At 64.2% G+C, this 54,481-nt stretch carries 62 protein-coding genes and 2 pseudogenes (2 of these 64 only partly in view); 33 read left to right on the top strand and 31 right to left on the bottom strand.

The features are described 5' to 3' along the window. Together E3T41_RS13890 and E3T41_RS13885 are read left to right on the top strand one after the other, a co-directional pair. Nucleotides 1–159: the 3' end of a glutamine synthetase gene (locus E3T41_RS13890; protein ID WP_092453044.1), read on the top strand. Its footprint begins 1,215 nt before the window's first position; 159 of the gene's 1,374 nt are visible here — the last part of the coding sequence; its start codon lies beyond the left edge, outside the window; its stop codon occupies nt 157–159. A 121-nt stretch (nt 160–280) separates the two neighbouring features. Continuing rightward, a complete protein-coding gene (locus E3T41_RS13885; RefSeq protein ID WP_092453047.1) occupies nt 281–613 on the top strand; it encodes a cupin domain-containing protein in 333 nt (110 codons plus the stop codon). 62 nt (nt 614–675) lie between these two features. Here E3T41_RS13885 and fdxA read toward each other — a convergent pair whose 3' ends face one another. The 5 genes from fdxA to E3T41_RS13865 all read right to left on the bottom strand — a co-directional run bounded on the left by fdxA (nt 676) and on the right by E3T41_RS13865 (nt 3,380). Beyond that, nucleotides 676–999 carry a ferredoxin gene (fdxA, locus tag E3T41_RS13880; RefSeq protein WP_092453050.1) on the bottom strand — a complete coding sequence of 108 codons (324 nt, stop codon included), beginning with the start codon at nt 997–999 and terminating at the stop codon, nt 676–678. A gap of 511 nt (nt 1,000–1,510) precedes the next feature. Continuing rightward, nucleotides 1,511–1,837, bottom strand: a complete 327-nt coding sequence (locus E3T41_RS18245) for a hypothetical protein (RefSeq protein ID WP_198416428.1) — start codon at nt 1,835–1,837, stop codon at nt 1,511–1,513. Next, nucleotides 1,801–2,223, bottom strand: a complete 423-nt coding sequence (locus tag E3T41_RS18240; protein ID WP_198416427.1) for a hypothetical protein — start codon at nt 2,221–2,223, stop codon at nt 1,801–1,803. Before E3T41_RS18240 ends, E3T41_RS18245 begins: the two co-directional genes overlap by 37 nt. Continuing rightward, nucleotides 2,208–2,642, bottom strand: a complete 435-nt coding sequence (locus E3T41_RS18235; protein ID WP_198416426.1) for a hypothetical protein — start codon at nt 2,640–2,642, stop codon at nt 2,208–2,210. The genes E3T41_RS18240 and E3T41_RS18235 overlap by 16 nt, the downstream gene beginning before the upstream one ends. A gap of 102 nt (nt 2,643–2,744) precedes the next feature. Next, nucleotides 2,745–3,380 carry a GNAT family N-acetyltransferase gene (locus tag E3T41_RS13865; protein ID WP_134479108.1) on the bottom strand — a complete coding sequence of 212 codons (636 nt, stop codon included), beginning with the start codon at nt 3,378–3,380 and terminating at the stop codon, nt 2,745–2,747. Between the two features lie 272 nt (nt 3,381–3,652). Here E3T41_RS13865 and E3T41_RS13860 point away from each other — a divergent pair. The 5 genes and pseudogenes from E3T41_RS13860 to E3T41_RS13840 all read left to right on the top strand — a co-directional run bounded on the left by E3T41_RS13860 (nt 3,653) and on the right by E3T41_RS13840 (nt 7,232). Then, nucleotides 3,653–4,870, top strand: a pseudogene (locus E3T41_RS13860) (IS3 family transposase). Nucleotides 4,871–5,069: 199 nt separating this feature from the next. Then, on the top strand, nt 5,070–5,261 hold the full coding sequence (locus tag E3T41_RS18595; protein ID WP_241991184.1) for a hypothetical protein: 192 nt from the start codon (nt 5,070–5,072) through the stop codon (nt 5,259–5,261). Nucleotides 5,262–5,479: 218 nt separating this feature from the next. Then, nucleotides 5,480–5,860, top strand: a complete 381-nt coding sequence (locus E3T41_RS19085; protein WP_092453059.1) for a GNAT family N-acetyltransferase — start codon at nt 5,480–5,482, stop codon at nt 5,858–5,860. A gap of 438 nt (nt 5,861–6,298) precedes the next feature. Next, entirely contained in the window at nt 6,299–6,790 is a 492-nt protein-coding gene (locus E3T41_RS13845; protein ID WP_166791566.1) for a GNAT family N-acetyltransferase, read from the top strand. A 4-nt stretch (nt 6,791–6,794) separates the two neighbouring features. Further along, entirely contained in the window at nt 6,795–7,232 is a 438-nt protein-coding gene (locus tag E3T41_RS13840) for a VOC family protein (RefSeq protein ID WP_134479104.1), read from the top strand. A 64-nt stretch (nt 7,233–7,296) separates the two neighbouring features. Here the strand turns inward: E3T41_RS13840 and E3T41_RS13835 are convergent, their stop codons facing one another. From E3T41_RS13835 to E3T41_RS13820, 4 genes are all read right to left on the bottom strand, one after another. Beyond that, on the bottom strand, nt 7,297–7,719 hold the full coding sequence (locus tag E3T41_RS13835) for a YkvA family protein (RefSeq protein WP_092453071.1): 423 nt from the start codon (nt 7,717–7,719) through the stop codon (nt 7,297–7,299). Nucleotides 7,720–8,340: 621 nt separating this feature from the next. Further along, nucleotides 8,341–8,715: a rhodanese-like domain-containing protein gene (locus E3T41_RS13830; RefSeq protein ID WP_092453074.1), complete on the bottom strand. Its 375-nt coding sequence runs from the start codon at nt 8,713–8,715 to the stop codon at nt 8,341–8,343. Continuing rightward, nucleotides 8,712–9,245, bottom strand: a complete 534-nt coding sequence (locus tag E3T41_RS13825) for a hypothetical protein (protein ID WP_134479102.1) — start codon at nt 9,243–9,245, stop codon at nt 8,712–8,714. The genes E3T41_RS13830 and E3T41_RS13825 overlap by 4 nt, the downstream gene beginning before the upstream one ends. Then, nucleotides 9,235–9,795, bottom strand: a complete 561-nt coding sequence (locus E3T41_RS13820) for a hypothetical protein (protein WP_241991183.1) — start codon at nt 9,793–9,795, stop codon at nt 9,235–9,237. The genes E3T41_RS13825 and E3T41_RS13820 overlap by 11 nt, the downstream gene beginning before the upstream one ends. A gap of 131 nt (nt 9,796–9,926) precedes the next feature. Here E3T41_RS13820 and E3T41_RS13815 point away from each other — a divergent pair, with 131 nt between their 5' ends. Further along, the gene (locus E3T41_RS13815; protein ID WP_092453080.1) at nt 9,927–10,217 is read left to right on the top strand and encodes a metal-sensitive transcriptional regulator; all 291 of its coding nucleotides are present in this window, start codon (nt 9,927–9,929) and stop codon (nt 10,215–10,217) included. A gap of 15 nt (nt 10,218–10,232) precedes the next feature. On the opposite strand, the gene E3T41_RS13810 is transcribed toward E3T41_RS13815, so the two are convergent. The 3 genes from E3T41_RS13810 to E3T41_RS13800 form a co-directional block, all read right to left on the bottom strand. After that, a complete protein-coding gene (locus tag E3T41_RS13810) occupies nt 10,233–10,997 on the bottom strand; it encodes a sulfite exporter TauE/SafE family protein (RefSeq protein WP_134479100.1) in 765 nt (254 codons plus the stop codon). Continuing rightward, nucleotides 10,994–11,554 carry a rhodanese-like domain-containing protein gene (locus tag E3T41_RS13805; protein WP_255455289.1) on the bottom strand — a complete coding sequence of 187 codons (561 nt, stop codon included), beginning with the start codon at nt 11,552–11,554 and terminating at the stop codon, nt 10,994–10,996. Before E3T41_RS13805 ends, E3T41_RS13810 begins: the two co-directional genes overlap by 4 nt. Nucleotides 11,555–11,733: 179 nt before the next feature. Next, nucleotides 11,734–13,110 (bottom strand): MBL fold metallo-hydrolase, encoded by a 1,377-nt coding sequence (locus E3T41_RS13800; RefSeq protein ID WP_134479098.1) that lies wholly within the window; start codon nt 13,108–13,110, stop codon nt 11,734–11,736. 125 nt (nt 13,111–13,235) lie between these two features. Between E3T41_RS13800 and trxA the strand changes: the two genes are divergently transcribed. The 4 genes from trxA to E3T41_RS13780 all read left to right on the top strand — a co-directional run bounded on the left by trxA (nt 13,236) and on the right by E3T41_RS13780 (nt 16,167). Then, nucleotides 13,236–13,592: a thioredoxin gene (gene trxA, locus E3T41_RS13795; protein ID WP_134479096.1), complete on the top strand. Its 357-nt coding sequence runs from the start codon at nt 13,236–13,238 to the stop codon at nt 13,590–13,592. Between the two features lie 533 nt (nt 13,593–14,125). Continuing rightward, nucleotides 14,126–15,058: a hypothetical protein gene (locus E3T41_RS13790; protein WP_134479094.1), complete on the top strand. Its 933-nt coding sequence runs from the start codon at nt 14,126–14,128 to the stop codon at nt 15,056–15,058. A 36-nt stretch (nt 15,059–15,094) separates the two neighbouring features. Further along, the gene (locus E3T41_RS13785) at nt 15,095–15,370 is read left to right on the top strand and encodes a transcriptional regulator (RefSeq protein WP_241991182.1); all 276 of its coding nucleotides are present in this window, start codon (nt 15,095–15,097) and stop codon (nt 15,368–15,370) included. Between the two features lie 164 nt (nt 15,371–15,534). Further along, nucleotides 15,535–16,167 carry an ArsR family transcriptional regulator gene (locus E3T41_RS13780; RefSeq protein ID WP_166791565.1) on the top strand — a complete coding sequence of 211 codons (633 nt, stop codon included), beginning with the start codon at nt 15,535–15,537 and terminating at the stop codon, nt 16,165–16,167. A gap of 298 nt (nt 16,168–16,465) precedes the next feature. On the opposite strand, the gene E3T41_RS13775 is transcribed toward E3T41_RS13780, so the two are convergent. Genes E3T41_RS13775 through E3T41_RS13760 form a run of 4 tightly spaced genes read right to left on the bottom strand, consistent with a single transcriptional unit; the run spans nt 16,466 to nt 20,777 of the window. Beyond that, entirely contained in the window at nt 16,466–16,858 is a 393-nt protein-coding gene (locus E3T41_RS13775) for a RidA family protein (protein ID WP_092450417.1), read from the bottom strand. A 12-nt stretch (nt 16,859–16,870) separates the two neighbouring features. Further along, nucleotides 16,871–17,422 (bottom strand): dihydrofolate reductase family protein, encoded by a 552-nt coding sequence (locus tag E3T41_RS13770; protein ID WP_092450415.1) that lies wholly within the window; start codon nt 17,420–17,422, stop codon nt 16,871–16,873. Between the two features lie 32 nt (nt 17,423–17,454). Continuing rightward, complete coding sequence (locus tag E3T41_RS13765; RefSeq protein ID WP_134479091.1) at nt 17,455–18,381, bottom strand: Ppx/GppA phosphatase family protein; 927 nt, start codon at nt 18,379–18,381, stop codon at nt 17,455–17,457. 26 nt (nt 18,382–18,407) lie between these two features. After that, complete coding sequence (locus tag E3T41_RS13760; protein ID WP_134479089.1) at nt 18,408–20,777, bottom strand: hypothetical protein; 2,370 nt, start codon at nt 20,775–20,777, stop codon at nt 18,408–18,410. Nucleotides 20,778–20,952: 175 nt separating this feature from the next. Here E3T41_RS13760 and E3T41_RS13755 point away from each other — a divergent pair, with 175 nt between their 5' ends. Beyond that, on the top strand, nt 20,953–22,413 hold the full coding sequence (locus E3T41_RS13755) for a glycoside hydrolase family 1 protein (RefSeq protein ID WP_092450409.1): 1,461 nt from the start codon (nt 20,953–20,955) through the stop codon (nt 22,411–22,413). 9 nt (nt 22,414–22,422) lie between these two features. Here E3T41_RS13755 and E3T41_RS13750 read toward each other — a convergent pair whose 3' ends face one another. Continuing rightward, the gene (locus E3T41_RS13750; RefSeq protein WP_092450407.1) at nt 22,423–23,157 is read right to left on the bottom strand and encodes an ABC transporter permease; all 735 of its coding nucleotides are present in this window, start codon (nt 23,155–23,157) and stop codon (nt 22,423–22,425) included. Continuing rightward, nucleotides 23,154–23,903 carry an ABC transporter ATP-binding protein gene (locus tag E3T41_RS13745; RefSeq protein WP_134479087.1) on the bottom strand — a complete coding sequence of 250 codons (750 nt, stop codon included), beginning with the start codon at nt 23,901–23,903 and terminating at the stop codon, nt 23,154–23,156. The genes E3T41_RS13750 and E3T41_RS13745 overlap by 4 nt, the downstream gene beginning before the upstream one ends. Before the next feature lie 107 nt (nt 23,904–24,010). Between E3T41_RS13745 and E3T41_RS13740 the strand changes: the two genes are divergently transcribed. From E3T41_RS13740 to E3T41_RS13730, 3 genes are all read left to right on the top strand, one after another. Further along, the gene (locus E3T41_RS13740) at nt 24,011–24,595 is read left to right on the top strand and encodes a heme-binding protein (RefSeq protein WP_134479085.1); all 585 of its coding nucleotides are present in this window, start codon (nt 24,011–24,013) and stop codon (nt 24,593–24,595) included. Between the two features lie 181 nt (nt 24,596–24,776). Next, entirely contained in the window at nt 24,777–25,343 is a 567-nt protein-coding gene (locus tag E3T41_RS13735) for a LemA family protein (protein ID WP_092450401.1), read from the top strand. Nucleotides 25,344–25,356: 13 nt separating this feature from the next. Continuing rightward, nucleotides 25,357–26,241: a M48 family metalloprotease gene (locus tag E3T41_RS13730; RefSeq protein ID WP_134472778.1), complete on the top strand. Its 885-nt coding sequence runs from the start codon at nt 25,357–25,359 to the stop codon at nt 26,239–26,241. 42 nt (nt 26,242–26,283) lie between these two features. On the opposite strand, the gene E3T41_RS13725 is transcribed toward E3T41_RS13730, so the two are convergent. Continuing rightward, on the bottom strand, nt 26,284–27,474 hold the full coding sequence (locus E3T41_RS13725) for a winged helix-turn-helix domain-containing protein (protein WP_134479083.1): 1,191 nt from the start codon (nt 27,472–27,474) through the stop codon (nt 26,284–26,286). Nucleotides 27,475–27,666: 192 nt separating this feature from the next. On the opposite strand from E3T41_RS13725, the gene E3T41_RS13720 reads away from it, so the two are divergent. From E3T41_RS13720 to ilvA, 6 genes are read left to right on the top strand one after another with little or no spacing between them, the layout of a single operon-like run. Then, nucleotides 27,667–28,776: an ABC transporter substrate-binding protein gene (locus E3T41_RS13720; protein ID WP_134479130.1), complete on the top strand. Its 1,110-nt coding sequence runs from the start codon at nt 27,667–27,669 to the stop codon at nt 28,774–28,776. Further along, nucleotides 28,673–29,626, top strand: coding sequence for an ABC transporter permease (locus E3T41_RS13715; RefSeq protein WP_370257716.1), 954 nt, complete (start codon nt 28,673–28,675; stop codon nt 29,624–29,626). The genes E3T41_RS13720 and E3T41_RS13715 overlap by 104 nt, the downstream gene beginning before the upstream one ends. Further along, the gene (locus E3T41_RS13710) at nt 29,623–30,468 is read left to right on the top strand and encodes an ABC transporter permease (RefSeq protein WP_092450392.1); all 846 of its coding nucleotides are present in this window, start codon (nt 29,623–29,625) and stop codon (nt 30,466–30,468) included. The genes E3T41_RS13715 and E3T41_RS13710 overlap by 4 nt, the downstream gene beginning before the upstream one ends. After that, complete coding sequence (locus E3T41_RS13705; RefSeq protein ID WP_166787606.1) at nt 30,465–31,568, top strand: ABC transporter ATP-binding protein; 1,104 nt, start codon at nt 30,465–30,467, stop codon at nt 31,566–31,568. Before E3T41_RS13710 ends, E3T41_RS13705 begins: the two co-directional genes overlap by 4 nt. A 21-nt stretch (nt 31,569–31,589) precedes the next feature. Then, nucleotides 31,590–33,029 (top strand): AI-2E family transporter, encoded by a 1,440-nt coding sequence (locus E3T41_RS13700; RefSeq protein ID WP_241991181.1) that lies wholly within the window; start codon nt 31,590–31,592, stop codon nt 33,027–33,029. Nucleotides 33,030–33,032: 3 nt separating this feature from the next. After that, nucleotides 33,033–34,268 carry a threonine ammonia-lyase gene (gene ilvA / locus E3T41_RS13695; protein ID WP_134479081.1) on the top strand — a complete coding sequence of 412 codons (1,236 nt, stop codon included), beginning with the start codon at nt 33,033–33,035 and terminating at the stop codon, nt 34,266–34,268. Nucleotides 34,269–34,566: 298 nt separating this feature from the next. Here the strand turns inward: ilvA and greA are convergent, their stop codons facing one another. Together greA and E3T41_RS13685 are read right to left on the bottom strand one after the other, a co-directional pair. Continuing rightward, nucleotides 34,567–35,058 carry a transcription elongation factor GreA gene (gene greA / locus E3T41_RS13690; protein WP_092450387.1) on the bottom strand — a complete coding sequence of 164 codons (492 nt, stop codon included), beginning with the start codon at nt 35,056–35,058 and terminating at the stop codon, nt 34,567–34,569. A 98-nt stretch (nt 35,059–35,156) separates the two neighbouring features. After that, on the bottom strand, nt 35,157–35,642 hold the full coding sequence (locus E3T41_RS13685) for a DUF4307 domain-containing protein (protein ID WP_166791564.1): 486 nt from the start codon (nt 35,640–35,642) through the stop codon (nt 35,157–35,159). A gap of 82 nt (nt 35,643–35,724) precedes the next feature. On the opposite strand from E3T41_RS13685, the gene mca reads away from it, so the two are divergent. Next, entirely contained in the window at nt 35,725–36,591 is an 867-nt protein-coding gene (mca, locus tag E3T41_RS13680; RefSeq protein ID WP_233195109.1) for a mycothiol conjugate amidase Mca, read from the top strand. Beyond that, entirely contained in the window at nt 36,588–36,845 is a 258-nt protein-coding gene (locus E3T41_RS13675; RefSeq protein WP_092450383.1) for a hypothetical protein, read from the top strand. The genes mca and E3T41_RS13675 overlap by 4 nt, the downstream gene beginning before the upstream one ends. Nucleotides 36,846–36,849: 4 nt before the next feature. Here E3T41_RS13675 and E3T41_RS13670 read toward each other — a convergent pair whose 3' ends face one another. Next, nucleotides 36,850–37,551, bottom strand: a complete 702-nt coding sequence (locus E3T41_RS13670; RefSeq protein ID WP_092450381.1) for a hemolysin III family protein — start codon at nt 37,549–37,551, stop codon at nt 36,850–36,852. 68 nt (nt 37,552–37,619) lie between these two features. Between E3T41_RS13670 and E3T41_RS13665 the strand changes: the two genes are divergently transcribed. The 4 genes from E3T41_RS13665 to E3T41_RS19080 all read left to right on the top strand — a co-directional run bounded on the left by E3T41_RS13665 (nt 37,620) and on the right by E3T41_RS19080 (nt 41,762). After that, nucleotides 37,620–38,405, top strand: a complete 786-nt coding sequence (locus tag E3T41_RS13665) for an isoprenyl transferase (RefSeq protein WP_134479078.1) — start codon at nt 37,620–37,622, stop codon at nt 38,403–38,405. A gap of 36 nt (nt 38,406–38,441) precedes the next feature. Then, nucleotides 38,442–39,563, top strand: coding sequence for an aminotransferase class V-fold PLP-dependent enzyme (locus E3T41_RS13660; RefSeq protein ID WP_134479076.1), 1,122 nt, complete (start codon nt 38,442–38,444; stop codon nt 39,561–39,563). A 217-nt stretch (nt 39,564–39,780) separates the two neighbouring features. After that, the gene (locus E3T41_RS13655; RefSeq protein ID WP_134479074.1) at nt 39,781–41,130 is read left to right on the top strand and encodes a PhoH family protein; all 1,350 of its coding nucleotides are present in this window, start codon (nt 39,781–39,783) and stop codon (nt 41,128–41,130) included. Nucleotides 41,131–41,315: 185 nt separating this feature from the next. Then, nucleotides 41,316–41,762 carry a GNAT family N-acetyltransferase gene (locus E3T41_RS19080; RefSeq protein ID WP_370257709.1) on the top strand — a complete coding sequence of 149 codons (447 nt, stop codon included), beginning with the start codon at nt 41,316–41,318 and terminating at the stop codon, nt 41,760–41,762. A gap of 188 nt (nt 41,763–41,950) precedes the next feature. Here the strand turns inward: E3T41_RS19080 and E3T41_RS13645 are convergent, their stop codons facing one another. From E3T41_RS13645 to xseA, 5 genes are all read right to left on the bottom strand, one after another. Further along, nucleotides 41,951–43,366, bottom strand: coding sequence for an aspartate ammonia-lyase (locus E3T41_RS13645; protein ID WP_134479072.1), 1,416 nt, complete (start codon nt 43,364–43,366; stop codon nt 41,951–41,953). A 63-nt stretch (nt 43,367–43,429) separates the two neighbouring features. Continuing rightward, entirely contained in the window at nt 43,430–44,080 is a 651-nt protein-coding gene (locus E3T41_RS13640) for a carbonic anhydrase (protein ID WP_092450369.1), read from the bottom strand. Beyond that, the gene (locus E3T41_RS13635) at nt 44,077–44,730 is read right to left on the bottom strand and encodes a DUF4245 domain-containing protein (protein ID WP_158251596.1); all 654 of its coding nucleotides are present in this window, start codon (nt 44,728–44,730) and stop codon (nt 44,077–44,079) included. Before E3T41_RS13635 ends, E3T41_RS13640 begins: the two co-directional genes overlap by 4 nt. Continuing rightward, entirely contained in the window at nt 44,727–44,978 is a 252-nt protein-coding gene (locus E3T41_RS13630) for an exodeoxyribonuclease VII small subunit (RefSeq protein WP_092450460.1), read from the bottom strand. The genes E3T41_RS13635 and E3T41_RS13630 overlap by 4 nt, the downstream gene beginning before the upstream one ends. Before the next feature lie 5 nt (nt 44,979–44,983). After that, nucleotides 44,984–46,201 (bottom strand): exodeoxyribonuclease VII large subunit, encoded by a 1,218-nt coding sequence (gene xseA, locus E3T41_RS13625; RefSeq protein WP_134479070.1) that lies wholly within the window; start codon nt 46,199–46,201, stop codon nt 44,984–44,986. A gap of 132 nt (nt 46,202–46,333) precedes the next feature. Here xseA and E3T41_RS13620 point away from each other — a divergent pair, with 132 nt between their 5' ends. Then, entirely contained in the window at nt 46,334–47,374 is a 1,041-nt protein-coding gene (locus tag E3T41_RS13620) for a 4-hydroxy-3-methylbut-2-enyl diphosphate reductase (RefSeq protein ID WP_134479126.1), read from the top strand. Nucleotides 47,375–47,402: 28 nt separating this feature from the next. Here E3T41_RS13620 and E3T41_RS13615 read toward each other — a convergent pair whose 3' ends face one another. Both E3T41_RS13615 and fbaA read right to left on the bottom strand, forming a co-directional pair. Then, nucleotides 47,403–47,999 (bottom strand): DUF6264 family protein, encoded by a 597-nt coding sequence (locus E3T41_RS13615; protein ID WP_134479068.1) that lies wholly within the window; start codon nt 47,997–47,999, stop codon nt 47,403–47,405. A 21-nt stretch (nt 48,000–48,020) separates the two neighbouring features. Further along, nucleotides 48,021–49,046 (bottom strand): class II fructose-bisphosphate aldolase, encoded by a 1,026-nt coding sequence (gene fbaA, locus E3T41_RS13610; RefSeq protein ID WP_134479066.1) that lies wholly within the window; start codon nt 49,044–49,046, stop codon nt 48,021–48,023. Nucleotides 49,047–49,253: 207 nt separating this feature from the next. Between fbaA and glpX the strand changes: the two genes are divergently transcribed. Beyond that, nucleotides 49,254–50,186: a class II fructose-bisphosphatase gene (gene glpX, locus E3T41_RS13605; RefSeq protein ID WP_092450458.1), complete on the top strand. Its 933-nt coding sequence runs from the start codon at nt 49,254–49,256 to the stop codon at nt 50,184–50,186. Between the two features lie 143 nt (nt 50,187–50,329). Here glpX and rmuC read toward each other — a convergent pair whose 3' ends face one another. Further along, entirely contained in the window at nt 50,330–51,721 is a 1,392-nt protein-coding gene (rmuC, locus tag E3T41_RS13600) for a DNA recombination protein RmuC (protein WP_134479064.1), read from the bottom strand. 64 nt (nt 51,722–51,785) lie between these two features. Next, the gene (locus E3T41_RS13595; protein ID WP_092450355.1) at nt 51,786–52,400 is read right to left on the bottom strand and encodes an exonuclease domain-containing protein; all 615 of its coding nucleotides are present in this window, start codon (nt 52,398–52,400) and stop codon (nt 51,786–51,788) included. 76 nt (nt 52,401–52,476) lie between these two features. Here E3T41_RS13595 and ychF point away from each other — a divergent pair, with 76 nt between their 5' ends. The 3 genes and pseudogenes from ychF to E3T41_RS13580 all read left to right on the top strand — a co-directional run. Next, a complete protein-coding gene (ychF, locus tag E3T41_RS13590) occupies nt 52,477–53,550 on the top strand; it encodes a redox-regulated ATPase YchF (protein ID WP_092450353.1) in 1,074 nt (357 codons plus the stop codon). A gap of 94 nt (nt 53,551–53,644) precedes the next feature. Next, nucleotides 53,645–53,836 (top strand): annotated as a pseudogene (locus E3T41_RS18590) (HigA family addiction module antitoxin); the annotation flags it as partial. Nucleotides 53,837–53,912: 76 nt separating this feature from the next. Then, a protein-coding gene (locus E3T41_RS13580; RefSeq protein WP_092450349.1) for a hypothetical protein crosses the window boundary here: on the top strand, nt 53,913–54,481 show its 5' portion. It continues 313 nt past the right edge of the window; 569 of the gene's 882 nt are visible here — the first part of the coding sequence; it begins with the start codon at nt 53,913–53,915; its stop codon lies beyond the right edge, outside the window.

Raw genomic sequence — 54,481 nt, 5'->3', positions numbered from 1 at the left:
ACACTCGACGCTCTCGCCGCTTCCGAACTCGCTGCCCACATTCTCGGACCTCAGATCATCCAGGCCGTACTTGCAGTTCGACGCTGGGAACTCGATCACTACGGGTCGGCCGACGCCGACCAACTGCCAGAGAAGTTCCGGTTCGCCTGGTCGATCTAATCACAGAAGGGGCGGAGGATTCGGCTTCTGTAGCCGCGCTCGCCACATGGGAATGTCTGGAGGCGACAGTATGCTGGGGATTACATCAGCAAGCGCAGTGCCGCGCGAAGAGAGGTGCCTCATGATGAAGTCGTCGTTGACTGCTCTTGTGCGTCACGAGTTGGATCATGCCCGGCAGGTCAGCAGCGGCCGAAGTGCGAAGACCGTGTACGGAGGCAGCGAACGCACGCTTCGCCAGACTGTGATCGCCTTGCGTGCGGGCGCCAAGCTGGATGAGCATGAGAATCCCGGTGACGCGACCTTTTTCGTGCTGCACGGACGCGTCGTCCTCATCTCGGGTGCGAACTCCTGGAGCGGCTCACCGGGCGATCTGCTGATCGTGCCGGAGGGTCGACACGCACTCGAAGCATTAGAAGACGCGGCGGTATTGTTCACGGTGGCAAAGACTCGGTGATGAGTTCCCCAAATCGATGACCCATAGGAGTTCGGGGGGTGCGCGATCGAGAAAGGGGTGCCTCAGGCGGCAGCCTGCGGCGGTAGTACAGCAATAAAGGGGTGATCCTTGGCAAATGTGCCCACCTTGGCGGCCCCGCCCGGGGAGCCGATGCCGTCGAAGAATTCGACGTTAGCCTTATAGTAATTGGCCCATTGCTCCGGCACGTCATCCTCGTAGTAGATCGCCTCGACTGGACATACCGGTTCACAGGCACCGCAGTCGATGCACTCATCGGGGTGGATGTAGAGCATCCGTTCGCCCTCATAAATACAGTCGACCGGGCATTCTTCGATGCAGGCCCGATCTTTCACATCGACGCAGGGAAGAGCTATAACGTACGTCACAGTGGCAGGGCTCCCTTCACGAAGAGATGACTTTGAGCCTACGACAACCGGGTCATCAAATCCAGATCACGCTGTCGGGCCCGCTGGGGACGGGCCTTCAAACGGCACGGTTCAGTCTCGATCGCGGGCCGGGTTTGCGCTCCTCTCGTTCAGCCAGGCAATGAGTCCGCCCGCGAGCAGCATGTCGATCTGCCGCTGTGAGAAGTTCTGCCGGATGGGGTAGTCCTCCTTGCGAGTCGCATTGTGCACGGTGATCTCGGTGCCGGCAGCCAGCTATGAGGGCCGCAGCTTCAGTGGCATGACCAACGGCTACGACAAGGGGTTGGCGCTCGTCGCGTTCGGCGCAGCCTTTCTCGTTCGGACACCTCGCGGGAGAGGACCGCGGCAAGGTATTCCTCGTGCGACCAACCGGAATCGCGGGCCTGGTCGCCGAGGCGGCGGAACGCGTCGCCGATCCTCGGCGCGCGCAGCGCCCGGGCGTAGTACTCGATCTGTGAAGCCGAGGCGCCGCTCATTCGACCACGTCCATGTCCATGTCGCGCAGCTCAGGGCCGGTATCCACGCCGAACAACCGGTCATAGGACGCCAGGCTGGCCGTCTCCACGAACGCGACCGTCGGTTGCGGTCGGCGATGCCGCAGCGGCTGGAACTGGCGCCGCAGCACATCGGCCTGCCCGACATGCTCCGGGTCGGTCACCGTCAGCGCGCGGGCCCATTCCCGCTCGTGAGACGTCACGTTCACCCCATTGTGGGTGACGTTGACCGTGTCCAGGCTCGCCGTCACATCGACGAAGCGGCCGATCATCGCCGGCGCGACGGAGTAATCGTTGGAGAGCACCGGACGTAGTAATCCCGCGGCAGGCGCACCGTGTTGCGAAAGAGCACATCCGACGCCACCGGCGACAGCGAGCGCATCGCCGCGCGGTCCTGCTCGATTAAATCCATCGGGCGCGCCCGCCGCGACTGGGAATGACGCGCGTTCGCCAGCGGCAGCCAGTCAGCGATCTGCTCGTTGAAGTCCTGCGGCGATGCGAAATGCCGCCCCGGCATGAACGACGATCGGAAGAACCGGTTGCGGCGCTCGACCATGCCCTTCGACTCCGGATCGCGGGCCTTGAGCAGCTTGATCTCGGTGCCGAGGGTCCCGGCGAACGCGGCGGTGCGTTCGGTGAGTTTGCCCTTGCCGATGCCAGTCTCGTTGTCCCAGGTCAGCCGGAGCGGCACGGCGCCGGCGGCTTGCCCTCCTGTCCATGGCCCAGCGGCGACGGCTCATGCGGAAACCAGAGGTCGCACTGCACCTGCTTGCCGGGCTCGTGCACCAGCCGATCGGCCGGGTCCGGCGGGACATACTCCGGTCGGATCGCGGCGACCTTGTCTCGGAACACCGACGCTGACCCCAACCAGCCGACTCGCTCCGCCAACGTCGAGGCGGGCATCCGCGGCGTCACGGCCAACAGCACCCGGACCTGCGCCGCATACGCGTCAAAACTCGACCCCGTCGCGGCCCGCTGATACTTCGGTAGCCGGTCCGACTCCAACGCCCGATCGACCGTTCCCCGCGAGACGCCGACGAGTCGGCCGATCTCGCGCTTCGAGTGCTGGCCCGTTGAAAACAGCTGGCGTATCTTCGCCCAATCATCCATATTGATCACCCTCCATAGTGGCTGGTGGCCCTGTTTCCAGTCGGCGCTTGGGTTCTACTGGTCGTTGCAACACCCAGACGCTTGGGAGTTTGCAGGACATGGTTAAAGCCGGCCAATGAGCCCTCGACCGACGAACAGAAGCCTGGGGCGGCTCAACGATTCTGCCGTTAGAACTAGTTTCTTGTTCAGGGCTACTTCGCCGTCGCGCCTTTTGAGGCGGTCGACGCCGTTGTCCTGGTAGCCAACTTTGCGCGATACCGCGAGCGACGCCGGATTGTCGGTAAAGGCGGCCGAGGTGACCTCGGCGGCCTTGAGATGGTCGAACATGAAGGCCGCAATGGTTTGACGCATCAGGGTGCCGATTCCTTGCCCGTGATGTTTCTCGCCCAGCCAGGACCCCGTTTCACCCGTTCGAGTGATCAGATAGTCTCTGGTGGAAATGCTTTGGCAACCGACAATCTCGTCGTTGAATCGGACCGTGGTCTCAAGCGTCCAGGGCGCCGGCTCCATCGCCGCTCGCTGCGCCCAGTGATACTGCATGAGTCTCAGCCGAACCTCGTCCGTGGACCCCAGGGTCCACGGAAACCCGAACGGCATCTCGGTCCGTGCATGGATCCCGGACTGGGCGAGCGCTACGAGGCTTGGCAGGTCGGAGTCGCGAACAGGGGTCAAGGTCACCGGGCCGCAGGTGACTGTGAGTCCAAAGGGCGGCCATAAGTTTTCCATCGGTTCTGGCATTTCATCAGCCTATTGGTCTTGAACTGCGTGCCTCAGTTCAACCGAACGGCGCTTGTCAACCTTGCGACTAATAACGCTGCGTCGAGACGTCCCGCGCGGGGTTCCTCCGTGGCACAGGCACCCGTGACGTTTATGGAACGATGATGACATGGCAGTTGGGGTGCATCACATCGAGATTTGGGTTGGTGACCTGGACAGCGCGCTGACCTGCCGCGGATATCTCGGACAGTGGGCCCTCTTAAAATGAGGGTTCACTGAAAGTAGAGATCAGCATGACCGCAGCACGCAGGCGTTTCACCCAGGAGTTCAAAGACGAGCTGTGCCGTGAGGTGATCAACACCTCCAAGCCGATCAAGGACGTGGCCACCGCGTATGGCGTCGGCGCTGAGTCTCTTCGGAACTGGCTCAACAAATACCGCGAGGCCAACGGCGGTACCGAAGCGGACCTGACGGTCTCGGAACGGGCCCGACTGAAGGAGCTCGAGCGGGAAGTTCAGGAGCTGCGGGCGGAGACCGCTTTCTTGAAAAAAGCCAGCGCTTACTTCGCGCGGGAGCAGCGGTAGTGAGCAAGTACGAATACATCGACTCCCAAAAATCTGAGCCCACCAACCGGAATTCGGTGGTGAAAATGTGTCTCTGGCTGGCCGTGTCCACGTCCGGTTTCTACCACTGGGCAATCCGGCCGCAGTCCGCGACCGCGGCCCGCAGAGAGGCCCTAATCTCCCGCATTCAACACTTCTTCGAGGAGTCCGACGGCACCTACGGATACCGCCGAATCCACGCCGACCTTGCCGCGGAACAGACCGAGTGCTCGCCCGAGCTGGTGCGACAACTCATGCGCCAAATCGGCCTCGTAGCCTGCCAACCACGGCCCTTCCGCATCACTACCGAAGCCGATGCCGAAGCGGCCGCGAACATGCCCGACCTCGTCAAACGCGACTTCACCGCCGACCGCCCCGGAGCGAAATTCGTCGGCGATATTACGTACATCCACACCTGGCAAGGATTCATCTATCTGGCCACCGTCATCGACTGCTATTCCAAGAAAGTCGTCGGGTGGTCCATCGCCGACCACATGCGCACCGAACTCGTCGCCGACGCCCTCCGGAACGCCGCCGCGACGACCCTGATCGAGCCTGACGCGATCTGGCATTCCGACCGCNATTGAGCCGGACGCGATTTGGCATTCCGACAGGGGCAGCGTTTACACGTCGGCCAATTTTCGGGCTCTGGTGACCGGCCTGGGGATGCGCTCCTCGATGGGCCGGACCGGCGTGTGCTGGGACAACAGCATGGCCGAAAGTTTCTTCTCCATGCTCAAGAACGAACGTGTGTACCGCACCGCCTACGCAACGAAATCACAAGCTCGCAGCGACGTCATCCGCTATATCGAAGGGTTTTACAACAGTCGACGCCGGCACTCCGCGCTCGGTTACCGAAGGCCGAATGAAGTCCACTACGGTTATCAACAGCCAGCATTGGCAGCGTAGAAGAATCCACTAATTCCGCTGTCCGAAATACCCGCGGCAGGCCACGCGAACATCGTGGGGCTGGCTGCTTGTGGTGCTCGGCTGGTCCATCGATCAGAAATGGAACACTGGCATCTCTTGGCGATGCGGCGAGGTCTACATAGTCGTCACTCGACCGCCCGCCGTCTCCGCCGATGAGCATGATCGTCGCCGTCCCGGAATGAACCACATTGCCCTCCATGGAGGGACTTCAGCTGATGTCGACCGCATCGTCGGTCGGGCATCAACCCACGGCTGGACCGAGCTATACGCGGATCGGTACCCCCACGCAGGAGGCCCCGACCACTACGCCGCGTACCTCGAAGATGAAGCCGGTTCAAAGGTCGAAGTCGTCGCCACAGCGCCGCGCTGACGCACCGCCTTCGGGTTTCCAACCCCGAGCTGCAGGACTGTGCCAGTCTCAATGGATGAAGATGCCGCCGACAGCTGAAACTCTGACACCTGCGCGCCTCCTGTTGGAACCGCTGTCGGTTGCGCACGCGTCGTCGATGGTAAACGTTTTAGCCGATCCCTCTTTGTACGAATTCACTGGTGGGGAAGCGCCGTCACTGAGGGAGTTAGAAAACCGTTATGCCGCTCAAGTCGTGGGGGCACTCCGCGGACCGCTCGCAGTGGTGGTTGAACTGGATCGTCATTCAGCGTGATGGAGCAGAGCCAGTGGGATTCGTCCAAGCAACTGTAGAGAATGACGGGACGAGGCTCACCGCCGACACAGCCTGGGTCACTTCACCGAGCTGGCCGGGACGCGGGTTTGCTTCCGAAGCAGCCCAGGCCATGCTCGAATGGTTGCGATCCAACGGAGTCCACCGCTTCACGGCACACATTCTCCCGGCCAATCGCGCGTCCATGCGCGTCGCACAAAATCAAGCGCTACAGGCGACGTTTTCGAGGAAAGATGGTGAAATCCGGTGGCAATCCCAATCACCTCCTAGCGAACCTTGGAGGATGTGACGGGAGGAATCCTGACTTCCTGACTTTTGCGCCTTTCCCGTAAGGGGTTGGGCTTACGGGTCAGCTCGACGCGTCTGATCCTTTGCGGTCTTTTTCGTCTTGGCAGTCAAAGCGATGACCGCGCTTGCAGCTGAGAGGACGGCTAGCAGCAGAGCGAGAACCAGACTAAAAACATGCCCTCCGTTGGTTCCCGTATCTCCGTTCGCGATCGCAATTATCTGGATCGTTGCGTTTGCTAGCCAGAGCACGACCATCGCAAGGCTGAGCCCGACCTGGTGCCTGCCGACCCACAAAATCATCCGTCTGCCAGTCATGGTGTAAATGTATCCGTGTGATCTTCCAATTCCTAGGAGTCCGATAAGGGTTCGGGTTACGGGCATCACTCGTGAACGAGGCGCGCGAAATTCGCGTGATGGCTCGGGAAGTAGTGTGGAAGGCATGCTGCACGCGTTGCCGATTATTATCTCTACGGCAACCCCCACGTCCGCTGAAGCCGAGGGCGTGTCTCTTCGATACTACGAGGACATTGTGGGTCGCTACCACGGGCGTCGCGCGTCTCGGCAGGAAGTTTTGGCCGCTCAGGCGGGGTACCCCAGTGATGACCTCATCGCTCCAACCGGGCTCCTTCTGCTCGCCCGCCAGGGGCACACCGTGCTCGGCTGCGCAGGAATGAGGGTTCGCCCGGGCGCGATCGGTGAGGTGACCAGAGTCTTCGTAGAGCAAACGGCCCGTGGTAAGGGCGTGGGGCGCCTTCTCATGGAGACTCTGGAACGCGAATCCCGCGCCTTGGGGCTCGTCGCGTTGCAGTTAGACACGCGAACCGACCTGCTTGAGGCTCGAAGTCTCTATGCCTCCCTCGGCTTCATCGAGGGCGAAGCTCACAACGCGGACCCGTACGCAAACCACTGGTTCCGAAAAGAACTGCGGTGAATCCATGACAAGCGCGGAAACCACACCGGGTCCAGACCTCGTCCCGGAGCTCCTGGTCACATCGCTGGATAAGAGTTTAGATTTCTGGTGCCGTCTCTGCGGATTTGAAGTATTGTACGGTCGCCCCGAAGACGGGTTTGCCTACATTACCAGCGGCACGGCGCACATCATGCTCGAGCAGCGGGGCACGGGACGAAACTGGATACCGGCGGCGCTGGAGCACCCATTCGGTCGTGGCATCAACTTCCAAATCACTGTCGCGTCGCTCCAACCGCTCGAAAGTGCTCTCCGTGCTGCCAGCTGGCCGCTCTTCATGGACCCGGAGACGAAATGGTACCGAATAGGCAGTACCGAGGCTGGCGTGGCTCAGTTTCTCGTGCAGGACCCGGATGGATACCTGATCCGCTTCCAAGCGTCAATCGGCCGGAGGTCCGTCCCGTGAGGGGTTCGGCGGATTCAACGGGACGCCCGCTCGACGGTTTCGGATCGTTCAGTGAACGCGAGCATTACGGCGAGGGTTGCAAGCCAGCGAGTCGTAGCACGGCTGAGAGCCCTTCGGGTGTTCCTGGCCAATGTCGCTTTACCGCATCGCTGCCTGCCCGACGAGTCGCGAATCGTAGAGCGATCGCGACAACGACGGCGTCGTCGGCGTAACCGAGAACGGGTATGAAATCCGGAATGAGATCGATCGGCGACAGCAAGTAGAGCAAAAGCACCGCGATCCAGATTCGAACGCCGATCACCACGGTTCGATCGGCGGCGAGGCGTTTGAGTAGCCGGGCGACGTCGGGCGCGAGGCGCAGGAGATCACGAAGTGAAGCACCGCCAGGATGCCGGCGTTGCTCGATCCAGAGAACCAGAACAAGGGCCAGCCACAGCACCAGCAATCCGCCGAGCACGCTCAGAGCGACGTCCCACCAGGTCGTCATTAGCTGCCCCCGTTCGAACGAAAGATGCTGAGGGCCTCACGAGCCGCGTAATAGACGATATTGAGGTTCTACCCCAGCGTGATCCCTTCGAGACCCTTTTCCCGCCCAAGGAGCATCGCCGCGTGATCGATGGAGGTCATGTACTGATTCTCGCAGTCCGCGATCGGCTGCTGACAAGAGAGCCGCGGTTACATCGCTGCGAGGCATCAGGGCCGTCAGAAAAACGACCGCAAGCGGAACCTTGAGCGACACGGGTTTGGGCCCAGTCGCAGAGTCATGGCTGGCCTCGCTCCTCGTTTCACAGGGGAACCCCGTGAGTGGCGGCAGGGAACCGTAGGCGGGCGTCGTATTCGCAAGTTTCGAGATCGACACGATCTTTTGGTAGTGAAGAACTTCGCGACGCCCGCGGGTGGTTAGGAGTTCGGGCGGGTGGCGCAGGTGCACTGCTGACTCGTTGGGACGTCGGCCATAACCTCATCGACGTGCATGCCGCATCCGGTCCAAGTGATTTTTCCGCAATTGTCGCATCGCATGGGACTGCACATAGTGACTCCTTAGTTGGTCGAGCTGAAGTCTCCAGTATACCCCGTGGGGTATCAAGCAAGTGCGGGCATAGGGAACTTATTTGTCGACGACGATGCCCAGTCCGGTGGCGGCAGACGCGTCCGTGATGCCACCAGCATCGGTCAGCGTGGTCAATCCGAGGTTGGCCATGCGGGTGACTGCTGCAGCCGATCGGTTTCCGGTGGCGCAGTAGATGATGTAGTCCCCGTCGATTGGCAGCGCCGCGATCAGCGTGTCGAAGTCCGGGGATTGCACGTCAATATTGATGGCGTCCTGAAGGTGTCCACCGACATACTCTGGTGCGGTGCGCACATCGATGATGACCGTACTGGAGGTGACAGCGATGGAGGGCGCCGGCGCGGGGCTCGCGCAGGCGGCCATGCTGAGCAGTGCCGCCACGGCGATTGTGATGCCGGTGAGTGCTTTCTTCATGGCTGGGTATCCTGACCGGTGCGTGCAGTGGCTGGCAGTGTGATCGGCCTGGGACCGACTTTCCGGGAGCGCGGGAACAAGGGCGTGCAGGTAGTGCAGACCTCACCCTCAGTGGACTTTGACGATTCGCGGCGGGTGGCGGCTCGGCGTTCGCTGACCAATCGTTCGCGCAGGGCCCAGATTAACAGGGCGAGGGCAGCGGCGGCCAGGGCCGGGCGCGCAGCACCGCTCACTATCGGGTCGAGGGAGCGCGCTTCGGTGGTCAGATACAGCGCGATCAGACCCAGAGCTGGCCACCGTGTGTCGCAGAGAGTTGCGTCGGCGCCAATGGGGGTGCCGATATAACTGGCAACGATCAAGCCGATCAAGCTCGCTCCGAGTGTGGTGGCCGCGACCGTCCACCACAGGGCACCGTCTGCGTCGTCCGCCCGGGGCGCGTAGCCCGTTACAAAAGCAATGAACGCGGCTGCGGCAACGGGGGCCGCGATTATCCAGCGTCGAGTCGACCAAGTTTGTAGGTCAGAGAACACGATCAAGGATCTCTGTCACGGCAGCGGTCCGAGCGGGAAGACCGCAAGAATTTTCTCGAGTCATGCGCGCATAGAGAGCCCAGCCGAGCAAGACGATGGACGCGGCGGCCAGATACGGCTGGACCGGCTCGAAGAATTGCATCGCCCCGGTTGTGCCGAGAGCGAGGAGAACCAATTTGTTGCAGACGGGGCATCCCACCGCGAAGAACGTTGCCAGCCAACCGGCCATGCCCAATCGTCCGGCCGCCCTACTGGGCGGGGCACCTTCCGGGTGCGCCACATAGGTGGCGGTGACCATGCCCGTCAAGACCGCGCTGAGGATGAGCACCGGCCACGACCAGGCGGTCGGCGGGATCTGTCGCGAAAAGAATGGCGTGTCAATCAAGTCCGTTGGGATGGCAATGAAGACCACCGTAAATAGTGCTGTTGCCAGGGCAACCCACCAGCGGCGCGAGGGCCAGCGACGCAGGTCCCCGCCGAGCCCGGCCAGCTTGCCGCGCCAAGGGGCACGCCGTGATGATTCGTCCCTGCTGGTGCGTTGGTCACGCATTCGAATAGCCCTCATTTACTTTTCATCGTGAAACGCTTGCTGCCATATTTGAATATACTGATACCCTAAGGGGTATCCTGGTCTTAGACAAAACCAGCCTCGCATCCGCCTACGAACAGGAGCACACCCTCATGGGGATCACCGAACCCGCGACCCACGCCAGCGACGACCTGCGCAAGACCCTCAATCGACTCAAGCGCGCGCAGGGGCAACTCGGCGCCGTCATCACAGCCGTTGAGTCCGGCGCTGATTGTCGTGCCGTGGTCACCCAGCTGGCTGCTGTCTCGAGTGCCATTGACCGGGCGGGGTTCACGATCATCTCGTCGGCGATGAAGGAGTGTCTCATCGATAGCGGCGCGGATGGGGAAACCAAGCAGCTCAGTGTCAATGAGCTTGAAAAACTTTTCCTGTCCCTCGCCTGATCCCATTCGCGAGAGCTAGCCAGCGACGGCGCGAATCGCGACGTACACGGCGATGCAGAGCACAAGGATCGCGAAGCTTGTTTTGAGAACGCGGTCGGGGAGTCTTCGGCTGAGTCTGCCCGCGATGAGGGATGCAAGCATGGCGGTGCCCGCGAAGGCGCTGGTGACGGCCCAGTCGATCTGCACGTCGCTCAGGTGGGCGCTGAAGCCGGCGACCGAATTGATGACGATGATCACGAGGGACGTGCCGATCGTGACGCCCATGGGGAGTCCGAGCACGAGGGCCAGTGCCGGAACAATGAGGAACCCGCCGCCGACGCCGAGCAGCCCAGTCAGGAACCCGACCACGGTGCCCGTTGCCAGCGCACGGGGCAGACAACTGCGCCACCGGGTTCCGCCGCCGGGCAGCGCGCAGGGGCCGGTTGCGGCGGGGGTGGCAAAGAACATTCGCACGCCGGCGATGACCATGATCGCGCTAAAAGCGACGAGCAGAATCTGAGGGTCAATCAGTCGGTTTGCGAGGGTGCCGAGGTAGGCGGTGGGAATGCCGGCGGCGCCGATGATGCCAGCCAGACGCCAGTTCACGCCGGTGCGCAGTCGCGGAAGCACGGCGACCGCCGACGCGGCTCCCACGACAATCAGCGAGGTTGGTATCGCCTCCTCGAGGGGTAACCCGACACCGTAGACCAAGGCCGGAACGGCCAGGATTGACCCGCCTCCGCCGACCAGGCCGAGCAGCGCACCCACGATCATTCCCAGAAGCAGCGCGGCCAGGATCATGCGTGCGGCGCCAGCTGAGCGAGGATGTCACTCTTCGTGGGTTCGGAAACCGGGCGGTTCCAGGGCATCCAGGACAGAATTCGCCCCAGCGTGCAACTGTTGGTGGCGGCCGATACCGTGAGGCCGGCACCGATGACGCCGGCGAGAAGACGGAACTGCGGATGGATGAACCTTCCCGCCAGCACGCTCGCCATCACTAGGGATCCGGCCGTCATGCGTACCTGTCGATCCATGGCCCAAGTGGAGCGACCGCTGGTAATATCGCCGCCGGCGGCGGCATAGCTCGCCACACCACCGGTCAACACGCGAGCACCACTCAGGCCAGCTGCGTCAAGATTCTTTCGCGCTTCTTCCGCGCGTCGACCCGACTGGCACACCAGCACAACCCGGGGGGCCAGCTGCGCCGCAAACTCTTCAGCGTGTTCTTTGAGCAGGTGGAGCGGCACGTGATACGAACCCCGGATATGCCGGGTTTCAAACTCCGAGCCATCCCTCACATCGATGATCATCAGGTCTTCATGATGGAGAACCCACTGATGGAATTCGTCTGCCCCAATTGGTGACGGGGAGGGGTTGACGGTGTGCGTGGTGTCAGAGATAGTAAATCCGTTTCAGTTTGGTGCGGGAGCGGAACAATGCCTGGCAGCCCGGAGGCCTGCCACTGAGGCAGGCCGCTGGCGATCGTGTCTGCCGTGAAGCCAACGTTGGTTAGGTGTTCAGCCGCGGGTCATCTCCATCAGGCTTTCACTGAATATTGGGCAGCCCATGCGGTATAGCCGCCGATGAGGTCGGTGACGTCCGAATGGCCAAGGCCCCGCAGCGCACTCGCGGCGACGCTCGAACGCCAGCCACTGGCACAGTGGATGATCACGGGTCCGGCGGGCACTTCGGCGTGGCGCTGGCTCAGCTCGGCCAGAGGAATGCGCAGGGAGCCCGGGATCGCGCCCTGCTCGACCTCGCCGGGATTGCGTACGTCGAGGATCGTTGCGGCGGTGTCCCGGCGAAGAGCCTCGAAGTCGTAAAGCTCGACCCGCGCACCGACCTGCACCAGCGGGCCGAGGTCGGTGAACGCCTGCGCCGGGTTTGTCAGATATCCGGCAACGCAGTCGAAGCCGATGCGGGCCAGCCGCATTCCGGCCTCGGCTTCGCGGCCGGAATCGGCGATGATCACGATGCTGTCGTCGTGTTCGATGACCATTCCGGCCGTCTCGGAGAAGCGTCCGTCCAGCCCCACGTTAATGGACCCGGCCAAGTGCCCGAGGGCGAAGTCTTCGGGGCTGCGGGTGTCGAGAACGCGGGTCCCGCGCTCAACGGATGCGCGAACATCCGTCAGATTCAGCGGTGCCAGTTCGCTGGTGGAACCTATGATGTCGTGCGCGCTACGGTTGATCATCGCGTCGACGGCGAAATAGCCGGGGATTGCGGGCTGACCGCTGCGGATCATCGTCACGAAGTCGTCTTCACTCATCGGCTGCACAGACGCGTTCGTCAGGCGCTGGTTGCCCATGGTGGATTCGAGCTCGTCGGAGAGGTTCTTACCGCAGGCGGAACCAGCGCCGTGGGCGGGGAGAACACGCACCGTATCGGGCAAGGCGAGAAGCGTCGTGTGGATCGACGCGTACAGGGCGCTGGCCAGTTGGTCGGGATCGGCGCCGACGGATGCGGCCAGGTCGGGACGGCCCACGTCACCGATGAAGAGGGTATCGCCGGTGAGGACGGCATGGGGCACGGCATCGCTGGCGTGTTCACGAACGACGATGCTGATGGACTCCCAGGTGTGCCCGGGGGTGTCGAGAATTTCTAGTTCCACCTCGCCGAGCGAGATCTTCTCGCCATTGACGAGGTGACGGATCTCATACTCGGTCTCGGCGCGGGTGCCGTAGCCGATCCAGGCGCCAGTGGCTGCGGCCAGCTCGAGGTGACCGGCGACGAAGTCGGCGTGGAAGTGCGTGTTGATCACGCCGATGATGGTCAGGTTATTCGCCTGCGCATCGGCGAGGTATTCGTCGATGTCGCGGCGGGGGTCCACGACGACGGCTTGACCGCTCGTCGGATCACCGACGAGGTACGAGCCATGAGACAGGCAGTTGAGGTAGTACTGGGTCAAAATCATCGTGGCCTCCAAAGGTCGGGGCTCACCACGCCGACACGAATTGGGGCGTGTAGTGGGTATGTGCCCCAGTCTCACACATACCCCGCACGGTATGCAAGATACCCCTAAGGGTATCGTCTGCGTGTATGTCTATTACGGATCTCACCGAGACCACCTTTGACGCGACCATTGCCCAGAGTCCCATCGTGTTGGTTGATTTTTGGGCCGAGTGGTGCGGCCCGTGTCGCAGTTTCGCCCCAACATTCAGCGCGGCGTCTGAAAAACACCCCGCAATCACCTTTGGAAAAGTCGACACCGAAGCGGAACAGGGACTGGCCGCAGCCGCGGGCATCCGTTCCATCCCCACGCTGATGGCGTTTCGGGACTCCGTACTCGTCTTTTCCCAAGCAGGCGCCCTGAACGCGGCCAGCCTGGAAGAGCTCATTACCGGCGTCGAGAACCTCAACATGGACGACGTGCGCGCCAGTATCGCCACCCGCTAAACCTCGCGCCCCCGCGAAACCGCTTCGCAGCAGGCTCACAGGCGGCCCGTCCTGTCACCACCCGGCCAGAATACCCCCTGGTGTATTATTTTATGATTAGTTCACCGAATTGAATGGAGATCCTTATGTGTCGTGCCGTAACGTGCAAAGTGTGCCAAAAGACAACGTGGGCGGGCTGCGGTCAGCACATTGATCAGGTCATGCGCGGTGTGCCACGCAACCAACAATGCGCCGGGCACGTGAAAGAAAAATCGACTGGCTCCTTCTGGTCCCGGCTGCTCGGACGCTAACGGCGGTACCCACTCCTGCTCTCGACGCTCGACAGCGCTGGCCAGACCGCCAACCGGACCACCGGCGCGGCTACGGCTGACACGGCCGGGGGCGAGGACGTCCTCGTTCGGCGGTCGGCTATGTGCGCAGCCCTCATGTCAGAAAGAGCGCCGCAGCGCGCTGCTTTACACAGAATCAGCGACACCGCCCCATCACTTGCAAGATGGAAACTATATGTTATATTGACAGTAATGGATTGGGCCTTGACCAGTTGGGGATACAAGATGAGCGATCAATCTGAAGACACTCGCGATGGGATGACAGTTTCCGGAGCCACGGCTCATGCTCGATCATTGCTGAAAGCCGGGGATCACGTTGGTGTCCGGGTTGGGGAGGCCATCGACGCGCGCACTCGAGCCGTTGCTGAAGCATGGATGGCTATGGCAACCCTCACTTGCGCCCTGACGTTGATCTTGAGTAGTGCGAGCGTGGCGGCCGAAGGTTGGGCCGTGAGTCCCGGCATCGAAATACCCAGGCTCAACATTATTCATTTGCTCCTGGTTCCTTTTTTTGTAGCGTCCATGCTCGAGATAGGACTACGCGATCAGCTGCCCGCGGAGCATACTCGAGAGACTCGCCGTCACGGACGGCGGGTCTCGACTGCGTCTGCGCTCGCGCTGGTAGTGCTTCTCTTGCTTTCCTTATTTCCCGGTGAGATCTCGTTGCCAATTCTGGTCGGGATCGTTGCACTTGCCGTTTTGCCGCTTAGTACCTTGGCGCTCCGGTCTGCTCTGCGGGCCCGGGAAGCCGGTGTTCGCCGCTCGGCCGCCACATTGCTGGCGCCGTTGAGCGTGACCGCCCGTGTGGTGACACTTGTGCTCGGGACCTGGCTAGGAGTGCTCGGCGCAGCAGCAGGGTTGTCCTCGTCCATTGCTTGGTCCATAGCCAGCGCGGCGCTGATTCTTGCGATTATGTCCACGCGAGATAGTCGTTGGGGTTTATCTCGTCTCGCCCAAAAGTGGGGCCGCGTCCAGTGGATCGCCTTTGGTTGTACTTTTCTCCTGATGAATGCCCTCGCCGCCGTGCTTGCCCGCACGGACTGGGATCTCACCATCGTTGGCTTCGTTGGTGGTATCTGCGTTGCAGCTCCGTTGGTAGTTGCGTCGTTCAGGCCCGCCTTAATCCGGGAAGCTTGAATGGCCGGCCACCCTCGGCACGATCTAGACGATGCCTTGCTCACACCGCTGCGCTTCTCGGTGATGGCCGCTCTGCGGTCAGATGTTGAAATTGACTTCTCTTCCCTTCGCGATCTACTGGAAACCGACGACTCAGCCTTGAGTAAAGCGATCAGCACGCTAAAGACGGCGGGCTATCTGGTGGTGCGCAAGGGATACGTGGGCAACCGGCCGCGTACCTGGCTGACTGCGACACCGGCTGGGTCCGCGGCCATGAAAATCCACATCGCCGCCCTGCAGGCCATCGCGGCGGGGATGGCGCCGACGGCATAGATCAATGCCGTACTCCAGACGCCGCACGACGCTCCTGGATATGCCGTGGCGAATCGGATCAGGATTCCCGCATGGGGTTCCACTTACGAAACACCCAAGACTCTGTTGCGGCACAAACTCCAGCATGCGTTGTTGTGCCGAGTGCCCATGCCAACGCTCCCGGCTTGTTTATCCACATAGCCGATAGTATTATCGCGTATGTGAACATACAGGCGCCAGCGCTGAGCCCGCTCTTCCGGTCAGATGCGCAGGGAGAAATTCTCGCACGGCTGTTTCTGAATGCGGATCGGTCATTTACGATTGCGGAACTTGCGCGCGCCGCTAAGTCGCCGTATGCGAGCGCTCACCGGGAAGTCTCTCGCATCGTCCAGATGGGACTTGCCAGCACGGAGAAGCGCGGTCAGTCTGTCGAGGTGCGAGTGCGCGCTGATACGCCGGCCTTTCGGCCCCTCGCGGAGCTGCTTGCCCTGACGTACGGGCCGGCTGTGGTGATACCTCAGAATTTGTCAGGGATATCCGGAATCGATCAGGCATTCATTTATGGTTCCTGGGCCGCCCGCCGTGCGGGGGAGCCGGGGGACGCTCCGGCAGATATCGATGTACTCCTTGTCGGCAACCCGCCCCGTGGTGCGGTCAATGAAGCGGCACGCCTCGCGGGCACCAGCCTGGGGCGCGAGGTGAACGTGCGAATAGTCAGCATGGCCGCGTGGGAGGCCGCCAGCACGGACCCGTTCCTGCGCACCCTGACCGAGCGTCCGATCGTGAGCCTTGAACTTCGGGAGGACATTGGGAATTGACGCCGCCGTGGACGCGTCACACCGTCATCTATTTCCTGTCAGGAATGTCCCGATGACCGTCAGAGATGTCCTGATGCACCCAAGCAAACGCACCGAAAAATGCCCTCGGACTTGCCCACATTTTGCGCACACATTGCCCACAAAGGTAGGAAAATGACGTGGTTGTACCACTACCCAAGTGACCAAAAAACGTTGATTTTATGCGGAAGTGGCCTGCTCGCGGGTGGCCATTGGCCTCCCAAATGGTCTCAAGTCCAAATGGGGGGCACCACACCAAAACAACGTGACAGTCCGTGCGTCAGCCGGCAGGGACCGCAGCAACGGCCTCGATCTCCGCGAAAGCGCCCACCCGTGCCGGGGTGACCGCGAGCACCGTGACCGCGGTACGGCGGTTGCCCCACGCCGCAGCGGTGGCGGCATAGGCCTCCCCGGGGTCGATTCCGGTCGCGAGATAGATCGTCTGCTTGACCACATACTCCGGCCCGCTTCCGGCCTCAGCGAGCACGGCTAGCACGTTGCGGAGCGCCTGTTCGGTTTGCGCGCCGAGCCCGTCGGCCAGGGCGCCGGTGCCGTCTGTTCCGTTCTGCCCGCCGACGTACAGGGTGCGCCCGGCCGGGGCGATCATGCCCTGCGCGAAGGCAGGGCTCTGAAAAAGCTCGGGCCGGTCGATCGGTGTCGGCAATGAAGTCATGCTGGTGTCCCTTCAGTCGGTGCGCAGGCCGTAGGTGAGAAGGGCGTTTCCCCTGCTCGTCAATAAAGATGTCTGCAGCGTCAGCCGGGTGACCGGGTCGGTCGGCTCGAACAGGTGACGCCCTACGCCTGCGATCACAGGGTGCGTCATAACGGTCAGTGAGTCGAGCAGACCGGCAAAGAGCAGCTGCCGCACGAGCGAAATACCGCCGACCACCGAGATTTCACCGCCCTCGGTGTTCTTCAGGTTGGTCACAAACTCGTTCAGATCACCCGGAATGAGCGTGGAATTCTGCCAGGCCAGGTCACCATTGAGAGTACGCGACGCGACAAACTTCTCTACGGGATTGATGAACGCCCCGAACGGGTCGTCGTGTTCGGCGTTCGGCCAGTAACCGGCCCACTGTTCGTAGCCCACCCGGCCGAGCAATACGGTGTCGACCCGGGTGATCATGGCCGTCATTTCAACGCCCAGCTCCTCGTCGAAGCTGTCGAATTGCCACAGGTTCGGCGACTCCACGACGCCATCCAGGGACATGAACAAGCCGGCGGTCAGTTTTCGCATGCGAATCGCTCCAGGGTCGGTGAGCGAAAATGCTACCTCAGTCGGTCGAGATAGCGCAGGATGACACCCTCGCGCAGCGCCCACGGTGACACTTCAAGTTCCGCCGCCCCGAACGCGGCCATTGCCGCGCCGAGCACGATGCCGCCGGCCACGATCTGAAAGGTGCGGTCGGCGGTGATACCGGGCAGCGCCGGGCGGGCTTCGGCAGGAATACGCGCGAGACGCGGCACCCAGTCATCGAGCTCCGCGCGACCCAACCGCAAGCGATCGGCGGCGCCGACGCCGTCCGAGGTGGTTCCGGCCAGTCGGGCCAGTGATCGAATCGCCTTCGACGACCCGACGATGTGGTGCGGTGCCGGCAGCCGCGCAAAGGCACCGACCGCATCGCGCAAAACGGATGCCGCATGCCTGCGCAGCGCAGACACCTCCTCCGGCAGGGGAGGATCGTGGTGCAGAAAACCGATCGTGCTGCGCCCGGCGCCGAGCGGCAGCGACAGCGCTACCTCGGGAAACTCAGCCCCGCCGGCCGCGATCTCGAGCGATCCACCGCCGATGTCGAACAGCAGAATGTTGCCGGCCGACCAGCCATACCAGCGCCGCACGGCCAGGAAGGTCAGCCGGGCTTCGTCCTCGCCCGACAGCACCTGCAGGGCGACACCGGTTTCCCGTTCGACCCGGTCGAGCAGTTCCGGACCGTTGGTCGCGTCGCGCAGGGCCGAGGTGGCGAACGGCAACAACTCGTCGATGCTGTGCTGCTGGGCAACATCCGCTGCATGCTGCACCGCAGAGAGCACCGCCGCGACACCCTCGTCGTTGATGGCACCCTCTGGCGTGATGTACCGCATGAGGCGCAGAACGCTCTTGTCGGAGGCCATCGGCACCGGCGGGGCGCCTTCGTGCGCGTCGACAACTAACAGGTGGACGGTATTCGAACCGACATCGAGGACTCCAAGGCGCACATTTGTACGATACTGCCTCCGCCGGGTCAGCGTTGCGCGGGAGCGACGAAGCGCTGCCAGACCCAGCCGCTCGCGCACAGGGCCGCGAAGCTCGCGGCGACGATCCACAACACCGTGCCAGAGCCGCTGCTCTGCAGCTGATCGATCGCCGGGGCCAGCGCGGCGAACAAAATTCCATAGGCGACCACGGTCAGGCCGGTCCAGATCGGCGGTGACCAGGCGAGAATGCTGCGCCCACTGGTGTGACCGATCGGCACCAGGATGAGCACGGCCGAGCCGACTGAAGCGAGCACGATCGTGTTGACCGTCTCCGCCACGAGCGAGGTCGTGAAATCATTGGCGGCGGGCAGAAGTGCTCCGAGTGACCAGGCGAGCACGGCAAACAGGGAGAGGGCGCCGACCCGCACTGCCGCAAGCTGGCCGCGCTGCGCCGGCGTCGGTTGCGCGCTACCAGCATCCGCTTTGGCTAACAGGCTCACGCTGCCGAGCAGGCCGAACAGCAGGGCCGGGTGCACGTCGAAGACGCGCGAGGCGGTCGCCGCGGCCGCGATCAGCAACAGGTAGCGCGGCAGAAACCTGACCGCCCCGCGCAGCTCCAGCACGCGGGAACTCCACCACAGCGGCACCAGAATGGCGACCCCGTTGACCAAGACCAGCCCGATAGTCACCGCGACCAGGAGGCGCAGGTAGGCCGGCTGATCCACCACCGGTCCGGACAGCATGACGAAGGTTGCGGCGGCGACGAGCGCGGCGCCACCGCGCAGCCACCGATTGAGTCGCACGGTCGGTGCCACCTCGTACTCTTCGCGCACCCGATTGCGACCCGCCAGGGTTGGCCCTGACCAGAGCGGACGGCCGCCGCGCATACGGGAGATGGTGCCCGCGAGCATCCGCAGCGGCAGAGCGATCAGCACCAGGGAGCCCAGGGCGAGCAGCCCGGCCTGCAACCAGGGGAATGGCGAACTGGTGCCGCTTGGCCCGATCGGCAGTGCGAAGCGGGTCGGGTCATCCCACCGGCCGGTGAAAGTGGATGCCCCCGCCGAGTCGTCCGCCGACTCCTCCGCAGCGGCTTCCGGTGCTGGTTCCTGCGTTTGGGGCGCCGCGGAAGGCGTCGGCTCCGCTGTGTCACCCGGTATGCCAACCGCACCGTCGGGCGACGGCGAAGCCGATGCGCTCGGAGCCGGCGTGACCGCTGGCGTCTCCGAGGCGGACTGGGTCGGCGTCGGTGTCGGTGTGGCGGTGCTCGGAGCGGCATAGCGGACCGTCACGGGGGTGCTGCCCGGTCCGACATTGCCGGCGGAATCCTGCTGCACGGCGATGACGGAGTACGAACCCGCAGCCACGCCCCCGGCGAAGCAGGTCCACGCCCCGGCGGTTACCTCGGCGGTGCAGACCGAGTAGGCGCCGGCGAACACGGTGACGGTTGCGCCGGTCTCGCCGGTGCCGGTGTATTCGGTTCCCGCGACGGGCACCTGGGCGCCCTCGCGAGGAGTCGTGACAACGGGAGCAGCGGGGGCTTGCAAGTCGAACACAATCCTGATCGGGTCGCTCGAATTGGACGACGACGGGCTGCTGAAGGTCGAACGCTGGCTCGCTGTCACCTCCAGACTTCCGCTCGCAAGCGTGCCCGCAAACAGGCACGCCCAGGCACCCGAGTTGTCGACGTCGCTGGAGCACGAGTCGCCGTTCTCCAGGGATGCCGTCACGGTGGCTTGGGGATGCCCGGTTCCGCGCACCCAGCCGTCGGACTCGGAGCCGGTGCGACCGCCCAGCACGGTCGGTGCGCCCAGAACGGCAACCGTGATTTCGTCGCTCAGTGTGGAATCGCCGGCTACAACGACGCGCACTTTGATCGTCGGACCGTTCTGCAGGTAGAGGTTGCTGCAGCTCCAGGAGGTCGATGTATCTTCATCCAGCGACACACCTTCTGGGGGGAAGATGCATTGGGCGTCCTCGCCGCGCGGCGATAACAGCTGAATCCTTTGGCCAGCGGCTTTCGACCCCGACACGGTGGTGCGGTTACTGCCGATGAACTGTCCGTTTCCAGGGCTCTCGATCAGCGGCCTCGTCGCCACTGTGGGATCGGTCGTGGTATTCGGGATGGGTTCTTCAGTGGCCGGTGCGGTCGATTCCGGTGTCGATTCCGGTGTCGATTGCGCCGTGGATTGCGCTGTGGATTGCAGGTTCACGTCCTGGCTCGGCTCCGGCGTTGCTTCCACGGGGTCGTCCTGAATCGTCGAGGTCACTACGGCTTCCTCTGCCTGTGCCGTCGCCAGCATGGGCCCGGCGAGGACGATCGCACACCCGAGCAGAAGGGCGACGACGGCCGCTAAGCTGCGGGAGCGTCGCGGACGCGCCGTTGCGCCCGATGCTTCGACCCGAGTCGATTCGGACATGACTCACCCCCTGCCCCAATTTGATGGGCAGAGGGCGGTAAAGTCAACCTCCCGCGCCCGCAGAATGTAACAAACCGAGGGAATTCTTCTCGCTGTCGCCGCCCGCCGGTAAACATGACACCCTTTATACGAAGCGGATGCCCAGCATGAGACCGCCGAAGAGAGCCGCACCCTGATGAATCCCACGCCCCGCACCCCCGCCTCCACACGCGCCGTCGCTGCCCGGGACTGGGAACACCGCGCCGGCGAGCTCGGCGATGGCCTGCCGACCGGGTTCGAGGTGGCCGTCGCCACGTCCGCCTTTCAGATCGAAGGAGCCGCTCGCGACGGCGGCCGTGGCGACAGCGTCTGGGATTCCTTCAGTCAAAGATCCGGACGCATCCGCGATGGCTCGAACGCCTCCGTTTCGGCTGACCACATCAAGAATTACGAAGCGGATGCCGCCATTCTGCGCGACCTCGGCGTCGATGCCTACCGCTTCTCGCTGGGCTGGACCAGGTTGCAGCCCGAGGGCCGCGGCCCCCTCAACCGCAACGGACTCGCGTTCTACGATCGGTTGCTGGATGCGTTGCTGGCCGACGGCATCCGTTCTACCGCCACTCTCTCGCACTGGGATCTGCCGGCTGCCCTGCGGGGCGGCTGGCTGAACCGCGACACCGCCGGCCGTTTCGCCGACTACGCCCATGCCGTGGGGGAGGCGTTCGGTGACCGCATCGACGCCTGGGTCACCCTCAATGAGCCAGCCACGGTCACCACCAGGGGCTACGCGCTCGGCACCCACGCACCCGGTCGCACCCTGCTTTTCGACGCGCTACCCACCGCGCACCATCAGCTGCTCGCGCACGGTCTTGCCGTGCAGGGCCTGCGCGCCGCCGACGTGCGCGGACGCATCGGTCTGGTCAACTCCCACACCCCGGTGCAATCAGCGACCGACCGCGATCAGGACCGCTCCTATGCGGTCCTCTACGACCTGCTGCAGAACCGCCTGTTCGCCGACCCGGTGCTGCTCGGCCACTATCCAGACCCGCTCGAACCATTCGCGGTCGAACTACGCACCCTGCTCGAAGCAGACCCCGCCGACCTGCGCACGATCCAGCAGCCGCTCGACTTCTACGGGCTGAGCTACACGGGGCCGGCCCGAATCGCCGCCGGTGCGACGGTGCTGAAGACCCCCGACGGCCAGCCGATCCCCGTCACCTCATGGCCATTCCACCTCGAGCCGTTCCGCGAACACCCCACGACCTCCACCGGCGACGTTAACGCTCCCGGGTACCTCGCCGTGGCGCTCTCCGAACTGGCCGAACGCTACCCCGACCTGCCCCCCGTCTACCTCTCACTAGCCGGCGGCGCCTTCTGGGACCAGGCGGATGCCCGCCACCAGGTGCACGATCCCGCCCGCATCGACTATCTGGCCGAACACCTCGTGGCCGCCCTCGACGCCACCGCGACCGGAGCCCCGGCCGCTGCCGTCGACCTCGCCGGTGTGGCGTTCTGGTCGCTGCTCGACGGATTCGAGTGGGATGACGGCTACACCCAGCCGACCGGTCTGGTACACGTCGACTTCGCCGACGACCGCCGCACGCGCACGCCCAAGTCGAGCTACCGTTGGCTGCAACATGCGCTGACCAATCGCTGAGGCGGCCAACTACGGCGTGCGCCGCCGCAGCGTCACCGACCCGAGCACGACGGCGCCCACAACCCACGCTCCGATGATGAGCACTTCCCCGCCGACATAGGCGGCGTCCTGCGAATCGGCCGCGACCGCCTGCAGCGCATCGATCGCGTGCGACAGCGGCAACCAGTCGCTGATCATTCGCAGCACATCGGGGAGCTGCTCGCGCGGCAGAAAAATGCCGCCGAGCAGAATCTGCGGAAACACCAGCGCCGGCATGAACTGCACGACCTGAAACTCCGTTCGGGCGAACGCGCTCGCCAGCAGGCCGAGGGACGTGCCGAGCACCGCATCGGCCACCGCGACCGCGAGCAACAACCAGATCGATCCGCTGATCTCGAGCCCGCACACCCACACCGCAAACCCGACCGCGACGGCCGATTGGGCCACGGCGAGCAGCCCGAACGCGAGCGTATAGCCGAGAATCAGGTCGCCCTTGCCGAGCGGCATCGACAGTAGCCGCTCGAGCGTGCCGGTGCGGCGTTCGCGCAGGGTTGTGATGCTGGTCACGAGAAACATCACGATGAACGGAAACAGGGCGATCATGCCCGGTCCGATCGTGGCGAACACGGGAGTGTCCGAGAAAATCCAGGCCAGCAGCCCGATCAGCAGGCTCGGCACCACGAGTAGCAGCACGATCGTGCGCGGGTCATGTCGCACCTGGCTGAGCACCCGGCCGGCCGTCGCGAGGGTGCGTTGCGGCGTCATGAGACGCTCCCAGTGGCTTCGCCGAGCGGATGCTGCGCGATCAGCGCCAGAAACGCCCCCTCGGTATCGCTGGTTCCGGTCGCGGCGAGCAGCCCCGCCGGAGTGTCATCGGCCAGAATCTCGCCGTCCCGCATGAGCAGCAACCGGTCGCACCGGTTGGCCTCGTCCATCACGTGGCTGGAGACCAGCAGACTCGTTCCGACGGCGGCGAGTTGATGGAACAGTGTCCACAGCTCGACCCGCAGCACGGGGTCGAGTCCGACGATCGGTTCGTCGAGCACGAGCAGATCGGGAGAGCCGAGCAGCGCTCCGGCCAGCGAGACCCGGCTGCGCTGTCCGCCGGAGAGCGATCCGACGAGCTGGCTGGCCTGTGCCGTGAGATCGGTCAGGGCCAACACCCGGTCGACGTCCCGGCGCGGGGCACCGAGCACGGCGCGAAAATAGTGCAGATTCTGCCGCACGGTGAGGTCGTCGTAGACGCTCGCATCCTGTGTCACATAGCCCACGCGGTGCCGAAGCGGGGCGGCGCCAGCTGGCAGGCCGAGCACCGTGACTGTGCCGGACTGCACCACCTGCACGCCGACGATCGCTCTCAGGAGCGTGGTTTTGCCGCATCCGCTCGGGCCGAGCAGCCCCACCACGACTCCGCGGGGAACAGTGACGGTAAGCCCACGCAGCACCGGATGCTTTCCCCGTCGCACGTGTAAATCGGTCACGTCTACCGCGGGGGCGGATGTGTTCACCATGTCCGAACTCTCCGCCGCTGCACATTTCCTGTCAAGCCCACAATGGGCGATTCCGCGGTGCTTCACGTTGAAAGCGGGTACCCAGCCACCTGCAGTAATTTCGGGGCGTGACCAAGCAGCAGCCCTACCACGTTTTGCACTCCTACGACGATTTCGAACTTCGCCGATACCCAGCCCATCTCTTGGCCGAAGTCACCACGGATGGCCCTTTCGAAGACGCCGGCAACCGTGCTTTCGGATACCTGTTTGCCTACATCAGCGGGGCAAACCAGTCCCGCCGGAAGGTGGCCATGACCGCGCCAGTGGTGCAGACCGGTGCGGTAGAAAAGATCGCGATGACCGCGCCCGTGCTGCAACAGCCTGTGACGCACCCGTCAAATCGAGTGGGCAGTGCGCAGTTCCAGGTTGCTTTCGTGCTGCCCGAGGAGCTGACGGCGCAAACGGCGCCGCAACCCACCGACCCCAAAGTGCAACTGAGAACGGTACCGTCCGCACTGGTCGCTGCACTGCGGTTCGGTGGCCGCTGGCGTGAGACTCGTTACGAACAGCATGTCGAGGAGTTGCGCGCGGCGCTCGCCGCCGCCGGGCTCACCGCCCTGGGGTCACCGAGATTCGCCCGATTCGACCCGCCGTTCAAACCGTGGTTTCTGCGTCGCAACGAGGTGTTGGTCGACGTCGAAGAGCCCGGCTGACCGCGCTCTCCCTGCCGCCTTGGGAAATCCCCGCACGCCTTGAGGTTGCTTGGAGTGTGATGGGAAGCGGGTGGGAGCCTCCGGGGTCGCGGTTAGTATTGGCAGGTACGCACGGGGGTCGTTGTCGCTAGTTCATGTCTCCGTGCCACCCTAGAAAGCCAATTTGCAAGGAGACGCTGCCATGGAATGGCTCATCCCGGTTCTGATCGTTGTCGCACTCGTCGCCATCGCTGGTATCTACCTGTGGTCGACCTACAACTCGCTCGTGACGCTCAATGTGCGCGTCGACGAAGCGTGGAGCGACATCACGGTGATGCTTAAGCGTCGTGCTGACCTGCTGCCCAACCTGATCGAAACGGTCAAGGGCTACGCAGCACACGAGAAGAACGTGTTTGAAAACGTGACCAAGGCTCGGGCCGAGACGCTGTCTGCCCAAGGCCCGGCCGACGCATCCGCTGCTGAGAATCACATGCAGACCGCGCTGAAGAGCATCTTTGCCGTCGCCGAGGCGTACCCGCAGCTGCAGGCCAGCCAGAACTACCTGCAGTTGCAGGGCGAACTCGTCGACACCGAAGACAAGATCCAGGCCGCGCGTCGTTTCTACAACGGTGGCGTGCGCGAAATGAACACCAAGATCAAGGTGTTCCCGAACCACTTGTTCGCCGTTAACCTCGGATTCACCGAGCGCGAGTTCTTTGAGGTGGCCGATTCCGCAGCGATTGCGGAGCCGCCCCGCGTGCAGTTCTAACGGGACTTAGCAGATGTACAGCGCGATAGCTAAGAACAAACGCAACACCGTTTTCATTATGATCCTGTTTTTCGTGATCATTGCGGGGCTCGGCTGGCTGGCCAACGCCGTCTATGGTGCCGGCGGCTACGGCATCCTCATCGCCACCGTCGTCATCACGGCGCTCTACGTGATCATTCAGTACTACGCCGCCGGTCGCCAGGCCATCTCGATGAGCGGCGGCATCAGGGTCAACAGCAAGGCCGACCACCCGCGCCTCTGGCGCATCGTGGAGAACCTGTCGATCACGACCGGCACACCGATGCCCGAGGTCTACATCATCAATGATCCGGCGCCGAACGCTTTCGCCACCGGTCGCGACCCCCAGCACGCGATCGTCGCCGCCACCACCGGCCTGCTCGACATCATGGACGACTCCGAACTTGAAGGCGTCATGGCCCACGAGATCGGCCACGTGCGCAATTACGACATTCGCGTGTCGATGGTCGTGTTCGGCCTCGTTGTCGCGATCGGCTTCATTTCCGACATGTTCCTGCGCATGGCGTTCTTCGGTCGCAGCAACAACAGCAACGGCAACCCCGTCGTCATGGTCTTCGGGCTCGTGGCCATGATCGTGGCCCCGCTCATCGCGACCGTCGTGCAGCTCGCCATCTCTCGCCAGCGCGAATATTTAGCGGATGCCACCAGCGCGTTGACGACGCGCCACCCGGATGCGCTCGCCTCTGCCCTGGCCAAACTGGGCGAATACGGTCGCCCCATGCAGAAGCAGAACAGCTCGATGGCCCACCTCTGGATCTCGGACCCGCTAAAGAAGGGCGCCATGGGCAAGCTGTTCGCGACGCACCCGCCGATCGCCGACCGCATAGAGCGCCTGACCGCCATGGGCAGCAAGTTCTGATTTAGTTTTCCCGCACATCGGGGCGTAACCCGGCGGCGAGATCTACCGCAGTTCGGCGGCCAGACCCCCAGCCAGGTTTCCCCGCGGCGCGACGACGACCTCCTCAAGTCCCTGCCAGAGCGCGGCTTCCCGCAGTACCTGCGCGAGCCGACCCGCGGTATCCGTCGGCGCCGCCGGCTCAGCCCAGGCCGACTGCACCCGGAGCACGCCGGCCTGCCGGTCGTTCTTCAGATCGACCCGGCCGACGATCATGTCGCCCAGCAGAATCGGCAGTGAGTAGTAGCCGAACACGCGCTTTGATTGCGGCGTGTAGATCTCGATGCGGTAGTGAAAATTGAACAGCCGCAGGGCGCGGGCACGCTCCCAGACCACCGGGTCGAACGGCGACAAGACCGCCTGCGCGTCCATGGCCCGCGGCAGCCGGGCGTCGCGGTGCAGCCAGGCGCGCGCGCCCCAGCCCGCAACCTCCACCGGGAGTAACTCGCCGGCCTCCTCCAACTCAAGGATGGCTGAGAGTGCCGGCGCCGACTTCAGCCGAAAGTAGTCGGCGAAGTCCTTCACGGTGCCGATCCCGTGCGCGCGCGCCGAGCGGCGCACCAACTCGCGGTGGGCATCCGCTTCAGAAATTTCAGTGCCGAGCAGCTCGGGGGAGAAGACCTGCTCTGGCAGGGCATAGACCCGCTCAAAACGGATGCGCCCGGCACTGACCACATCACCCCAGCGGAACAGAATTTCCAGCCCGGTCTTCACCTCGGACCACCCCCACCAGGGCCCGCTCCGCTTGTTGGCGTCGTGTTCGATTGCGCTGGCCCGCATCGGGCCGTTGGCGGCGAGCTCGGCCAGGAGCCAATCGAGCATCGGCCGGTTGGCGTTCGACCAGTCGTCGGGCGTGCGCGCTGAACGGTCGCGATAGTTCTGCATGCGCCAGTGGAACAGCGGCCAGACATCGACCGGTAGAAAGGAGGCCTCGTTTGCCCAATACTCGGTGAAGCGGGCCTCGCGACCCGTGGTCAACCGATCAAGCTGGGCCTTGTCATAGGCGCCGAGTCGGCTGAAGGCCGGCAGGTAGTGGCTGCGCTCGAACACGTTGACCGAGTCGATCTGCAGCAGCTCGAGTCGATTCACCAGACCCGTGAGCTGACGGATGCCGACGGCCGCTCCAGGTCGCGCGCCGAAGCCCTGCGCGGCGAGCGCAATCCGCCGCGCCAGTGCGGGGGAAACTGTCGTGACCATTCGTCTCACTCTAGCTGCACCCCCGTTCACCTGGTGTTTACCCGGAAAACATGTGGCAGCCATGTAGCCTTCGTATTGTCGGGCGACCGGCACACCCTGCCCCATATCCTGTTCACCCGTAGCGTTTGCACAGTAATCCAACGCTCCGGACCCGGTCATAATGGAGGAAAATTGTCACTCAAACGCACTCTGATGGTGTCCCTGGCCGCCGCAGCGGCCCTCACCCTCACGCTCACCGGCTGTTCACCGGCCGCCGAGGCTCCGGCCTCGGGCGTCGACGCAGCGACCGCCACCAGCTTGAGCGCCTTCGGCGATCTGGCAGGCCTCGAAGAAGCCGCCATCGCGGAAGGTCAGCTGAACGTCATCGCGCTGCCGCGTGACTGGGCGAACTATGGCGCCGTTCTCGACCTGTTTGCCGAGAAATACCCGGACATCACGATCAACGAAGCGTCCCCGGATGGGTCCAGCGCCGAAGAGATCCAGGCCGCCGACAACCTCAAGGGCCAGGACACGGCACCGGATGTCTTCGACCTCGGCCTGGCTGTGGCCCTGTCCAGTACCGACCGCTTTGCGCCGTACCAGGTTGCCAACTGGGCCGACATTCCCGACGCGCTCAAGGAAGCCTCCGGCCTCTACGTCGGCGACTACGGCGGATACCTGTCGGTGGGCTACGACCCCGACGCTGTTCCGGAGCCCAAGGAATTGACCGACCTGCTCGGCGCCGACTACAAGGGAAAGGTGGCCATCAATGGTGACCCGACCCAGGCTGGTGCAGCGTTTGCCGCTGTCGGCCTCGCCACCGTGCAGAGTGGCGGAACGGTCGCTGACTTTCAGCCCGGCATTGACTTTTTCTCCGATCTCAATGCGACCGGTAACTTTCTGAAGGTCAACCCGACGACGGCGACCGTCGCCTCCGGTGAGACCCCGGTGGTCTTCGACTGGGACTACCTCAACGTTGGCTACGGTGCCCAGCTGGAGGGCCAGCGCAACTGGAAGGTCGTCGTCTTCGACGGCACCGGTTACGCCGGCTACTACAACCAGGCGATCAACAAGGATGCTCCCAATCCCGCCGCAGCGCGGCTCTGGCAGGAATTCCTGTACAGCGATGAAGCACAGAACCTGTGGCTTGCGGGCGGCGCCCGCCCGGCGCGCGCCGAGGCCATGGCCGAGGCCGGCACCATCGATAGCGAGCTGTTCGATGCGCTGCCGAAGGCGCCGAGCGACACCGTCGTTCCGACCGAAGACCAGAGCACCGCAGCGGCAACGCTGCTCGGCGAGAAGTGGGCTGCCGCTGTCCAGTAACATCCGTGGTCGGGCAGCAGCCTTCGGGCTGCTGCCCTTCGCGGTGTATGTGTTGTTGTTCCTGGCTGTGCCGACCCTGATTGCCATCGGCACGGGCTTTTTCGACAATACCGGCGCCTTCACCCTGGCCACGGTCGCGGCCCTCGGCGATCCCGTCGTGCTCACCACCTTCTTCAACTCCTTCTGGCTGTCGGCGCTGACCGCCGTCGTCGGTGCCGTTGTCGGTGCTGTGGTTTGCTACGCCCTGCTCGGCGCTCGCCCCGACGGCCCGCTGCGTACCACCATCGACTCGCTCAGCGGGGTGCTGGCGCAGTTCGGTGGCGTCATGCTCGCCTTCGCCTTCGTCGCGACCATTGGCATTCAGGGCATGGTCACCCTGTATCTGCGCGACACCTTCGGCCTGGATATTTTTGAGAACGGCGTCTGGCTGTATTCGACGACCGGCCTTATCCTGCCCTACATCTACTTTCAGGTTCCGCTTATGATCATCACCTTTATGCCCGCCCTGCAAGCCTTGAAACCGCAGTGGGCCGAGGCGAACGCCACTCTCGGCGGAAGCACAGCCAGCTACTGGTTCCGTATCGCCTTTCCGGTGCTCGCGCCGTCCTTCATCGGCAGCCTGCTGCTGCTGTTCGCCAACGCGTTCTCCTCTTACGCCACCGCGGCGGCGCTGGTGAGTCAGGGCTCGCAGATTGTGCCCCTGCAAATTCGCGCCGCACTCACCAGTGAGACGCTGCTCGGTCGGGAAAACCTGGCCGGCGCGCTGGCCCTCGGCATGATCGTGGTGATGGCCGTCGTCATGGTCGGCTATTCAGCGCTGCAGTCACGGGCCGCGCGGTGGCAGCAATGACCGGACTGACCACCAACGGTGTGGCTCACGCGCCCTCCCGCACGGTTCGCACCATCATTCTCGGCGTGGTCGGGGTCATCTTCGCCGTGCCGATCGTGGCCATGATCGAATTCACCCTGCGTGCCGGGCTGGTCGGCGGCTACAACGTCGACCGCTGGGTCGCCCTGTTTCAGAGCGGATTCACCGGGGTGTACCGACCGGTGCTGGTAGCGCTCGGCAACTCGGTGGCTTTGGCCATTGGCACCGTTCTGATCGTGCTGCTGCTGCTCATACCCACCATGCTGCTCGTGCACATCCGTTTTCCCCGGCTGCGCCGAGTATTGGAATTCATCTGTATTCTGCCCATCACCATTCCGGCCATTGTGCTTGTGGTCGGGCTCGCGCCGGTCTACGCCATTGTGGCTCGAATGCTGGGCAGCGGCGTGTGGACCCTGGCCTTCGCCTACGGCATTACGGTGTTGCCCTTCGCTTATCGGGCCATTCAATCCAACCTCGACGGCGTCGACGTGAAAACGCTCACCGAAGCTGCGCGCACTCTCGGGGCCGGCTGGGGCAGTGTGCTCCTGCGGGTGCTCGTACCCAACCTGCGCCGGGGCATCCTGGCCGGTGCCTTCATCGCCGTGGCCGTCGTGCTCGGCGAATTCACCATCGCATCCTTGCTGAACCGGGTCAACCTGCAAACCGCTCTCGTCGTCGTGAGCAAGGTCGACCCGTACACGGCCGTGATTCTCTCGCTGCTGGCCCTCGCCTTCGCTTTCCTGCTGCTCCTCGTTATAGGACGACTCGGTGCCCCGCGCACCCGAACATCGCGCCGCCGTACCACAGTGAAAGGTCCAGCATGAATTCACAGCAGCTGACAGCCCAGCAGCCAACCGCACCGACCCGACCGGGAACCGTCGTTGAATTCACCGGCGTCGTCAAAGAATTCTCCGGAATGCGCGCCCTGGACGGCTTCAACCTCACCCTGCACGCGGGCGAATGTGTCGCGTTGCTCGGCCCGAGTGGCAGCGGCAAGACCACGGCGTTGCGCGTGCTGGCAGGGCTGGAATCCACCGATGCCGGCAGTATCACCATTGACGGCATCGACGTATCAGCACTCTCCACCAGCAAACGCGACATGGGTATGGTGTTTCAGTCGTACTCGCTGTTTCCGCACCTCAGTGCCGGCGAAAACGTCGAATTCGGGCTGCGGATGCGAAAGATCAAGCCGGCCGAGCGGCGCCGCAGGGCGGCAGCGTCCCTGGCCATGGTCGGCCTCGACGACCACTTCGATCGCTTTGCACACCAGCTCTCCGGCGGCCAGCAGCAGCGGGTCGCGCTCGCGCGCGCACTCGTGACCGAACCGCGTGTGCTGCTGCTCGACGAACCGCTCTCGGCGCTCGACGCCAAGGTGCGCGTGCAGCTGCGCGACGAGATTCGACGCATTCAAACCGAACTTGGCATCACGACCCTGTTCGTCACCCACGATCAGGATGAGGCCCTCGCGGTCGCCGACCGCGTCGCCGTGATGCGCGCCGGCAATATCGAGCAGGTCGGCACGCCCGAAGAACTCTATTCCCGTCCGGCCACCCCGTTCATCGCCGACTTCGTCGGGCTCAGCAACCGCATCGACGGTCTCGTGCGCTCGGCTCGAGCCGAGGTCTATGGAACGAGCCTGCCCCTGATCGACCCGGCGACGCCCGACGGACCCGTGACGGTCTCGATCCGCCCGGAAGACATCGAGTTCGCAGCCGAGGGCCTCGCGGCGACCGTGGTCACCTCCAGCTTTCTTGGGTCGCTCCGCCGCACGACCCTGCGCCTGGCCGACGGCACCATTCTGTTTCTTCAGCACGGCGTGCGCGTGCACCCGAAAGCGGGCGAGAACGTGTTTGTCAACTTCACCGGGGCACCGGTCTCGACCGAGCGGGTGGAGACCGCCAGTGTGGCGCAGCAACAGTCCTGACGGCAGTCCTAGACTGTTTGAGTGAGCGAATCCACGGGCAATCCAGGTGCACGCGCGCTGCTACGGTTGCGTCGCAGGCGTTCGGCAGAGCGCGCGCGGGAGCGCGCGCGGGAGCGCGCGCGGGAGAGCGCTGATCTCGCCGGATCCGAGCTCGTTGTCACGCCGATCGAGGTCGTGACCTCTACCCCCGCTGTCAACGGTGTCGACGAGAATCTGCCGGCCGGCATCCGTTTGGCTGGGGCCTGGTCCTGGCGTCTGATTGTGATCGCCGCCGCTATCGCCATTCTGGTCTTCCTGGTTATTCAGTTGCGGTTGATTGTCATTCCGCTGCTCGTGGCCGTGCTGGTTTCCGCGCTCCTGGTTCCGTTTGTGGCATTCCTGGTGCGGCATCACTGGCCTAAGGGCGTCGCTGTGGCGCTGGCGATGGTGGGCACGCTGGTGCTCGTTGCCGGTCTGGTCACCCTCGCGTCGACGCAGATCGCCGAGGGCACCGTTGGGCTGAGCGAACGGCTCACCCGATCACTCGACTCGTTCAAGGCGTTCCTGGCCGGCTCACCGCTGCAGGTTTCCGAGACTGATATCAACACGTACGTGCAGCAAGGGTGGGAGGCTCTCCAGGAGGATAGTGCGGTATTCATCAGTGGTGCTCTGTCGGTCGGGAGTACCCTGGGGCACCTGCTGACCGGCCTGCTGCTGGCTCTGTTCAGCCTGCTCTTCATCCTCATCGACGGCAAAGCCATCTGGGGCTGGATCGTGCGAATTTTCCCGAGACGGGCCCGCGCGGCCGTCGACGGTGCGGGAATCGCAGGCTGGACCACCCTGGGCAACTTCGCCAAGGTGCAAATTCTGGTCGCTTCGATCGACGCGGTCGGCATTGGAGTGGGCGCGGCCCTGCTCGGGGTGCCGATGGCCATCCCGATTGGAATTCTGGTCTTCCTCGGCTCATTCATCCCCATCGTCGGCGCGGTCGCGACCGGATCGGTGGCGATTGTGATCGCGCTCATCTTCAACAACTGGGCCATCGCCCTGGCCATGCTCGGCGTCGTCCTGCTCGTGCAGCAGGTCGAGGGACACGTTCTGCAGCCGCTCATTATGGGAACCGCGGTGAAGGTGCATCCGCTTGCCGTCGTGCTCGTGGTGGCTGCCGGTGCCTTACTCGCCGGAATTCCAGGCGCTCTGTTCGCCGTTCCGGTGGCCGCGGTTTTGAACGCGATGACCAGTTACGTTGCTGGGGGTACCTGGCGGTCGAGCCCACCGACGGTGCCGACGGTGCCGACGACCGGATCGGTGCTCTGGCAGACCGTGCCGCAAAGCCGACCGGGATATCGCCCGTCTGGCGCACCGGCGCGCACAGCACGGCTGCGCCCGGGGACCCTCCTCACGTTGCGGGGGGCATCCGCGCGCGTCACCCCTACAGATTCGAGCGCACCCGGCGCCCCGCACGATAGTTCGGAGAACTAGAACATGCCAGAGACCACCCTCGTCGGACCGACCCTCGCCGAATTCGAGGCCGCTCGCGCGGTCGTCGCCCGGGTTGCGGATGTGACTCCGATGGAGAGCTCGCGCTACCTTGCCGATGTGTTGGGCGCGCCGGTCTACCTCAAGTGTGAAAATCTGCAGCGCACCGGCTCTTACAAGATTCGCGGTGCCTACAACCGACTGTCGAAACTGACCGAGGCGGAGAAAGCCCGTGGCGTCGTGGCGGCCTCGGCCGGAAACCACGCCCAGGGCGTGGCCTTCGCCGCGCGCGAGCTCGGCATCAAGGCGACCATCTTCATGCCCGTCGGAGTCGCGCTGCCGAAGCTGTCAGCGACGCGGGACTACGGAGCAGAGGTCATTCTGCGCGGAACGACCGTGAGCGAACCGCTGCTCGCCGCAGCCGAATACGCCCGGGAGACCGGCGCGATCCTGATCCCGCCGTTCGACCATGCCGATGTGGTCACCGGGCAGGGCACGCTCGGACTCGAAATTCTCGATCAGGTTCCCGACCTGGAGACAGTCATTGTTCCCATCGGCGGTGGCGGACTCATCTCCGGAGTGGCCAGCGCGCTCAAGCAGCGTGCCGCCCGGGAGGGGCGACACATCCGAGTGATTGGGGTGCAGGCGGAGAACGCGGCCGCGTATCCGCCCTCCCTCGCCGCCGGCGAAGCAGTGACGATCAACATGCTCCCAACCATCGCCGATGGCATCGCGGTGGCCAGGCCCGGGTTGCTTAATCTCGAGATCGTTCGGGACGCCGTCGACGAGATCGTCACAGTCACCGAAGACGACACCGCCCGCGCGCTCCTGGTGCTGCTGGAACGCGCCAAGCTCGTGGTTGAACCGGCCGGGGCAGTGGCGGTCGCCGCCCTCCTGGCCGGCAAGATCACCCCTACCGGGCCGACCGTCGCCATCCTCTCGGGCGGAAACATCGACCCGCTGCTGATGCAACGCGTGATCAGCCACGGCCTCGCCGCGTCGGGACGGTACCTGACGCTGCGCATCATGCTGCCCGACCGTCCAGGTCAGCTGGCTCGAATCTCCGAGCTGCTCGCGGAGGCGACGGCCAACGTGATCGAGGTGCTGCACACCCGGCACGGCGTCGGCCTGCAGATCAGCGAAGTCGAACTCGACGTCAGCGTTGAAACTCGCGGGCCCGAACACCGCCAGCACGTCGTCGACACGTTGCGCGCCGCCGGCTACGACCCCCAGATCGACTAGCCCGGTCGACTAGGCAGACAGACCTACAGACAGACAGACAGACAGGCCGGGCGGCAGCTGCTGCCGCCAGCGCTGTCGACCGTCGGCTGCTAGTTGATTGCTGCTGGCTGAGCAGCGTTGTAAGCGGGCCGCCTCATGCGTTGTGCATTGACCGCGCGAGGTGCCACTTCTGGCCCCTTGGCGAGCTCTCAAGGGGCTAAAGATGGCACCTCGCGTGCAGGGGAAGGCCAAGTGCAGCGAGTGGACAACCTGAGCCCCAATATCGGCGCGAATCGGCAGCCGAGCCTCGGCGGGGGAGTCAGGCGCCGGTGAACGTCTCCACGTTCGAGATCTGCACGGTGATCTCCTTGCCAGTGGGCGTGGTGTAGCTGGTCTTGGCGCCGACCTTGAGGCCGATGATCGCCGCGCCGAGCGGACTCTGCTCGCTGTACACGTCCAGGTCGCTGTTGGCGGCGATCTCGCGGCTGCCGATCAGAAAGCGGCTTTCGTCGCCGGCGATGGTGGCCGTGATGACGGTGCCCGGCATGACGGTGCCGTTGCTCTCTGGGGCGTGGCCGACCTCGGCGGTGCGCAGCAACAGGGTGAGCGTGCGAATGCGCGCCTCCATCTTGCCCTGCTCTTCTTTCGCCGCGTGGTAGCCCGAGTTCTCCTTGAGGTCACCCTCTTCTCGCGCGGACTCGATCTTCTTCGCGATGTCGCCCCGGCCAAAGTTGCTCAGTGTCGCCAGTTCCGCGGCGAGGCGGTCGTGGGCCTCCTGAGTTAGCCAGGTGACCGTTGTGTCGGTAATCACGAGTGATCTCCTTCAATACGCTCAAGCGCAGAAAGGCCGGTTGAGGGCCGCGCAGATATAGTCGTCGCCCGGGCGATTGCCGAGGCGAATACGTCAGTTTAGGTCAGCCAGCACTGGTAAATCAAACCCGTGTTGCTCAGATCGGTGGTGCGCAGAACCTCGGTGAACGACCGGTTGTACAGGCTGGAGGGCGGTAGATCGATGATCTTCCAGCCGACGACCGAATAGCTCTCGTTGAGAGCCTGAACCGCGCAACTCGCCGTGCGGTTCACCGGTAGCGCTACCTCGAAGGTGACGCTCACGCTGTGCTCATCAATGATGGTGTGCCCGATATCGCGCGCTTCTATCTGAGTGGATGCCCCGTCCAGGCCGGTCCACAGAACCCACGCTCCCAGCACCAACACGAAAACGCCACCGAGCCCCCACAGGATGCGGCGGTCGCGAACCCGGCGGGCCGGGGTGCGCCCGTAGCGCGATTGGATCGCGGCGCTCTCGGGTGCAGGTACCGCGGCGACGTCAGATTCGTCGAGGCGCTCGGGCTGGCGGCTCGACTGAACTCCGGTGGGCGTGCTGTTGAGGGGCACTGGCGATTTCACACTTCCGATGGAGCGATTAGGCTGGTATCTAGGTTATCTGGCCTAAGGTTATCTGGCATTCCTGAGGAGTATGGTGACGCTGCGATTGATGGCTGTGCACGCCCATCCCGACGACGAATCGAGCAAGGGCGCGGCAACGTATGCCTACTACCGCAGCCTCGGCGTTGAGGTGATGATCGTGAGCTGCACCGGCGGCGAACGCGGCAGCATCCTGAACCCGTCCCTGACCGGCCATGCCATGGCCGAGCGTGACCTGCCCGGGCTGCGCCGCCTGGAGATGCAGGGTGCCCAGGAGGCGCTGAACGTGCAGCATCGCTGGCTCGGCTACGAGGATTCCGGTATGGATGAGGGCCAGGAGGCGCCACCGAACAGCTTTGCGGCCATTCCGCTCGACTACTCGGCTGAGCCGCTGGTGAATTTGATTCGGGAGTTCCGTCCGCAGGTGCTGATCACCTACGACGAAAACGGCGGCTACCCGCACCCGGATCACATCCGCTGCCACGAGGTCTCGATGGAGGCCTATCGTGCCGCCGCCGACCCGAGTCGCTACCCGCACACCGGGCAGCCGTGGCAGATCGACAAGGTGTACTACGACCGCATCTTCAACCTTGAACGCATCGATGCCATGTACCTCGCGCTGAGCGTGGCTGAGCCGGACTCTCCGCTGCTGGAGCCACTCGGCGCAGCCCGCGAGCGCATGGAGAATTACCCCAAGCTGGCCACCACGCACGTTCCCGCCGGTGATTTTCTTGAAGCTCGAGATGCCGCCCTACGCTCGCACGCGAGCCAGGTCACACCCGACAGCAGCTTCTTCTTCTGGCCCAACGATCTTGTCCGCGAGGCCTGGCCCTACGAAGACTTCCAACTCGTCGAATCGAAAGTAGACACCGCAATGCCCGAATCCGATCTGTTCGCCGGAATCCAGGACGACGCATGACCTCGCTGCTGAGCGTCGTGCTCGCCGCAACTCCCGACCCCGACTTCGACCCCAACACCGTCACCCCGGGCGTCGTCGGTTTTCTGGTCTTTTTCTTGATCGCGTTGGCAACCCTGCTGCTCTGCCTGGATGTGGTGCGTCGCATCCGTCGTACGACCTATCGCGCCGAGATCAAGGCACGCCTCGATGCCGAGGTCGCCGCCCGCGATGCCGACCCAAGCGCACCGACCACGCCGAGCGACAAGCCCGAATAAACCGTTACGGGTAGAGCGGATGCGTGGCGATCAGTAATATCGCCGCGAAATGACACAGAAACGCCACGACCGTCAAGGTGTGGAAGATCTCGTGAAAGCCGAACACACCGGGAACCGGGTTGGGCTTCTTCAGCCCGTAGACGACCGCGCCGACCGTGTAGCAGAGCCCGCCGACGAGGATGAGCGTCATCATGGCCGCGTTGGCCTGGAAGAAATCCACGATGAACAGCAGCGCGCCATAGCCGAGCACCAGGTAGAGCGGCACGTACAGCCAGCGCGGGGCGTGAATCCAAAACACTCGAAAGAGGATGCCCAGCCCGGCTCCGCCCCAGACCAGCCAGAGCAGCAGAGTCGCCTTTTCCGGCGGCAGCGCGAGCACCGTGATGGGCGTGTACGACCCGGCGATGAGCAGAAAAATATTCGCGTGGTCGATGCGCTTGAGAATGATGCGGGTGCGCGGCTGCCAGTTGAAGCGGTGGTACAGCGCTGAATTGCCAAAGAGCAGCATCGAACTGAGCACGAACACAGCCGAGCTGATCTTCGCCGCCGACCCCTCAGCGAGCACGAGCAGCACGATGCCGGCAGCGATCGTCACCGGAAATGTGCCAGCGTGAATCCAGCCGCGCCAGGTCGGTTTGACGTCTTCAGGGTGGGCGTCAGCCGCCTCGATCAGCGGCAGATTGGGGATATCGTGCTCGGTGGCCATGCTGCAAGGATACGGCAGGGCGTGGCCCGAGTGCCGCGAACGCCCGGGGAGTGGACTAGCGTAACTGTGTGCAGAAACCCCAGGTACCCTCGCCGCGTGGCATCCTCTATGGGCTGTATCAGCGCCGGCTGAGGCGTGGGCTCACTCCGGCACACATGCCTCACCACGTTGCCATGATCATCGACGGCAACCGGCGTTGGGCCCGGCAATTGGGGTTTCAAACCGCCGCGCACGGCCATCGAGCTGGCGCCGCCAAAATGCGCGAGTTTCTGGAATGGTGCGACGACCTCGGCATTTCGGTCGTCACCCTGTACCTGCTCTCCTCCGACAACCTCACCCAGCGCCCGAGCGATGAACTCGCCGATCTGATCGAAATCATCGCCGATCTCGCTGAGGAGCTCTCGCACTACCGCAACTGGCGGGTGCAACAGGTGGGGTCCAAGGTCGGCCTGCCCGAGCCGCTGGTCGCGGCTCTCGATGCAGCGGATGCCCGCACCAGCGGCCATAAGGGACTGCACGTCAACCTCGCGGTCGGCTACGGCGGCCGCACCGAGATCACCGACGCCATGCGCAGCATCGTCGCCACCCACCACGCGCACGGCGGCACCCTGGAAGACCTCGCAGAGACCCTCACGCCCGAACTCATCGGTCAGCATCTGTACACCGGCGGTCAGCCCGACCCCGACCTCGTCATCCGTACCTCGGGCGAGCAGCGGCTGAGCGACTTCATGCTCTGGCAGAGCGCGCACAGCGAGTTCTACTTCGTTGAAGCGCTGGGGCCCGACCTACGGCAGATCGACTTTCTGCGGGCTTTGCGCGACTTTTCCCGCCGGCAGCGGCGCTTCGGGGGGTAGCCACCCTGTGTTTGACAACCGATTGGAATTGCGCGCATGAATTCACTGCTCAGCTTCACCGACGGTTTTCGTGAGGAACCCGGCTACCTCGACTTCGGTCGGGTCGGCCCGCTCTCCGAGGCCGTGGTGGCTGAGACCCTCGGCCAAACCGAGGTATTGTCCCGCGCCCGCCACGGCAGCCTCGACCATCTGGTCGACCAGGATCTGCGTGCTCGCACCGCAGCGTCAGAGCTCACCGGCTTTGCCGCGGATCAGATCGTGCTGCAGCCCAACACGAGCTCCGGACTCATGCAGGCCATGTTTGGTCTCACCGGATCTGTGCTGCTCTCGGCCGGTGACTTTCCGAGCGTTCCGTTCGCCGCAGTGCGCGCCGCCGAAGCCCTGCACGTGGTGACTCCGCTCTGGTTGGAGACGGATCACGGCCGCGTCACCCCCGGACAGATCCGCGACCAGCTGGCCCCGGCCGTCGCTGCCGTCGCCGTCTGCCTGGTCGATTCGCGCACCGGGTATCGCACCGACCTCGAGGGCATCCGCCAGGTCATCGGCGATCGCCTGCTCATCGTCGACGCGATTCAGGGCTTCGGCGTCGTCGATGCCGCCTATGAGGCAGCGGATGTCGTCGCTTCCGGTGGTCAGACATGGACGCGGGCCGGCTGGGGCACCGGGTTTCTCGCCCTCAGCGAACGGGCACTCGAGCGCCTGGTGCCCGTGATTTCCGGTTACGTCGGTACCGACACGGACGATCCCTGGGACGAGGTCACCCCGCCCAGTCACGCTGCCCGAGCCTTTCGGGTGACCAATGGGGACGCCATCGCGCAGGCGCGGTTCGCTGCTGCGCTCGAGCAGAGTTTCGACGTCGGTGTCGACGTGATCCAGAAGGCGATGAACGAGAATGTGTCGGAGATCATCGAGCTGGTCGATGAGTTCGTCGTCGATATCGTGTCGCCGCGGGATGTCGTCTCACGGGCCGGCATCGTGGTCCTGGAGCCGCCAGCCGAACTTCTGACCACCCTGGTAGCCAGCCTGCACAACCACGGAATCACCGCAACCACCCGCGGCCGGACCGTGCGACTGTGTGTGCACGCGGCCCTCGACCCCGACACGGTAACCATGCTGAGGGGTGCGCTCACGGCGTACGCACTCTCAGCAAACTACTAGGAGTCGGCGCCGGCGTATCCGTCGTCCGCCTCAACGTCAGGTGAACGACAAATTTCGGTGGGCGTGTCGGGTTTCTTTTTTCTCCCGTAGGTCGTAGCGTCGCTTTCATCAGGTACGGCACCTGATCGAGACGGCCATATAAGTACGGCTCGAGAATTGCTTGATGGCCAGCTCGCCAAAGTGATCCGCGTCCTCGTGACGCAGGGTGGGAGTGGCCATGACCGCATATCGAACCGATCGCAAGGCGACTGACCGGGTGGAGACATCCGCTTCGCAAACCGAGCGCACCTACGTGCTGGATACCTCGGTGCTTCTGTCCGATCCGAAGGCGATTTTCCGGTTTGCCGAGCACGCCGTGGTGTTGCCCGTGGTGGTGATCAGCGAACTGGAGTCCAAGCGAAACGACCCGGAGATCGGCTATTTCGCCCGGCAGGCGCTGCGCAACCTCGACGAGTTGCGGCTCAAGCATGAGCGCCTGGATTTTCCAATTCCGGTCGGCGAGGGCGGCAGCCTGCGGGTGGAGTTGAACCATTCCAACATGTCGGTGCTGCCGTCTGGCCTGCAGCTGGGTGACAACGACTCGCGCATTCTGGCTGTGGCGCTCAACCTCGCCAATGAAGGAATGACCGTGACGGTCGTCTCCAAGGACCTGCCGCTGCGCGTGAAGGCCGCGTCGCTCGGCCTCGCCGCCGACGAGTACCGGCACGAACTCGCCGTTGATTCCGGGTGGACCGGCATGGACGAGATCACCCTCAGCGCCGAGCAGATGAGCGTGCTCTACGACAAGGAAACGCTCGATTCGCGCACGGTGCAGGACATGCCGATCAACACCGGGCTGGTCATCCACTCCGATCGGGGCTCTGCCCTCGGCCGGGTGACCAGCCGAGGCACGCTCAAGCTGGTGCGCGGCGACCGGGACGTCTTTGGGCTGCACGGACGGTCGGCGGAGCAGCGACTCGCCATTGACCTGCTGCTCGACCCGGAGATCGGCATTCTGTCGCTGGGAGGTCGAGCCGGAACGGGGAAGTCGGCGCTCGCCCTCTGCGCGGGTCTGGAAGCAGTACTGGAGCGTCAGCAGTACCGCAAGATCATGGTCTTCCGGCCGCTGTATGCGGTCGGCGGCCAGGACCTCGGCTTTCTGCCGGGGGACCAGGGCGAGAAAATGGGGCCCTGGGCGCAAGCAGTATTCGACACCCTCGGCGCGATCGTGTCGGAGAACGTGGTCGAGGAGGTGATCGAGCGCGGCATCCTCGAGGTACTCCCGCTCACTCACATTCGCGGCCGGTCCCTGCACGACGCCTTCGTGATCGTCGACGAAGCGCAGTCCCTCGAACGCAACGTGCTGCTGACCGTGCTGAGCCGCATCGGTCAGAACTCGCGCGTTGTGCTCACCCACGACGTCGCCCAGCGCGACAATTTGCGGGTCGGCCGCTTCGACGGCGTGGCCAGCGTGATTGAAACGCTGAAGGGGCATCCGCTGTTCGCGCACATGACCCTGACCCGGTCGGAGCGCAGCGCGATCGCGGCGCTCGTGACCGAGATGCTGGAGGGCAACGAGGTGATGTAGTTTCGGCGGGGGAGTGGATGTCTGTGGTCGCTGGTCACCGTTGGCGATAGCCCACGCGGCAGGTCGTTTGATTTGCGGCTCATGTGGGAGCATTCTTTGATGCCTGCTACTACTCGACTCATTTCCGCCGATGATGCGGAGCGCCTTGCCGTCCTCCAGCGAACTGGTCGGATCTTCTTCGCTCCGTGGGAACCAGTGCGCCAGGATCCCTACTTCACGGTCGCAGGTCAGCAGGCAGAGGTCGAAAATGTTCTTGCTCGGCACAGCCGAGGCGAGGCTCTGCCACACGTGATTCTCGACGAGGACGCCCAGGTCGTGGGTCGGATCACGTTCAGCGGGATCACCTATGGGGCATTTCAGTCGTGCACCATGGGTTACTGGGTTACTGGGTCGCTGAAGAGAACAACGGACGCGGCTACGCCACTGACGCAGTTCGAGCAATGACCACGCGGGCATTCGAAGAGTTGGGGCTGCACAGGGTACAAGCCGAGACGCTGATTCCGAACGTGCGCTCCCAACGGGTGCTTCAACGTGTGGGTTTCGTGCGTTATGGATTGGCGCCCGCATACCTCAAAATAGCGGGCCGGTGGCAAGACCATCTCATGTATCAGCTGTTGGCCGATCCCCGCTGAACGTGAACTCCGCCCTGATCCCGAGGCGTCCCGCAGGGGATTCCCGTATCGGGACGACAGCGACGATCGTTCTATTGGTGGCGGTGAAGAAAGTGAGTCGCGATGCCCGCGGCGTGAGCGGTTAACGACAGCGAGTGTTGCCGATAACGCCTGGGACGGATCGGCAACACTCGCTGTCGGTGGTGCTGCTACTTCTTCTGCGGAGGACGCGTCATGCTCAGCACGTCGAGCGCGGTGTCGAGCTCGGCGAGCGTGAGGTCACCGCGCTCGACGTGGCCGAGCGCGATGACAGACTCACGCACGGTGAGTCCGTCGGCTACAGCCTTCTTGGCCACCTTGGCGGCGGCTTCGTAGCCGATGACGCGGTTGAGCGGGGTGACGATCGACGGCGACTTCTCGGCCAGGGCGCGAGCATGCTCGAGGTTGGCGACGAGGCCGTCGACGGTCTTGTCGGCGAGCACCCGGGTGGCGTTGGCGAGCAGGCGGATCGACTCGAGCAGCGCGGTTCCCATCACTGGGATGCCGACGTTGAGCTCGAACGAGCCGGAGGCACCGGACCAGGCGATCGTGGCATCGTTGCCGATGACACGCGAGCAGACCATGAGCACGGCCTCGGGGATAACCGGGTTGACCTTACCGGGCATGATCGACGAGCCGGGCTGCAGATCGGGGATGTTGATCTCGCCGAAGCCCGTGTTTGGGCCTGATCCCATCCAGCGCAGGTCGTTGCAGATCTTGGTGAGCGAAACGGCGATGGTGCGGAGCGCCCCGGAGGCGTCGACGAGGCCGTCGCGGTTGGCCTGGGCTTCGAAGTGGTCGCGCGCCTCGGTGATCGGTAGTTCGGTTTCCCGCACCAGCAACTCGATGACCAGCTGCGGAAAGCCGTAGGGCGTGTTGATGCCGGTACCGACCGCGGTGCCGCCGAGCGGAACCTCGGCGATGCGGGGCAGGGCGGTGCGGATGCGCTCGATGCCGAGACGCATCTGGCGGGCGTAGCCGCCGAATTCCTGGCCGAGGGTAACCGGCGTGGCATCCATAAGGTGGGTGCGGCCGGCCTTGACGGCTTCTTTCCACAGTTCGGCCTTGGCCTCGAAGGAGACGGCCAGGTGGTCGAGCGAGGGGATGAGCTCGTCGATCAGGGCGCTCGTGACGGCGATGTGCACCGAGGTTGGAAACACGTCGTTGGAGGACTGGCTCGCGTTGACGTGGTCATTCGGGTGCACCGAACGGCCGAGCGCGCGGGTCGCCAAGGTCGCGATGACCTCGTTCATGTTCATGTTCGAGGAGGTGCCGCTGCCGGTCTGATAAACATCGATCGGAAACTCGGTGTCGAACTGCCCGGTGATGACCTCGTCGGCGGCCGAGGCGATCGCGTCGGCGATGTCCGCATCGAGCACGCCGAGCTGAGCGTTGGCGAGAGCCGCCGACTTCTTGATGCGGGCGAGAGCCGCGATCTGCGCGGACTCAAGTGTGGAGCCGGAGATCGGAAAATTCTCGACCGCGCGCTGAGTTTGGGCACCGTAGAGAGCGTCCGTCGGAACGCGGACCTCACCCATCGTGTCGTGTTCGATCCGGTAGCCGGTTTGTGCGGAGGTGTCCACCACTGTGTGCGTTCCCTTTCGGTGCTGTATGAGAGTCGTGCTGTGCGCAACGGGTGCGCCGGTGAGCTAAATATCGCCCACCACGATGTTGGGGTCGGCATGCCCTTCGAAAAGAACGTAGTTCGCACCGACGATAGCCAATGTACCGGCTGCGATGGCCGCGCTGATCACCTCGGACTGTTCGAGCAGTTCGGTGACCGTGTCCTTGAGGTGTTCCCGGCCGACCTGGCCGGCGTCGACCCGGGCGGGGTCCAGCTGAGTGGATGCCGCCTGCCCGCTGACCCGACGCACGGCCGGCACGATCTTCTCGATAATGCGCGCGATATGCACGGGCAAAGCCGGGGCATCCGCTGTCTGAGAATCGATCGCAGCACGTACCGCTCCGCACTCGTCGTGGCCGAGCACGAGAATGAGCGGAACGCGCAGCACGGCGACCGCGTATTCCAGCGAACCGAGCACGGACGACGAGATGACCTGGCCGGCGTTGCGCACGACGAAGAGGTCGCCGAGCCCCTGGTCGAAGATGATCTCGGCGGCGAGCCGGGAGTCGCTGCAGCCAAACAGTGCAGCGTGCGGTGTCTGCGCTCCGACGAGTTCGGCCCGCCGGTCAACGTCCTCGCGGTGCCGGGGGGTGCCGGCAACAAAGCGCGCATTGCCCTCGCATAGTTCGTTCCAGGCCTGCGCCGGAGAAGGGACGGCCGTCGATGACCGGTTCATTCCGCTCCATTTTGTGCGATGTTGGCGGCCAGCGCGGTGGCGAGGGTCTCGAAGTCGTCGGTGGGCGCCGTTCCGATCAGCAGATAGGTGCTCGGGCCGGCTGTTGTCACGAGCGCATAGTCGAAATTTCCCCGGTCAGCGGCCGGTGCGCTGTTGCGATAGACGTCCCAGGTGACGCCAGAGATGCTGACCGTGTCGACGACGGGGGAGCCGGGCAGCTTCTGGGCCAGCCAGGTGGGGTTGGCGTCGAAGGCCTGGTTGAAGCCGATGAACTGGTTTTCGGGCGTGATCAGGCCGATGTACCAGGACGGAACCTGGTCGTTCGCTCCGGCTCGCCACTCGGCGTCGTTGGCGCTCCAGCCGTCTGGCAGCTCCGGGCTGGCCAGGGTGTGGTCGACGACCGGAGCCAGCTGGGCGGCGATGCTTGGATAGTCGGCGTCGCGGGTGATCGGATTGTCGTTGCGCGGCACCAGCAACACGAGCACGAGCACGGCTCCCACCGTCACCAGCAGCGACAGCACGAGGTTGTTCACGGTCTTGTGCGACCGGTACTTGCGCGAATTCTCGGCGAGGCGATCGGCGGTCTCCTGCGGAGTCTCCGGTCGGCCGAGCTCGGCGACGACGCGCGGCGGCTTGGGGGCGCGGCTCATCTGGTGGGTGTGGCGTCTTCGGAAGGTGTGGTGGCGGCCAGGCGGGCCGCGTCGAGGCGGGCCTTGGCACCGATCAGCCATTCCTCGCAGCGACGGGCCAGAGCTTCGCCGCGTTCCCACAGCGCGAGCGACTGCTCCAGGGTGCTCGACCCCTGTTCGAGTTCGTTGACGACGCGAATGAGCTCGTCGCGGGCCTGTTCGTAGCTGAGTTCACTGATGGTGGGGGCAGGCGAGGTCATGGCATCCATTCTAATTATTTCGGCGCGGCGGCGTTTGTGGTGACGGGCACGGTGCCATTAGCCAGGGTGAGCAGCAGCGCGGTGCCCTCGGGGGCATCCTCGGCTCGGCGCAGCACGTGGCCGCCCGGCAGCTGGGCGATCGCATAGCCGCGATCCAGGGTGCCCTGCGGCGAGAGCGCGCGCAGCTGTGAGCGCAGGTCGACGACGACGCTGCCGGCGCGCTCCAGAACGCGCCCCGTCAACTCAGCGCCGCGGGCGACGAAGCGGGTGAGGTCTTCGCTGCGGGAATCGATGATCCAGCGCGGGTCGACGAGCGCCGGGCGGCTGCGCAGCTGAGAGATTCGGTCGATCTCCGACGAGAGGATGCCGGTGAGCCGGCTGCTGAGGCGTGCCCGGGCCTGCTGTACCCGGTTCAGTTCGTCGCTGACGTCGGGAACGACGCGCTTGGCGGCATCCGTTGGTGTGGACGCTCGCAGGTCGGCCACCTCGTCGAGCAGCGGCCGGTCGGCCTCATGCCCGATCGCGCTGACCAGCGGCGTCACGCAGGCGGCGGCGGCGCGCACGAGACTCTCGTCGCTGAAGGTGAGCAGGTTTTGAAAGTCACCGCCGCCGCGGGCGACGATGATGACATCGACCTCCGGGTCGGCGTCGAGGCGTTGGATGGCGCTTGTTACCTCGCCGACGGCACGGTCTCCCTGCACGGCGGCGTGCGCAACCCGAAAGTTCACGGCCGGCCAGCGCAATTGCGCGTTGCGAATGACGTCCTTCTCGGCGTCGGAGTCCTTGCCGGTCACGAGGCCGATGCAGTGCGGCAGAAACGGCAGACGCTTCTTGTGGGAGGCATCGAACAGCCCCTCGCTCGCGAGCTGCTTGCGCAGCCGTTCGAGCCGTTCCAGCAGGTCGCCGAGCCCGACGTGACGCATTTCGAAGGCCTGCATGGTGAGCGTGCCGCCCTTGACCCAGAAGTTGGGTTTGACCAGTGCGACGACGCGGTCGCCGGCCTTGAAGTCAGCGGTCAGTTTGGCCCGCACCGAGGACCAGATTGTGAAACTCACGGTGGCGTCTTCGGTGAGGTCTTTGAGCTTGCCGTAGACGTTGCCGCCGCTGGCACCCCACTGGGTGATTTCCCCCTCGACCCAGACCATGCCGAGGCGCTCGATGTAGCCGCGAATCTTGCCTGAGAGCAGGGCGACCGGCCACGGCGTTTCGACTGTGGCGGGGGCATCCGTCATGCGGCTGTCCTTGGCGTTGCGCTGGCGTGGGGCACAGGCTGGTCCTCCCAGAGTTCTTCGGTCGTGCGTGCGTAGACTGAGGCGGTGAATACAGCGCAAACGAAGAGCACTCCGCCCGTTATCGGCTTGGGCATGCCACGCATTCCAAGCGCCCGCAACAGGCTCAAGGATACCCCGGTGGTCGGACACAAGCGGGTGCTGCTCGCCGCCCCCCGCGGCTACTGCGCCGGAGTCGACCGTGCGGTCATCGCCGTCGAGAAGGCGCTTACGCACTACGGCGCCCCGGTGTACGTGCGCAAGCAGATCGTGCACAACATTCACGTGGTCTCCGAACTCGAAAATCTCGGTGCCATCTTTGTTGACGAGGTCGACGAGGTTCCACGCGGCGCGCACATCGTGTTCAGCGCCCACGGCGTCTCTCCGGCCGTCGTCAACGCCGCCGCCGCGCGCGGCCTGCAGGCCATCGACGCCACCTGCCCGCTTGTGACCAAGGTGCACCGCGAGGCCGTGCGCTTCGCCCGTGACGACTTTCAGATTCTGCTGATCGGCCACGAAGGCCACGAAGAGGTCGAGGGCACCGCCGGTGAGGCGCCAGAGCACACAACGCTCGTCGGCAGCCCGGATGCCGCCGACACGGTCATCGTGCGCGATCCCGACAAGGTGGTCTGGCTGTCGCAGACCACGCTGAGCGTCGACGAGACCATGGAAACCGTGCGCCGGCTGCGGGCACGGTTTCCGAACCTGCAGGATCCTCCGAGCGACGACATTTGCTACGCCACTCAGAACCGTCAGGTCGCCATCAAGAAGGTCGCCCGCGACTCCGACCTGGTGATCGTGGTCGGCTCAGCCAATTCGTCCAACTCCGTGCGCCTCGTCGAGGTGGCGCTGGAATACGGCGCGAAGGCCGCCTACCGCGTGGACTTCGCGAGCGAGGTCAAACAGGAGTGGCTGGACAACGCGACGACCGTGGGGGTGACGAGCGGGGCATCCGTTCCCGAAGAACTGGTCGAAGAGCTGCTCGAGGCCCTCGCTGATGCCGGCTATGCCGACGTTCAGCAGGTCAAGACCGCCGAAGAAGACCTGGTCTTCTCGCTTCCCAAGGAGCTGCGCACCAACGTCTCCGGCGAAACGGATGCCCGTGCCTTCGGCGGTCGCGCCGCACCCGCCGAGTAGACGGCCGGGGCGGTTCAGCCGCTGAAAGCTACTGGCGGCTGAGGAACTCGATCAGGGTCGGGTCATTGAGCATGGCGGCGAGCATGAAGGCGAACATCGTCACGGTCGACACTGCGCCGGCAATCAGCGACACGTAGAACGCACGGCGGCGCCGCAGCAGCAGACGCACCGACACCGCGGCAGCGGCGAGCCAGATAAACACCACCGTAATGGCCCCGACCGAGGTCAACGGGCCAATGCTGGCACCCGAAGTGTAGGTGCCCAGGCCCTGCTGCGTGTAGATGAGCTGCATGGCATCGGGGAGTGCGCCGAGCGAAAACGCGCCGTAAAGGGTGGCCAAAAGACCGACGGTCAGTAGCCCGATAGTGAGCGGCCGGTCCCAGCGGGGCACGGTGCGCGAGGAAGGCTGGAACGGCTGCCCCGTCTGGAACGGGGGTGCCGGAACGGCGGGCGGCTGCGCGGTCGGGTGCACGCTTGCTCCCGCCCCAACGGTGGGGGCGGGAGCGTCAACCCGGTCCTGGTCCTGCGGAGGTTGCCAGGTCCAGCCCTCAGGGGCGAGTTCGCCGTACTGGGGGCGGGGACGAGGGGCTGGTGCAGGGGGACCGGAGTCCAGGTTCTCTGTCATGGTCTAACTGCTGTCAGTGCTCTAACTGTTTGAGTGCCCGGCGGAGCCGAGCTGGCGGGTGGCATCGACGACGCGAGCGGCCATGGCCGACTCGGCTACCTTGCCCCAGGCGCGCGGGTCGTAAATCTTCTTGTTGCCGACCTCGCCGTCGACCTTGATCACGCTGTCGTAGTTCTTGAGCATGTAGTCGGCGATCGAGCGGGTGAAGGCGTACTGGGTGTCGGTGTCGATGTTCATCTTGACGACGCCGTTGGCGACGGCTTCGGCGATTTCGGCATCCGTTGAGCCCGAGCCGCCGTGAAAGACGAGGTCCAGCGGCAGAGCAGCGAGCCCGAACTTGGCCGAGAGGCCGGTCTGGATCTCCTGGAGCAATTCCGGGCGCAGCTTGACGTTGCCGGGCTTGTAGACGCCGTGCACGTTGCCGAAGGTCAGCGCGGCCATATAGCGGCCCTGCTCGCCCAGGCCGAGAGCCTCGACCATTTTGATCGCGTCGTCGAGCGTCGTGTACAGGTTCTCGTTGACGTCGGCCTGAACGCCGTCCTCTTCGCCGCCGACAGCGCCGATCTCAACTTCGAGAATGGCGTTGATGGCGCGGGTGCGCTTGAGAATGTCGGTGGCGATCTCAAGGTTCGCGTCGAGGGCAATGGCCGAACCATCCCACATGTGCGACTGGAAGATGGGGTGCCCACCGTCGGCCACCGCCGACTCCGAGGCTTGGATCAGCGGAATGACGAAGTCGTCGAGTGCACCCTTGGGGCAGTGGTCAGTGTGCAGCGCCACCGTGATGGGGTAGTTGTCCGCGACCGCGTGCGCGAAACGTGCGAAGGCGAGAGCGCCGGAGGCCCGGTTCTTTACGGTGTGGCCGGCAAAGTAGTCGGCGCCTCCCGTGGTGACCTGGATGATGCCGTCAGATCCGGCCTCGGTGAGGCCCTGAAGTACGGCGTTGATGCTCTGCGACGAAGACACGTTGAATGCCGGGTAAGCGAACCCGCCCGTCTTCGCTTTGTCGAGCATTTCGGCGTACTGGTCCGGGGTTGCGATGGGCATTGCGTCTCCTCGAAAGTGTGCGGGGGTGTGAACCGAGTCTAGCCACGCCCGACCCCGGTGTTCGGTCGCGATAAGGTGACTCGGGCGGACACTCCGCGCGACCCGCCGCGCATCCGTCGTAATCGAAGTCGAACTTACGTCCGGGAGGACCTTTTGAACAGCACTGAGACCGCCACCCTGTTTCAACACCCCGACCGTAACCTCGCCATGGAGCTCGTGCGCGCCACCGAGGCCGCCGCCATCCGCGCCGTGCCGTTCATCGGCCGCGGCGACAAGAACGCCGCCGACAAGGCCGCCGTCGACGCCATGCGCGCCTTCCTTGGCACCGTCAATTTCGATGGCCTCATCGTCATCGGCGAGGGCGAAAAAGACGAAGCCCCCATGCTCTTCAACGGTGAGCACGTCGGCAACGGCCGTGGCCCCGCCTGCGACATCGCCGTGGACCCGATCGACGGAACCAGCCTCACCGCCGCCGGCCGTCAGAACGCCGTCTCCGTCATCGCCGTGTCTGACCGCGGCACCATGCTCGACGCTTCGTCGATCTTCTACATGGACAAAATCGTTACCGGTGGCGCCGGTCGTGGCGTGGTCAGCCTCGACCAGTCCATCGGCGACAACCTTCGCGACCTTGCCCAGGCACTGAAGAAGCCGGTCGGTGAACTGACGGTGGCCGTGCTTGACCGTCCGCGCCATGCTGGCCTGATTGATGCCATCCGCACGGCCGGTGCCGGCACGCGCCTCATGCTCGACGGCGATGTGGCCGGCGGCATCAATGCCGCTCGCTACGAGACTCGCATTGACATGTGCGTCGGTATCGGCGGAAGCCCGGAAGGTATCACGACGGCCTGCGCACTCAAGGCCCTCGACGGCTACATGCAGGGGCGCCTCGCCCCGAAGGACGACGCCGAACGCGCCCGTGGCGTCGCGGCCGGGCTCGACATCGACAAGCTGCTTGAGATCGACGACATGGTCAGTGGCGACAACACGTTCTTCGTGGCGACCGGTGTGACCGATGGCGGACTCGTCGACGGCGTGCGCCGTAAGGGGCCGATGATCCGCACCGAGAGCATCGTGCTGCGGTCCCGTTCGGGCACGGCTCGTCGCGTCATCGCGGAGCACCTCGCGGCGAAGTGGCTGTAGTCGCTTCGCACTAGGTCTTCACACAATTGCACGTCTCGGGTCTGTCCATTCAGGCTCGGGGCGTGCTTCTTTTTGTGCCGTCTGCAGGTAATTACCCGCACAGGTCGGATTCGCAAAGCGTCTTATTCTTGATCGTCAAATTCTTAGAGGCAAGCTTTGATGGCGCTGTGCTGAGCCTCGTTCAGTTCGGCACCGTCCAGGTCAACGGGAAGATCCAGCGTGTCGAGTTCTTCGGCCGGCGTCTCCAACTCGGGCGCGGTTAGTTTGCGCGGTGAATCATGAATGATGGCTGGTTCGGTGAGCAGCCCGATCTTGGTCTGGTCGATCCCCGGAAACTGCCGCGCGGTCACGAGCACCCGGGATTCGAGCGAGTTGGCGAACTTGTTGTAGCTGTCCACCGTGCGTTCGAGCGCCTTGCGCAGTGACTCCGCGTGGCCGGACAGCGCACCGAGCCGCTGATAGAGGGCGTTGCCGAGGTCGAACAGTTTCTGGGCCTCGTCGGTGACCGCTTGCTGCTGCCAGGTGAACGCCACGGTCTTGAGCACGGCCCACAGGTTCACCGGTGACGCCAGGGCGACTCGTTTGCTGAACGAGTAGTCGAGGATCGACGGATCGGCTTCGAGTGCTGCCGACAGCAGGGATTCGCTCGGGATGAAGGCAATCACGAACTCCGGGCTGGCATCGAAACCTTCCCAGTAGGTCTTCTTGGCCAGAGCGTCGATGTGGGCCCGTACGGCCTTTACGTGCTTGTCGATCAGCAGCTTACGGCGGGCGCCCTCGTCACCGGTGGCCGTGAACGGAATGGTGCTCGCCTCGATGTAGTGCTCAAGCGGAACCTTGGCATCGATGGCGATCGACTTGTTCCCGGGCAGGCGAACGACCATGTCCGGTCGGCCGAGCCCGGCATCCGTCGTGATATTGGTCTGCGTGTTGAAATCGACATACTGGGCTAGTCCGGCCGCTTCGACCACGCGTCGCAGCTGCGTCTCGCCCCAGACACCGCGGGTGCTGTTGGAGCGCAGGGCACTCGCGAGCGATTCGGTGGTCACCCGCAGCTGCTGGTCGGACATCTGCGCCTGCTTGAGCTGCTCCGACAGTGATCCATATTGTTCGCTGCGTTGCGTTTCGAGCTCGGTGACCTTCTCCTGCATGGTGCGCAGGGTCTCGCGCACCGGGCTGAGGGCTTCGAGCACGAGGTGCTCGCGTTTCTCCCGCTCGGACTGCAACTGCTGGTCAGACCGCGCCCGTTCCGCAGCCTCACGCGTCGACGCCCGGTCGTGGTCGATCTGCGAACTGAGCCCGTCAACGGTCGCGAGGGCGGCAGACAGCTCGCTCTGCAGCGCCGCGCGCACGGTCGCCTCGCTGGCTCGCACCTCGGCGAGGGCGACCTGTTGGCGGGCCTGGAGAACGTCGGGGTCGACCGAGCCCTCAGTCTCGCTGTTGCTGCGGCGACGTTGCACCAACACCAGGGTCAGCAGGGCGCCCAACGCGGCGCCGATGACGAGACCGACGATCAAACTCAGCAGTGGTTCCATGCTTGAAGTTTGCCAGCGACCACCGACATTGCCGGAATGACACTCGGATCAGGCTAAATGCACGCTAGTTGAGCGCCATTGGCCCGTGCATCGACGCGTGTTCCTGGGTAGCCACCGGCCCGATCACGCCGACCTTGACCCGGGTGATATGGGCAAGCTGCTCGAGCGTATCGACCTCGTGACGCTTTGCGGCGTGGATCATGATGGCAGCGCAGGCTTCAGCGTCTGCGAGCGCATTGTGGTGCGAGAAGTTTTCGAAGCCAGCCGCCATCGCCGCGACCGGCAGCCGATAAGACTCGAGATGGTAGGTGCGCCGGGCTACCTGCAGGCTGCAGACGTAGCGAAAGTCCGGCACCGGCTGGCCGGTCACGATCGACGCCGTCTTGATCACTCCGAGGTCGAAACCGGCGTTGTGGGCAACGAGATAGTCGTCACCGACGAAGGCGACCAGCTGCGGAAGCTGCTCGGCCCAGGTAGCCGCGCCCACGACATCCGCTGCAACAATGCCGTGAATGCGGGTGTTCCACTCGGAGAAAGCGTCGTGGTCGGGCGGCGGCTGGATGAGCCAGTAGGCCGAATCGACGACCAGGCTGTTACGCACTTTCACCATGCCCACCGAGCACGCCGAGGCGCCCGAGGAGTTGGCGGTTTCGAAATCGATCGCGGTGAAATTCAGCACGCCTTATGGTCTCACGGGCCACCGACATGAGCCTCCGACAAGGGCCGCGGTGACCTGGCCGGTAGAATGGTCTCTCGTGGCTCTTACTATTGCAATCGTCGGACTCCCCAATGTGGGCAAGTCAACCCTGTTCAACGCCCTGACCAAGAACAACGTGCTCGCCGCGAACTACCCGTTCGCCACGATCGAGCCCAACGTTGGAATCGTGAACCTTCCCGATTCGCGCCTGGCCGACCTGGCAACCATCTACGGCAGCAAGACCCTGCTTCCGGCGCCCGTGTCCTTCGTCGACATCGCCGGCATTGTGCGTGGTGCGAGCGAGGGAGAGGGGCTCGGCAACAAGTTCCTCGCCAACATTCGCGAAGCGGATGCCATCGCCCAGGTCATTCGCGGATTCGCCGACCCCGACGTCGTGCACGTCGATGGGAAGGTCAACCCGGCCGGTGACATGGAAACGATCAACACCGAACTGATCCTCGCCGACCTGCAGACCCTCGAGAAGGCCGTGCTGCGCTTCGAGAAAGAGGTCAAGGGCCGCAAGATGGCGCCGCTCGTTCTGGAGACCGCGCTCAAGGCGCAGGCCATCCTCGACGGTGGCCAGCCGCTGTCCTCCGCCACGCTCGACATCGAGCCGATCCGCGAACTGGGCCTGCTCACCGCGAAGCCGTTCATCTACGTCTTCAACGTCGACGAGGCCGTGCTGCAGGACCAGGCCAAGCTCGACACCCTCGCCGCGCTTGTCGCTCCGGCGAACGCCGTGTTCCTCGACGCGAAGCTCGAGAGCGAACTGAGCGAGCTCGACGCCGAAGACGCCGCCGAGATGCTCGCGTCGACCGGTCAGGCCGAGAGCGGTCTCGACCAGCTTGCCCGCATCGGTTTCGACACCCTCGGTCTGCAGACCTACCTCACGGCCGGTCCGAAAGAGTGCCGCGCCTGGACCATTCACAAGGGCTGGACCGCACCGCAGGCCGCCGGAGTCATCCACACCGACTTCCAGAAGGGTTTTATCAAGGCGGAGATCTTCTCCTTCGAAGACCTCATGGCCGCCGGCTCGATCGCCGAGGCCCGCTCGAAGGGCAAGGCGCGGATCGAGGGCAAGGAATACGTCATGCAAGACGGCGACGTAGTCGAATTTAGGTTTAACGTCTAATCAGGCCGGCCAAGGCCGCTTCTTGCAGGTCGAGGAGGTCCGCCAGAGCCTTTTCTGATGGTCGAGGAGGCCCGCGAGGGCCGTCTCGAGCGCGGTGTCCGTCGGTGTGCCGCCTCGCCGCATCAACGGGGTCGTGCACGGCCAGCGTCGAATCACCGCGAACACGGCTCTCCGCCTGGCCAGGTACTTCGGCACCTCGGCGCAATTCTGGTTGACGTTGCAGGACCGGCATGACCGCGATGTTGCCGAGGATCGCATGGCTGAGCAGATTGCGGCAATCACTCCGCGCCGCCCGCGGGACAAAGACCCTTCTTTCGAGGCACGGCGAACCTGGTGGGCGGAGAGCGGACTAGCATTCGGTTATGCTCACGGTCGACTCGCTCAGGAACCTCCTCGCAACGGGCCGTTCGGGTGACCTTGCGGCCCGACTCGCTTCCGTTGAGCCGTACGAGCGCCGCGCGGCGTGCAAGCCCCTGGTTGGTCAGGCCAAGGCCATCCTGTGCGCGAGTTCAGCATCGACGGTGACTTCGTGGCTTCGCGATCTGCGAGCAGACTATCCCGGGGGGTACGCGCAATTCGTTGACGCCTGGACAGGGCCATTGGAACTAGGGCACTGGGATGCGGCGACCACCGTCCTGCTGGCCTCCAAAGTGCCCGCTCAGGCCGCGAAAGTCTGGCCGATACCAGAGGACCGTTCGTTTGCGCAGTGGGTGTACCCGGCCTTGTTCCCCAACGACCTCATCGCGTTCGTCGATCAATGGTCTTCGGATTTCGCAGCGAATCCCAAGAACTGGGACCGTAACCGGGGTCGGGCCGTGATGTATGAGTGGATTGAAGAAGGTCTCGTCGAGGCACCACATCATGATGGAGCTGTCTTGATGCTGATCAGCGGTTGGGCTGACAGGCCGGGGAAGCCGCTTTTGTACTGGCT

Source organism: Cryobacterium sp. Hh38 (assembly GCF_004403235.1).
In the GTDB taxonomy this organism is placed as follows: Bacteria; Actinomycetota; Actinomycetes; order Actinomycetales; family Microbacteriaceae; genus Cryobacterium; species Cryobacterium levicorallinum.
The sequence above is the reverse complement of the archived record's forward strand: the minus strand, read 5'-3'. Positions and strand labels throughout refer to the sequence as shown.

What these genes read in the sequence shown, in the direction of transcription:
- E3T41_RS13715 (WP_370257716.1), top strand. Translation starts at nt 28,673, where the DNA reads ATGCGCTGCCGAAGGCGCCGAGCGACACCGTCGTTCCGACCGAAGACC.
- E3T41_RS13720 (WP_134479130.1), top strand. Translation starts at nt 27,667, where the DNA reads ATGGTGTCCCTGGCCGCCGCAGCGGCCCTCACCCTCACGCTCACCGGC.
- E3T41_RS13675 (WP_092450383.1), top strand. Translation starts at nt 36,588, where the DNA reads ATGACCTCGCTGCTGAGCGTCGTGCTCGCCGCAACTCCCGACCCCGAC.
- E3T41_RS19085 (WP_092453059.1), top strand. Translation starts at nt 5,480, where the DNA reads ATGCCGCTCAAGTCGTGGGGGCACTCCGCGGACCGCTCGCAGTGGTGG.
- E3T41_RS13820 (WP_241991183.1), bottom strand. Translation starts at nt 9,795, where the DNA reads ATGCGTGACCAACGCACCAGCAGGGACGAATCATCACGGCGTGCCCCT.
- E3T41_RS13630 (WP_092450460.1), bottom strand. Translation starts at nt 44,978, where the DNA reads ATGGATGCCATGACCTCGCCTGCCCCCACCATCAGTGAACTCAGCTAC.
- glpX (WP_092450458.1), top strand. Translation starts at nt 49,254, where the DNA reads ATGGAGCTCGTGCGCGCCACCGAGGCCGCCGCCATCCGCGCCGTGCCG.
- xseA (WP_134479070.1), bottom strand. Translation starts at nt 46,201, where the DNA reads ATGACGGATGCCCCCGCCACAGTCGAAACGCCGTGGCCGGTCGCCCTG.
- E3T41_RS13655 (WP_134479074.1), top strand. Translation starts at nt 39,781, where the DNA reads ATGACCGCATATCGAACCGATCGCAAGGCGACTGACCGGGTGGAGACA.
- E3T41_RS13635 (WP_158251596.1), bottom strand. Translation starts at nt 44,730, where the DNA reads ATGAGCCGCGCCCCCAAGCCGCCGCGCGTCGTCGCCGAGCTCGGCCGA.
- E3T41_RS13800 (WP_134479098.1), bottom strand. Translation starts at nt 13,110, where the DNA reads ATGATTTTGACCCAGTACTACCTCAACTGCCTGTCTCATGGCTCGTAC.
- E3T41_RS13750 (WP_092450407.1), bottom strand. Translation starts at nt 23,157, where the DNA reads ATGACGCCGCAACGCACCCTCGCGACGGCCGGCCGGGTGCTCAGCCAG.
- E3T41_RS13760 (WP_134479089.1), bottom strand. Translation starts at nt 20,777, where the DNA reads ATGTCCGAATCGACTCGGGTCGAAGCATCGGGCGCAACGGCGCGTCCG.
- E3T41_RS13815 (WP_092453080.1), top strand. Translation starts at nt 9,927, where the DNA reads ATGGGGATCACCGAACCCGCGACCCACGCCAGCGACGACCTGCGCAAG.
- trxA (WP_134479096.1), top strand. Translation starts at nt 13,236, where the DNA reads ATGTCTATTACGGATCTCACCGAGACCACCTTTGACGCGACCATTGCC.
- E3T41_RS13835 (WP_092453071.1), bottom strand. Translation starts at nt 7,719, where the DNA reads ATGACGACCTGGTGGGACGTCGCTCTGAGCGTGCTCGGCGGATTGCTG.
- E3T41_RS13725 (WP_134479083.1), bottom strand. Translation starts at nt 27,474, where the DNA reads ATGGTCACGACAGTTTCCCCCGCACTGGCGCGGCGGATTGCGCTCGCC.
- E3T41_RS13840 (WP_134479104.1), top strand. Translation starts at nt 6,795, where the DNA reads ATGACAAGCGCGGAAACCACACCGGGTCCAGACCTCGTCCCGGAGCTC.
- E3T41_RS13810 (WP_134479100.1), bottom strand. Translation starts at nt 10,997, where the DNA reads ATGATCCTGGCCGCGCTGCTTCTGGGAATGATCGTGGGTGCGCTGCTC.
- E3T41_RS13845 (WP_166791566.1), top strand. Translation starts at nt 6,299, where the DNA reads ATGCTGCACGCGTTGCCGATTATTATCTCTACGGCAACCCCCACGTCC.
- rmuC (WP_134479064.1), bottom strand. Translation starts at nt 51,721, where the DNA reads ATGGAACCACTGCTGAGTTTGATCGTCGGTCTCGTCATCGGCGCCGCG.
- E3T41_RS13710 (WP_092450392.1), top strand. Translation starts at nt 29,623, where the DNA reads ATGACCGGACTGACCACCAACGGTGTGGCTCACGCGCCCTCCCGCACG.
- E3T41_RS13705 (WP_166787606.1), top strand. Translation starts at nt 30,465, where the DNA reads ATGAATTCACAGCAGCTGACAGCCCAGCAGCCAACCGCACCGACCCGA.
- E3T41_RS13865 (WP_134479108.1), bottom strand. Translation starts at nt 3,380, where the DNA reads ATGCCAGAACCGATGGAAAACTTATGGCCGCCCTTTGGACTCACAGTC.
- E3T41_RS13670 (WP_092450381.1), bottom strand. Translation starts at nt 37,551, where the DNA reads ATGGCCACCGAGCACGATATCCCCAATCTGCCGCTGATCGAGGCGGCT.
- E3T41_RS13735 (WP_092450401.1), top strand. Translation starts at nt 24,777, where the DNA reads ATGGAATGGCTCATCCCGGTTCTGATCGTTGTCGCACTCGTCGCCATC.
- E3T41_RS13885 (WP_092453047.1), top strand. Translation starts at nt 281, where the DNA reads ATGATGAAGTCGTCGTTGACTGCTCTTGTGCGTCACGAGTTGGATCAT.
- ilvA (WP_134479081.1), top strand. Translation starts at nt 33,033, where the DNA reads ATGCCAGAGACCACCCTCGTCGGACCGACCCTCGCCGAATTCGAGGCC.
- fbaA (WP_134479066.1), bottom strand. Translation starts at nt 49,046, where the DNA reads ATGCCCATCGCAACCCCGGACCAGTACGCCGAAATGCTCGACAAAGCG.
- E3T41_RS13730 (WP_134472778.1), top strand. Translation starts at nt 25,357, where the DNA reads ATGTACAGCGCGATAGCTAAGAACAAACGCAACACCGTTTTCATTATG.
- E3T41_RS13770 (WP_092450415.1), bottom strand. Translation starts at nt 17,422, where the DNA reads ATGCGAAAACTGACCGCCGGCTTGTTCATGTCCCTGGATGGCGTCGTG.
- E3T41_RS13755 (WP_092450409.1), top strand. Translation starts at nt 20,953, where the DNA reads ATGAATCCCACGCCCCGCACCCCCGCCTCCACACGCGCCGTCGCTGCC.
- E3T41_RS13660 (WP_134479076.1), top strand. Translation starts at nt 38,442, where the DNA reads ATGAATTCACTGCTCAGCTTCACCGACGGTTTTCGTGAGGAACCCGGC.
- E3T41_RS13620 (WP_134479126.1), top strand. Translation starts at nt 46,334, where the DNA reads ATGCCACGCATTCCAAGCGCCCGCAACAGGCTCAAGGATACCCCGGTG.
- E3T41_RS13830 (WP_092453074.1), bottom strand. Translation starts at nt 8,715, where the DNA reads ATGAAGAAAGCACTCACCGGCATCACAATCGCCGTGGCGGCACTGCTC.
- E3T41_RS13640 (WP_092450369.1), bottom strand. Translation starts at nt 44,080, where the DNA reads ATGAACCGGTCATCGACGGCCGTCCCTTCTCCGGCGCAGGCCTGGAAC.
- mca (WP_233195109.1), top strand. Translation starts at nt 35,725, where the DNA reads ATGGTGACGCTGCGATTGATGGCTGTGCACGCCCATCCCGACGACGAA.
- E3T41_RS13615 (WP_134479068.1), bottom strand. Translation starts at nt 47,999, where the DNA reads ATGACAGAGAACCTGGACTCCGGTCCCCCTGCACCAGCCCCTCGTCCC.
- E3T41_RS18235 (WP_198416426.1), bottom strand. Translation starts at nt 2,642, where the DNA reads ATGGATGATTGGGCGAAGATACGCCAGCTGTTTTCAACGGGCCAGCAC.
- E3T41_RS13745 (WP_134479087.1), bottom strand. Translation starts at nt 23,903, where the DNA reads ATGGTGAACACATCCGCCCCCGCGGTAGACGTGACCGATTTACACGTG.
- E3T41_RS18595 (WP_241991184.1), top strand. Translation starts at nt 5,070, where the DNA reads ATGAACCACATTGCCCTCCATGGAGGGACTTCAGCTGATGTCGACCGC.
- E3T41_RS13775 (WP_092450417.1), bottom strand. Translation starts at nt 16,858, where the DNA reads ATGACTTCATTGCCGACACCGATCGACCGGCCCGAGCTTTTTCAGAGC.